The 56,963-nt window shown below is 61.3% G+C and carries 51 protein-coding genes, 1 tRNA gene and 1 pseudogene (2 of these 53 cut by a window edge); 15 read left to right on the forward strand and 38 right to left on the reverse strand.

Features of this window, described 5'->3' with window-relative positions:
• The 7 genes from V3C40_RS06075 to V3C40_RS06105 form a co-directional block, all read right to left on the reverse strand.
• Positions 1-654, reverse strand: partial view of a sulfate/molybdate ABC transporter ATP-binding protein gene (locus V3C40_RS06075; RefSeq protein ID WP_072455473.1) — the 5' portion only. It extends 417 nt beyond the left edge of the window; 654 of the gene's 1,071 nt are visible here — the first part of the coding sequence; its start codon is at positions 652-654; its stop codon lies off the left edge, out of view.
• Position 655: 1 nt separating this feature from the next.
• Positions 656-1,582: a sulfate ABC transporter permease subunit CysW gene (gene cysW, locus V3C40_RS06080; protein WP_070301500.1), complete on the reverse strand. Its 927-nt coding sequence runs from the start codon at positions 1,580-1,582 to the stop codon at positions 656-658.
• The gene (gene cysT / locus V3C40_RS06085; RefSeq protein ID WP_331776886.1) at positions 1,579-2,388 is read right to left on the reverse strand and encodes a sulfate ABC transporter permease subunit CysT; all 810 of its coding nucleotides are present in this window, start codon (positions 2,386-2,388) and stop codon (positions 1,579-1,581) included. The genes cysW and cysT overlap by 4 nt, the downstream gene beginning before the upstream one ends.
• Positions 2,389-2,730: 342 nt before the next feature.
• Positions 2,731-3,369, reverse strand: a complete 639-nt coding sequence (locus tag V3C40_RS06090; protein WP_331776887.1) for a peroxiredoxin — start codon at positions 3,367-3,369, stop codon at positions 2,731-2,733.
• Between the two features lie 41 nt (positions 3,370-3,410).
• Complete coding sequence (locus V3C40_RS06095; RefSeq protein WP_331776888.1) at positions 3,411-3,977, reverse strand: RBBP9/YdeN family alpha/beta hydrolase; 567 nt, start codon at positions 3,975-3,977, stop codon at positions 3,411-3,413.
• Between the two features lie 44 nt (positions 3,978-4,021).
• On the reverse strand, positions 4,022-5,026 hold the full coding sequence (locus V3C40_RS06100; RefSeq protein ID WP_331776889.1) for a sulfate ABC transporter substrate-binding protein: 1,005 nt from the start codon (positions 5,024-5,026) through the stop codon (positions 4,022-4,024).
• 130 nt (positions 5,027-5,156) lie between these two features.
• The gene (locus tag V3C40_RS06105; protein ID WP_034747502.1) at positions 5,157-5,540 is read right to left on the reverse strand and encodes a diacylglycerol kinase; all 384 of its coding nucleotides are present in this window, start codon (positions 5,538-5,540) and stop codon (positions 5,157-5,159) included.
• Between the two features lie 154 nt (positions 5,541-5,694).
• Between V3C40_RS06105 and V3C40_RS06110 the strand changes: the two genes are divergently transcribed.
• Positions 5,695-6,474 carry an IclR family transcriptional regulator gene (locus V3C40_RS06110; RefSeq protein WP_034747499.1) on the forward strand — a complete coding sequence of 260 codons (780 nt, stop codon included), beginning with the start codon at positions 5,695-5,697 and terminating at the stop codon, positions 6,472-6,474.
• Between the two features lie 32 nt (positions 6,475-6,506).
• On the opposite strand, the gene pbpG is transcribed toward V3C40_RS06110, so the two are convergent.
• The 3 genes from pbpG to V3C40_RS06125 all read right to left on the reverse strand — a co-directional run bounded on the left by pbpG (position 6,507) and on the right by V3C40_RS06125 (position 9,414).
• Positions 6,507-7,580 (reverse strand): D-alanyl-D-alanine endopeptidase, encoded by a 1,074-nt coding sequence (pbpG, locus tag V3C40_RS06115; RefSeq protein ID WP_034747497.1) that lies wholly within the window; start codon positions 7,578-7,580, stop codon positions 6,507-6,509.
• Between the two features lie 175 nt (positions 7,581-7,755).
• A complete protein-coding gene (locus V3C40_RS06120; RefSeq protein WP_319990902.1) occupies positions 7,756-8,475 on the reverse strand; it encodes a nitroreductase in 720 nt (239 codons plus the stop codon).
• Positions 8,476-8,496: 21 nt separating this feature from the next.
• Entirely contained in the window at positions 8,497-9,414 is a 918-nt protein-coding gene (locus V3C40_RS06125) for a DMT family transporter (protein ID WP_034747493.1), read from the reverse strand.
• Between the two features lie 350 nt (positions 9,415-9,764).
• Between V3C40_RS06125 and V3C40_RS06130 the strand changes: the two genes are divergently transcribed.
• Positions 9,765-10,331 (forward strand): phasin family protein, encoded by a 567-nt coding sequence (locus V3C40_RS06130; protein WP_331776890.1) that lies wholly within the window; start codon positions 9,765-9,767, stop codon positions 10,329-10,331.
• Positions 10,332-10,446: 115 nt separating this feature from the next.
• Here V3C40_RS06130 and V3C40_RS06135 read toward each other — a convergent pair whose 3' ends face one another.
• The 7 genes from V3C40_RS06135 to V3C40_RS06165 all read right to left on the reverse strand — a co-directional run bounded on the left by V3C40_RS06135 (position 10,447) and on the right by V3C40_RS06165 (position 17,813).
• Positions 10,447-11,169 carry an ABC transporter ATP-binding protein gene (locus tag V3C40_RS06135; RefSeq protein WP_331777336.1) on the reverse strand — a complete coding sequence of 241 codons (723 nt, stop codon included), beginning with the start codon at positions 11,167-11,169 and terminating at the stop codon, positions 10,447-10,449.
• 11 nt (positions 11,170-11,180) lie between these two features.
• A complete protein-coding gene (locus V3C40_RS06140; protein WP_034747484.1) occupies positions 11,181-11,954 on the reverse strand; it encodes an ABC transporter ATP-binding protein in 774 nt (257 codons plus the stop codon).
• Positions 11,955-11,966: 12 nt separating this feature from the next.
• A complete protein-coding gene (locus V3C40_RS06145) occupies positions 11,967-13,184 on the reverse strand; it encodes an ABC transporter permease subunit (RefSeq protein WP_034747480.1) in 1,218 nt (405 codons plus the stop codon).
• A gap of 22 nt (positions 13,185-13,206) precedes the next feature.
• Entirely contained in the window at positions 13,207-14,136 is a 930-nt protein-coding gene (locus V3C40_RS06150) for a branched-chain amino acid ABC transporter permease (protein WP_034747477.1), read from the reverse strand.
• A 295-nt stretch (positions 14,137-14,431) separates the two neighbouring features.
• Complete coding sequence (gene ispH / locus V3C40_RS06155; protein ID WP_034747471.1) at positions 14,432-15,379, reverse strand: 4-hydroxy-3-methylbut-2-enyl diphosphate reductase; 948 nt, start codon at positions 15,377-15,379, stop codon at positions 14,432-14,434.
• Positions 15,380-15,388: 9 nt separating this feature from the next.
• A complete protein-coding gene (locus V3C40_RS06160; protein WP_034785165.1) occupies positions 15,389-15,844 on the reverse strand; it encodes an FKBP-type peptidyl-prolyl cis-trans isomerase in 456 nt (151 codons plus the stop codon).
• 118 nt (positions 15,845-15,962) lie between these two features.
• Positions 15,963-17,813, reverse strand: a complete 1,851-nt coding sequence (locus tag V3C40_RS06165; protein ID WP_331776891.1) for a LamG-like jellyroll fold domain-containing protein — start codon at positions 17,811-17,813, stop codon at positions 15,963-15,965.
• A 245-nt stretch (positions 17,814-18,058) separates the two neighbouring features.
• Here V3C40_RS06165 and radC point away from each other — a divergent pair, with 245 nt between their 5' ends.
• The 3 genes from radC (at position 18,059) to rpmG (ending at position 19,407) form a co-directional block, all read left to right on the forward strand.
• Positions 18,059-18,733, forward strand: coding sequence for a RadC family protein (radC, locus tag V3C40_RS06170; RefSeq protein WP_331776892.1), 675 nt, complete (start codon positions 18,059-18,061; stop codon positions 18,731-18,733).
• A gap of 247 nt (positions 18,734-18,980) precedes the next feature.
• A complete protein-coding gene (gene rpmB / locus V3C40_RS06175) occupies positions 18,981-19,217 on the forward strand; it encodes a 50S ribosomal protein L28 (RefSeq protein ID WP_010400928.1) in 237 nt (78 codons plus the stop codon).
• Positions 19,218-19,239: 22 nt separating this feature from the next.
• Positions 19,240-19,407: a 50S ribosomal protein L33 gene (gene rpmG / locus V3C40_RS06180; RefSeq protein WP_010400929.1), complete on the forward strand. Its 168-nt coding sequence runs from the start codon at positions 19,240-19,242 to the stop codon at positions 19,405-19,407.
• Between the two features lie 139 nt (positions 19,408-19,546).
• Here the strand turns inward: rpmG and V3C40_RS06185 are convergent, their stop codons facing one another.
• From V3C40_RS06185 to V3C40_RS06205, 5 genes are all read right to left on the reverse strand, one after another.
• Positions 19,547-20,716, reverse strand: coding sequence for a DesA family fatty acid desaturase (locus V3C40_RS06185; protein ID WP_374106827.1), 1,170 nt, complete (start codon positions 20,714-20,716; stop codon positions 19,547-19,549).
• 172 nt (positions 20,717-20,888) lie between these two features.
• Positions 20,889-22,247 carry a mechanosensitive ion channel family protein gene (locus tag V3C40_RS06190; RefSeq protein ID WP_072455487.1) on the reverse strand — a complete coding sequence of 453 codons (1,359 nt, stop codon included), beginning with the start codon at positions 22,245-22,247 and terminating at the stop codon, positions 20,889-20,891.
• Positions 22,248-22,372: 125 nt separating this feature from the next.
• Positions 22,373-23,692 (reverse strand): RsmB/NOP family class I SAM-dependent RNA methyltransferase, encoded by a 1,320-nt coding sequence (locus V3C40_RS06195; protein WP_072455489.1) that lies wholly within the window; start codon positions 23,690-23,692, stop codon positions 22,373-22,375.
• 21 nt (positions 23,693-23,713) lie between these two features.
• Complete coding sequence (purN, locus tag V3C40_RS06200; RefSeq protein ID WP_034747453.1) at positions 23,714-24,322, reverse strand: phosphoribosylglycinamide formyltransferase; 609 nt, start codon at positions 24,320-24,322, stop codon at positions 23,714-23,716.
• 156 nt (positions 24,323-24,478) lie between these two features.
• Positions 24,479-24,877, reverse strand: a complete 399-nt coding sequence (locus tag V3C40_RS06205) for a barstar family protein (protein ID WP_034747450.1) — start codon at positions 24,875-24,877, stop codon at positions 24,479-24,481.
• 401 nt (positions 24,878-25,278) lie between these two features.
• Between V3C40_RS06205 and V3C40_RS06210 the strand changes: the two genes are divergently transcribed.
• The 5 genes from V3C40_RS06210 to V3C40_RS06230 all read left to right on the forward strand — a co-directional run bounded on the left by V3C40_RS06210 (position 25,279) and on the right by V3C40_RS06230 (position 29,144).
• Positions 25,279-25,791 (forward strand): glycine zipper 2TM domain-containing protein, encoded by a 513-nt coding sequence (locus tag V3C40_RS06210; protein WP_034785134.1) that lies wholly within the window; start codon positions 25,279-25,281, stop codon positions 25,789-25,791.
• 97 nt (positions 25,792-25,888) lie between these two features.
• Positions 25,889-26,677 carry a spermidine synthase gene (locus V3C40_RS06215; protein WP_331776893.1) on the forward strand — a complete coding sequence of 263 codons (789 nt, stop codon included), beginning with the start codon at positions 25,889-25,891 and terminating at the stop codon, positions 26,675-26,677.
• A 47-nt stretch (positions 26,678-26,724) separates the two neighbouring features.
• Positions 26,725-28,491, forward strand: a complete 1,767-nt coding sequence (locus V3C40_RS06220) for a GspE/PulE family protein (RefSeq protein WP_331776894.1) — start codon at positions 26,725-26,727, stop codon at positions 28,489-28,491.
• 68 nt (positions 28,492-28,559) lie between these two features.
• Positions 28,560-28,635, forward strand: a tRNA-Lys gene (locus V3C40_RS06225).
• Positions 28,636-28,739: 104 nt separating this feature from the next.
• Positions 28,740-29,144: a hypothetical protein gene (locus tag V3C40_RS06230; RefSeq protein WP_331776895.1), complete on the forward strand. Its 405-nt coding sequence runs from the start codon at positions 28,740-28,742 to the stop codon at positions 29,142-29,144.
• Here the strand turns inward: V3C40_RS06230 and V3C40_RS06235 are convergent, their stop codons facing one another.
• Positions 29,145-29,648, reverse strand: a complete 504-nt coding sequence (locus tag V3C40_RS06235; protein WP_219327671.1) for a hypothetical protein — start codon at positions 29,646-29,648, stop codon at positions 29,145-29,147.
• 3 nt (positions 29,649-29,651) lie between these two features.
• Positions 29,652-30,698 (reverse strand): lysozyme inhibitor LprI family protein, encoded by a 1,047-nt coding sequence (locus V3C40_RS06240; protein ID WP_331776896.1) that lies wholly within the window; start codon positions 30,696-30,698, stop codon positions 29,652-29,654.
• A 175-nt stretch (positions 30,699-30,873) separates the two neighbouring features.
• On the opposite strand from V3C40_RS06240, the gene V3C40_RS06245 reads away from it, so the two are divergent.
• On the forward strand, positions 30,874-33,021 hold the full coding sequence (locus V3C40_RS06245) for a S9 family peptidase (protein WP_331776897.1): 2,148 nt from the start codon (positions 30,874-30,876) through the stop codon (positions 33,019-33,021).
• Between the two features lie 59 nt (positions 33,022-33,080).
• On the opposite strand, the gene V3C40_RS06250 is transcribed toward V3C40_RS06245, so the two are convergent.
• The 6 genes from V3C40_RS06250 to V3C40_RS06275 all read right to left on the reverse strand — a co-directional run bounded on the left by V3C40_RS06250 (position 33,081) and on the right by V3C40_RS06275 (position 40,438).
• Entirely contained in the window at positions 33,081-34,373 is a 1,293-nt protein-coding gene (locus V3C40_RS06250) for an MFS transporter (protein ID WP_331776898.1), read from the reverse strand.
• A 156-nt stretch (positions 34,374-34,529) separates the two neighbouring features.
• Entirely contained in the window at positions 34,530-35,261 is a 732-nt protein-coding gene (locus tag V3C40_RS06255) for a BON domain-containing protein (RefSeq protein WP_331776899.1), read from the reverse strand.
• A gap of 104 nt (positions 35,262-35,365) precedes the next feature.
• The gene (locus tag V3C40_RS06260; RefSeq protein ID WP_331776900.1) at positions 35,366-36,061 is read right to left on the reverse strand and encodes a hypothetical protein; all 696 of its coding nucleotides are present in this window, start codon (positions 36,059-36,061) and stop codon (positions 35,366-35,368) included.
• Between the two features lie 150 nt (positions 36,062-36,211).
• A complete protein-coding gene (locus tag V3C40_RS06265; RefSeq protein ID WP_331776901.1) occupies positions 36,212-37,933 on the reverse strand; it encodes a dipeptidyl-peptidase 3 family protein in 1,722 nt (573 codons plus the stop codon).
• 48 nt (positions 37,934-37,981) lie between these two features.
• Positions 37,982-39,694, reverse strand: coding sequence for a methyl-accepting chemotaxis protein (locus tag V3C40_RS06270; RefSeq protein WP_331776902.1), 1,713 nt, complete (start codon positions 39,692-39,694; stop codon positions 37,982-37,984).
• 144 nt (positions 39,695-39,838) lie between these two features.
• Entirely contained in the window at positions 39,839-40,438 is a 600-nt protein-coding gene (locus V3C40_RS06275; RefSeq protein WP_331776903.1) for a short chain dehydrogenase, read from the reverse strand.
• Positions 40,439-40,550: 112 nt separating this feature from the next.
• On the opposite strand from V3C40_RS06275, the gene V3C40_RS06280 reads away from it, so the two are divergent.
• On the forward strand, positions 40,551-41,468 hold the full coding sequence (locus V3C40_RS06280; RefSeq protein ID WP_331776904.1) for a LysR family transcriptional regulator: 918 nt from the start codon (positions 40,551-40,553) through the stop codon (positions 41,466-41,468).
• 9 nt (positions 41,469-41,477) lie between these two features.
• On the opposite strand, the gene V3C40_RS06285 is transcribed toward V3C40_RS06280, so the two are convergent.
• The 3 genes from V3C40_RS06285 to V3C40_RS06295 are packed head-to-tail and all read right to left on the reverse strand — an operon-like array spanning position 41,478 to position 45,799.
• Positions 41,478-42,950, reverse strand: coding sequence for an efflux transporter outer membrane subunit (locus V3C40_RS06285; protein ID WP_034747954.1), 1,473 nt, complete (start codon positions 42,948-42,950; stop codon positions 41,478-41,480).
• 50 nt (positions 42,951-43,000) lie between these two features.
• Positions 43,001-44,599, reverse strand: coding sequence for a DHA2 family efflux MFS transporter permease subunit (locus tag V3C40_RS06290; RefSeq protein ID WP_070301420.1), 1,599 nt, complete (start codon positions 44,597-44,599; stop codon positions 43,001-43,003).
• Between the two features lie 6 nt (positions 44,600-44,605).
• Complete coding sequence (locus V3C40_RS06295; protein ID WP_331776905.1) at positions 44,606-45,799, reverse strand: HlyD family secretion protein; 1,194 nt, start codon at positions 45,797-45,799, stop codon at positions 44,606-44,608.
• A gap of 144 nt (positions 45,800-45,943) precedes the next feature.
• Here V3C40_RS06295 and V3C40_RS06300 point away from each other — a divergent pair, with 144 nt between their 5' ends.
• Positions 45,944-46,663 (forward strand): TetR/AcrR family transcriptional regulator, encoded by a 720-nt coding sequence (locus V3C40_RS06300; protein WP_139091047.1) that lies wholly within the window; start codon positions 45,944-45,946, stop codon positions 46,661-46,663.
• Between the two features lie 23 nt (positions 46,664-46,686).
• Here the strand turns inward: V3C40_RS06300 and V3C40_RS06305 are convergent, their stop codons facing one another.
• The 5 genes and pseudogenes from V3C40_RS06305 to aceE form a co-directional block, all read right to left on the reverse strand.
• Entirely contained in the window at positions 46,687-47,862 is a 1,176-nt protein-coding gene (locus V3C40_RS06305) for a hypothetical protein (protein ID WP_331776906.1), read from the reverse strand.
• 255 nt (positions 47,863-48,117) lie between these two features.
• A pseudogene (locus V3C40_RS28335) lies at positions 48,118-48,314 on the reverse strand (dihydrolipoyl dehydrogenase); the annotation flags it as partial.
• Positions 48,315-48,381: 67 nt separating this feature from the next.
• Positions 48,382-50,169, reverse strand: coding sequence for a dihydrolipoyl dehydrogenase (gene lpdA, locus V3C40_RS06310; protein WP_331776907.1), 1,788 nt, complete (start codon positions 50,167-50,169; stop codon positions 48,382-48,384).
• 10 nt (positions 50,170-50,179) lie between these two features.
• Positions 50,180-51,835 (reverse strand): dihydrolipoyllysine-residue acetyltransferase, encoded by a 1,656-nt coding sequence (gene aceF / locus V3C40_RS06315; protein WP_331776908.1) that lies wholly within the window; start codon positions 51,833-51,835, stop codon positions 50,180-50,182.
• Positions 51,836-51,929: 94 nt separating this feature from the next.
• Entirely contained in the window at positions 51,930-54,626 is a 2,697-nt protein-coding gene (aceE, locus tag V3C40_RS06320; protein WP_101482508.1) for a pyruvate dehydrogenase (acetyl-transferring), homodimeric type, read from the reverse strand.
• 600 nt (positions 54,627-55,226) lie between these two features.
• On the opposite strand from aceE, the gene folD reads away from it, so the two are divergent.
• Both folD and V3C40_RS06330 read left to right on the forward strand, forming a co-directional pair.
• Entirely contained in the window at positions 55,227-56,072 is an 846-nt protein-coding gene (folD, locus tag V3C40_RS06325) for a bifunctional methylenetetrahydrofolate dehydrogenase/methenyltetrahydrofolate cyclohydrolase FolD (protein WP_034747393.1), read from the forward strand.
• 50 nt (positions 56,073-56,122) lie between these two features.
• Positions 56,123-56,963, forward strand: the 5' end (the start) of a protein-coding gene (locus V3C40_RS06330; protein WP_442907231.1) for a M3 family metallopeptidase. Its footprint extends 1,229 nt past the window's final position; only the first 841 of its 2,070 coding nucleotides appear in the window; it begins with the start codon at positions 56,123-56,125; the stop codon falls past the right edge of the window.

Consider the following 56,963-nt stretch of genomic DNA (forward strand, 5'->3'; position numbering starts at 1 on the left):
GAGTTGCTCGACGGTGCCCTTGTTCATCAGCACGACCTGGTCGGCCACTTCCAGCGCTTCTTCCTGGTCATGCGTGACGAAAATGCTGGTCACGTGCAAGTCGTCATGCAGGCGACGCAGCCAGCGGCGCAATTCCTTGCGCACCTTGGCATCCAAGGCGCCGAACGGTTCGTCGAGCAGCAGCACGCGCGGCTCCACGGCCAGGGCGCGCGCCAGGGCGATACGCTGGCGTTGTCCGCCCGACAGCTGCGGCGGATAGCGGTCGGCCAGCCAGTCGAGCTGTACCAGTTCCAGCAAATCCTTGACCTTGCGGCGGATCTGGTCTTCCGACGGGCGCTCGCTGCGCGACTTCACGCGCAAGCCAAAGGCCACGTTTTCAAACACGGTCATGTGCTTGAACAGCGCATAGTGCTGGAAGACGAAACCGACTTGCCGCTCGCGCACGTGACGGTTCGACGCATCTTCCGCGTCCAGCAGCACTTGCCCGCTGTCCGGATGTTCGAGGCCGGCAATGATGCGCAGCAAGGTGGTCTTGCCGCAACCCGAAGGGCCCAGCAGGGCAGTCAGTTCGCCGGCGGGAAAGTCCAGCGAGATATTGTCGAGGGCGACGAAATCGCCAAAACGCTTGTGGATGTTGTTAACTGCGATGGTCATGTCAGTGCTCCGTAGAACGTAAGGCGGAATCGTCGGCGTCGCTCTCGTTCAAACGCCACTCAATGAAAGCTTTCAAGGCCAGGGTCACCAAGGCCAGCAAGGCCAGCAGGGAGGCGACGGCAAATGCGGCGGCGAAGTTGTACTCGTTGTACAGAATCTCCACTTGCAGCGGCATGGTGTTCGTTTCGCCGCGGATATGGCCGGAGACCACGGACACGGCGCCGAACTCGCCCATGGCGCGGGCGTTACACAGGATCACGCCATACAGCAGGCCCCACTTGATGTTCGGCAAGGTGACTCGGCGGAAAGTGTTCCAGCCCGACGCGCCCAGCACGATAGCGGCCTCTTCCTCTTCGCTGCCCTGCGACTGCATCAGCGGAATCAATTCACGCGCGACGAACGGGAAGGTGATGAAGATGGTGGCCAGCACGATGCCGGGCACGGCAAACAAAATCTTGATGTCATGCGCCTGCAGCCATGGGCCGAACCAGCCCTGGGCGCCAAACATCAGCACATAGATCAGGCCGGAAATGACGGGCGAGACGGAAAACGGCAAGTCGATCAGGGTCAGCAAGATGCTCTTGCCGCGGAACTCGAACTTGGCGATGCACCAGGAAGCGGCCACGCCGAATACCAGGTTCAGCGGCACGGCGATGGCGGCCGTGATCAGGGTCAATTTAATCGCGGAAATCGCGTCCGGATCGATGATGGCGGCGATGTACGCTTCCCAGCCCTTCTTGAACGCTTCCGCAAACACGGCCACCAGGGGCACGATGAGGAAGGCCGTCAGGAACAGCAAGGCGATGGTGATCAATACCGTGCGTACCCACAATGGTTCCAGCACGACGGGGCCGACATTCGGTTCGAAGCGGCGCGCTGTCGGCAGCGCCTTGTCCACGCCAGCGGCGGCAGTCGTATTCGTACTCATGATTTCTTCGCCTTTCCGCGCGTCCATGCTTGCAGCAGGTTAATCGTCAACAACAGCAAAAAGGAGACCACCAGCATCACCACGGCGATGGCCGTGGCGCCTGCGTAATCGTATTGCTCCAGCTTGGTAATAATGAACAGCGGCGTGATTTCCGACACCATCGGCATATTGCCGGCGATAAAGATCACGGAACCGTACTCGCCCGTGGCGCGGGCAAAGGCCAGCGCAAAGCCCGTCAGCAAGGACGGCAAGATCGTGGGGAAGATGACGCGGATAAACGTTTGCAATGAGCTGGCGCCCAGGCTGGCGGCCGCTTCTTCCAGTTCCTTTTCCGCGTCTTCCAGCACCGGCTGCACCGTGCGCACGACGAAAGGCAAGCCGATGAAGGTCAGCGCCACCACCACGCCCAGCGGCGTAAACGCCACCTTGATGCCCAGCACGCCTTCGATGAACTGGCCGAACCAGCCATTCGACGAATACAGGGCCGTCAGGGTGATGCCGGCCACGGCCGTCGGCAAGGCGAACGGCAAGTCGACCAGCGCGTCGATGATGCGCTTGCCGGGAAACTTATAGCGCACCAGCACCCAGGCCAGGATGCCGCCAAACACCACGTTCAACAGGGCCGCGATCAGCGAAGCGCCAAACGTCAGGCGGTAGGACGCCATCACGCGGTCGGACGTGACGGCGCTGAAGAAGGCGTCCCACGTCATGGTGAAGGTCTTCAGGAACACCGACGACAGCGGGATGAGAACGATCAGGGCCAGGTAAAAAAGCGTGAAGCCCAGTGACAGCTTAAACCCCGGCATGACCCGAAACGGCGCTCCGCGCGCCTTGAGCGGTGCTGCTGATGCTGCAGACATAGAAACCCCTTCTTATTACATTTTTGAGTTATAGGGCGCAATAATCACATGCAACCGTTATAAAAAGAACTAACCATTTCTCATTTGCTTAGATGGATTTTGCATACCTGCTGGCGGAGTCTATGGGCGAAAAAAAGGGGTCGGACCCTGCGGGTCCGACCCCGGCTTTTGGGCTGGGGTTGGGGTGGGCACACACTTAACCCAACACCTTGACGGCTGGGGTCAGACCCGACGGGGAAATGCGTCCTAGTAGGACGCATTTCAATCGCGAAGCGACTGACCCCGTTCTTACTTGTTCGGCTGCGGCGTGAGGCGCAGATAAGGTTTCGCTGCCGTAAACCCCTTAGGATACTTCTGCTTGATCACGTCCGGGTCTTGCACGGTCAATGGAATGATGACGTCGTCGCCATCTTTCCAGTTGCCTGGGGTGGCCACGGTGTAGCCATCCGTCAGTTGCAGGGCGTCGATGACGCGCAGGATTTCATTGAAGTTGCGGCCCGTGCTCAGCGGATATGTGAGGATCAGCCGCACCTTTTTGTTCGGGTCGATGACGAAGACGGAGCGCACGGTGGCCGTGACGGACTGTTCCGGGTGGATCATGTCGTACAGCACCGACACTTTCTTGTCGACGTCGGCGATGATGGGGAAGCCCACGACCGTATTTTGCGTCTCTTCGATATCCTTGATCCAGCTCTTGTGCGACTCGGCCGCGTCCACGGACAGGGCGATGGCCTTTACGTTGCGCTTGTCGAATTCCGGCTTGAGCTTGGCCGTCAAGCCCAGTTCCGTCGTGCATACGGGGGTAAAGTCGGCCGGATGGGAAAACAGCACCACCCAGGAATTGCCCGCCCACTCGTGGAACTTGAGCGGGCCGATCGAGCTGTCTTGTTCAAAATCAGGGGCGACATCGCCCAGGCGTAAAGTCATCGTGATCTCCTGTGAGGTTGTGTATCGGGATGTTGGTCGAATCAGGCTGCCTGACGGTGGCGCTTGTCGCTTTGCGCCAGATCAAACAGCGTTTGCAATTGCGCCTGGCCGTAGACCCAGTCGCCAAGGCGCGACTCGGCGTTGATATGGCCCAGCGCACCGCCATCAATATACTTGCAATTCCAGCGCCGTGCCCACTGCGCCGCGTGTTCGGCCGTCATCCACGGATCGGTCTGGCTGGCGATCAGGATGCCGGGGCAAGGCAGCCGCTTTTGCGGCAATGCCTTCGCCACGCCAAACTTGTCGGGATCGGCTGGTCCCACCAGCAGCACGCCGGCCACGCCCTGCGGATCGCGCGCCAGGCTGTGCGCCGTCGTCAGGCAGCCGAAGCTGTGGGCGACGATCAGGGTCGGGCGCGCATCCTGCCGCCGCACCTGGTCCAGCCGCGCCGACCAGGTGGCCAGGTCGGGCGCGTTCCAGTCGCCCTGCTCGACCCGCTCGAATTGCGGATACAGGCGCTGCCAGCGGCTCTGCCAATGCTCGGGACCGCTGTTATGCAAGCCCGGCACGATCAGTACCCGGTAATCGGAAAAGCTGCGCAGCGCCATGATGTGTCCTTTTAGTAACGGTCTGGCAATCGTGCCATCCGGTATTACTTAGGCTGGTAGATCTGGTCGAAGATGCCGCCGTCGGCAAAGTGCGCCTTCTGTGCAGCCGTCCAGCCGCCCGCCACTTGCTCGATGGTGAACAGGTTGACCTTGGCGAACTGCGACGCGTATTTCTTCGCCGCCTTGTCCGTTGCCGGACGGTAGTAATTCTTCGCGATGATGTCTTGCGCTTCATCCGTGTACAGGTAGTTCAGGTAAGCCTCGGCCACCTTGCGCGTGCCATGCTTGTCGGCAAACTTGTCGACGACGGCGACGGGCGGCTCGGCCAGGATGCTGACGGATGGCGTGATGATGTCGAACTTGGTCGGGCCCAGTTCCTTGACGGCCAGGTAAGCCTCGTTTTCCCAGGCGATCAGCACGTCGCCGATGCCGCGCTCAACAAAAGTGGTGGTGGCGCCGCGCGCGCCGGAATCGAGCACGGGCACGTTTTTATACAGCTTGCCGAGGAAATCCTTGGCCTTCGCTTCGTTGCCGCCCGGCTGGCGCAGCGCGTAACCCCACGCAGCCAGATGGTTCCAGCGGGCGCCGCCCGAGGTTTTCGGATTCGGCGTGATGACGGAGACGCCTGGCTTGATCAGGTCGTTCCAATCCTTGATGCCTTTCGGGTTGCCCTTGCGCACCAGGAAGACGATGGTCGAGGTGTAAGGCGAGCTGTTGTGCGCCAAGCGCTTTTGCCAGTCGCCGGCCAGCAGCTTGTGCTCGGCCAGCGCATCGATGTCATAGGCCAGGGCCAGGGTGACGATATCCGCCTCCAGGCCGTCGATGACGGCGCGCGCCTGCTTGCCCGAACCACCGTGCGATTGCTTGATCTTGACGTTGTCGCCCGTCTTGCCGTTCCACTCCTTGGCAAACGCCGTATTCACATCCTGATACAGCTCGCGCGTCGGGTCGTACGACACGTTGAGCAGGGTGATATCGGCAGCCTGCGCCGTTTGCAGAATGGCAAACGCGCTGATGGCGGCGGCAATGATGATTTTTTTCGACAGCATCTAAGATCCCCGTGTGGTTGAACTTGCAGAGCCACCAGATTACGGCGCCATGGCCGCAAAGAGAACGAAGCGTTTCGCCGTTTGATATGCGTTTTTCACATATGGACGGCGCGCAACGGGGATTTAGCAGTTAATAAAAACGGTTAAACAAAATGACGGCCCAGGTGGCGAAGGCCAGGATGCAGGTCAGCAGCACGGCGGCGCTACCAAAGTCCTTGGCGTTTTTCGACAGCGGATGACGTTCGAGCGAAATGCGGTCAACCACGGCTTCAATTGCCGAATTGATCAGTTCGACGATCAGCACCAGCAGCAGCACGCCGATCAGCACCAGCTTTTCAAACGCGGAAACGCGCAGCAGCAAGGCGATCACCGTGCCGACGACGAACAGGCCCAGTTCCTGCCGGAACGCATGTTCGTGGCGCCAGGCCGCTTTCAAGCCATCGAGCGAGTAGAAAAAGGCGGAGAAAATCCGTTTCAAGCCGCTTTTGCTCTTGAATTCATTTACAGGTTGCATAGTTTTCCATGGTTCAAAGCACATGCTATCCACGCATTATGACGGGCACAATAGGGATTGTGACAATTTATTCGCTATCTATCTCGGAACATTTCACTATTTTTTCACATCATGGTATAAAGAAGGATGAATACTGCATTGCACCAAATCCATCATGAAAATTGAACCGGTCGCTGCCCCGAAGACGACGATCCAGGTCATCGAACGCATGGTCGCCCTGCTCGATGCCCTGGCCAAATATTCCGACCCGGTCAGCCTGAAGGAATTGTCCAAAGTATCGGGCCTGCACCCCTCGACGGCGCACCGCATCCTCAACGACATGGTGCTGACGCGCTTTGTCGACCGCATCGAACCGGGCACGTACCGGCTGGGCATGCGCCTGTTGGAACTGGGCAATGTGGTGAAAAGCCGCCTCAGCGTGCGCGAAGCGGCGCTGGACTTCATGCGCCAGTTGCACAAGAAAACCCAGCAAACGATCAACCTGTCCGTGCGCCAGGGCGACGAGATCGTCTACATCGACCGTGCCTTTTCCGAACGCTCGGGCATGCAGGTGGTGCGCGCCATCGGCGGCCGCGGCCCGCTGCACCTGACCTCGACCGGCAAGCTGTTCCTCTCCGTGGACGAGCCGAAAGCCATCCGCGCGTACGCCACGCGCACGGGCCTGGCCGGACACAACAAGAATTCCATCACGGATCTGCAAAAGCTTGAGCGCGAACTGAGCCTGGTGCGCGAGCGCGGCTATGCGCGCGACAATGAAGAGCTGGAACTGGGCGTGCGCTGCATGGCCGCCGGCATCCGCGACGATACAGGCAAGCTGATCGCCGGCCTGTCGATCTCGGCGCCAGCCGACCGCCTGCAGGATGAGTGGCTGGTGGACCTGGTGGAAACGGCGAACCAGATTTCAGTGACTTTGGGTTTTATACCCCAAGACTAAAGAAGCAGGGCAGCAACGCTGCCCTGTTTCTTTTAGCCGCCTGGCAGGCTCATGTTGGCAGGTTTCAATGCCTCCAGCCACTTGCGCATGCGGCCCGCATCGGCCGTGCGCGACTGTTTTCCCTTGGAATCGAGGAAGACCATGATCACGGCCCGTCCTTCGATGACAGCCTGCATCATCAGGCAACGTCCCGCCTCATTGATAAAGCCCGTCTTTTGCAAGCCGATTTCCCAGCCGGGATTCGCCACCAGGTGATTCGTATTGCCAAACTGCATGGGCTGGCCGCTGGCTTCGACGATGGCTTTCGGGTCCGTCGAGTACTCGCGCAACAGCGGATGGCGGAAGGCGGCCATGGCCAGCTTGCCCAGGTCGCGCGCGCTGGCCACGTTCATCTTCGACAAGCCGCTGGAATCGACGTAATGCGTATCCATCATGCCCAGCTGGCGCGCCTTGCTGTTCATCGCGTCGACAAACGCCGACAAGCCGCCCGGATAATTGCGGCCCAGCGCCGAGGCAGCACGGTTTTCCGAGCTCATCAAGGCGATGTGCAGCATATTGGCCCGCGTCAATTGCGAACCCACTTTCAGGCGCGAGCTGCTGAACTTGGCGCGGTCGACGTCCTCGTCCGTAATCGTCAGCAGTTCCTCCATGTCCTGATGCGCTTCGACGACCACCAGGCCCGTCATCATCTTGGTGATGGAGGCGATGGGCAGGGCCACATTCGAATTCTTTTCAAACAGCACTTCCGAATTGTTCTGGTCCAGCACCAGCGCCACGCTCGACTTGAGGTCGAGCGGATCGCGCGTGAGGTTCAGGCCCGCCAGGTCGCCCATGGTGGGCATCGGCGCGGCCATGGGCACGGCCACGCTGCTGATTTTTTGATAGATGACCTTGCGTTTGCCGCGCACCATGACAACCCGGCGCACGCTCTTTTCGCGCGGCGCGGCCGTCGCGCTCTTGCGCAGCACGACTTTGACTTTCTTGGTGTTCTGTTTCTTGGAGGCTGAGGATTTTCCGTTCGCTTCCTTGGCGTGCACGGCCGCAGCCGGCGCCAGTGCAAACAGCAGGGAAGCCAGGATACCCAGCGCAAGTTTAAACTTAGCCATTCGATAATTCCCCGTGAAGCTGTTGCCTTATTGCAGTGTAGCGAAATGCAGAGTATTCGCAAGCCTATTTAACAGTTAGGACAGTATTTATTGCAGTACTGAAATACAAATCGTTAGCGATCAGCAAACAAGCTCATCCTTGACGGCTATTTGCTGGTGCTCATCGCTGGCGTGTCTATTTGTCCATGAATTTAACAAAACCGGCCAGCGGCTCGCGTTCAGTGTTCAAGCGGTTCTCGACCTTGTCCGGGTCGGCATAGCCGAGGGCCATGCCGCACACCACCATTTCGCTGGCCGGCACGCCCAGCTCGTCACGGATGATGTCATGGTAGTGGATGAAGGCCGCTTGCGGGCACGTGTCGAGTCCCCGCGCGCGCGCCGCCAGCATGATATTTTGCAAGAACATGCCGTAGTCGAGCCAGGAACCCTGCTCCAGCACCCGTTCGATGGTAAAGATCAGCCCGACGGGCGCATCGAAAAACTGGAAATTGCGTCCATGCTGAGCCGCCATGCCGGCCGTGTCGCTCCGTTCCAGGCCCAGCAGCTGGTACAGGTCCAGGCCGATCTTGCGGCGGCGCTCGATGAACGGCGCCGTCCACTGGCGCGGGTAATAGATATACGACGCCGTGCGCGCGGGCGCATCGGGCGCCTTCGGTGCGGCATAGACGTCGAGGATGCGGCGCGACAGCCGCGCGCGCGCCTCGCCCGACAGCACATACACTTTCCACGGCTGCATGTTGGCGCCCGAAGGCGCGCGCGCCGCCACTTCCAGGATGCGCGCGATATCGTCCTGCGCCACCGGCGTGGGCAAAAAGGCGCGGATCGAACGGCGCGACAGAATGACGGCGTCGACGGCTTGCTGCGCCGCCTGTGTTTCAGATGCTTGCTTGTTCACTGCCCTGCTCTCCCGCTCTAACTATTTCTTGACGACAAACACCACGCCGACCACGGCCACCAGCATGCCGGCGATGCCCAGCATATTGAACGCTTCGCCGAACATCAGCCAGGCCATCACTGCCGTCGTGGGCGGCGTCAGGTACAGCAAGCCCGTCACTTTCGTCGCGTCGCTGCGGCGGATCAGGGCGAACAGCAAAAAGATGGCGCCGATGGACAGCACGAGTACCGACCACAGCAAGGCGCCGATGAAATTCGCCGTCCATTGCACATTGCTGAAATGCAGGTCCAGTCCTTCGTAATACAGGGCGAATGGCAAGACCACGACGATGGAGGCGGCAAATTGCACCACCGTGCCGGTGCGCAAGTCGAATTGCGGGCAGTGGCGTTTTTGGTACATGGTGCCGGCCGTCATCGACAGCAGCGCGAACACGCACAGCAGCACGCTTTCCACGGTCAGGCCCACGAGGTTGATCTTCGCATACACGACGAGGGCCACGCCCAGCAAGCCAAAGAACAGGCCCAGCCACTGGCGCGGGCGCACGGATTCGCCGATCAGCGGCGCGGCGCAGGCCGTCAGCACGGGCTGCATGCCCACGATCAGCGCGGACAGGCCGGCCGGCATGCCCAGCTTGATGGCGCACCAGACGCCAGCCAGGTAGCCGGCCTGCATCAGGATGCCGGCCACGGCGATCTGGCGGAACTGTCCCACGGGCCACGGCGCGCGCAACAGCAGCACGAGCGGCAGCAGGATCACCAGCACGCCCAGGAAGCGCAGCAGCAAAAAAGTCAGCGGGGGGGCGTACGGCAGGCCGAACTTGGCCACGATAAAACCCGTGCTCCATAACAACACGAAGAAGCCAGGCAAGGCCATCGGCGTCAGAGTGGTCAGAAGAGAGGCTTTGCCGCTGGCGCCAGCCGCGGCGGGAAGATTGGACATGGTATCAACTCGGGAAACGGGATCGGCACCAGGTGCTGTGCCAGTGCGGGAGGCAAAGTCTAGCATGCTGCGCCGCAATCGTCCCCGTAGCCGCCGGAAACGATAGTTTAGGCATAAACCATTGACACCCAGAAATCAAATATTTCTCTTTAGAAACAATGACTTTTGATCCAAATCTATTCAATTGTTGCATCGCACAAGAAACGCTTGACTTCGTTTTTTTTCACCGTAGAATAGGGTTTGTTGCGTTGCACAATTCTTGTTCAGCTTGAAAAATTTAGATTCACCTGCTTTCCCAAACGGTACACGCAGCATCAAATTAACCAGATTTCGATTTTTTGGAGATTTATATGTTTTCAATTCCTGAGCAATTTTCGTCCGCTACCAAAGCCAACCTGGAAGCCCAATTCGCCCTGTTCTCGTCGCTGACGGGCAAAGCCTTCGAAGGCATCGAAAAGATCGTCGAACTGAACCTGACCGCTGCCAAAGCGACCCTGGAAGAATCGACCGCCGCCGCCAAGCAATTGCTGTCGGCAAAAGATCCACAAGAATTCTTCTCGCTGAGCGCTGCTCAAGCCCAGCCTAGCGCCGAAAAAGCCATCGCTTACGGCCGTCACCTGGCTGCCATCACGTCGGGCACCCAAGCCGAATTCAGCAAAGCTGCTGAATCGCAAATCGCTGAAACCAACCGCAAAGTCCTGTCCCTGGTGGAAGAAGTCACCAAGAACGCGCCAGCTGGTTCGGAAAACGCCGTCGCCATCCTGAAAAGCGCCATCGGCAACGCCAATGCGGGCTACGAGCAATTCTCGAAAACCAGCAAGCAAACCGTCGAAGCTATCGAAGCGAACCTGACCTCGGCCGTGAACCAGTTCACGCAAGCAGCTGAAAAAGTCGTGCCACGCGCTGCCGCCAAGTAATTCTTGCGCGACCGCTACGGCGGTCCGCTGTACCTGCTCCTCCAGGCATCCATCCCGTACTTCCCCGACGGATGCCATTATGCCCCAGCCCAGCTGGGGCATTTTTTATGCGCGCTTACTCTCCCAGATACGCCGCCTTGACGCGCGGGTCGTCGAGCATGGCGGCCGCGTTGCCGCCCATGGTGACGAGGCCGGAATCCATCACATAGCCGCGGTGCGCCGCTTGCAGGGCCAAACGGGCATTCTGTTCGACCAACAAGATCGTGATGCCTTCGGACGACACCTTGCGGATCACCTCGAAGATTTTCTCGACCATGATGGGCGACAAGCCCATCGACGGCTCGTCGAGCAGCAGCAGCTTCGGATGGCTCATCAGGGCGCGCGCCATGGCCAGCATCTGCTGCTCGCCGCCCGACAAGGTGCCGGCCATCTGCGCCGCCCGTTCCTTGAGTCGTGGAAAGACGTCGAACCAGCGGGCGATATCGTCCTCGACACCGGCCTTGTCCATGCGCGTGTAAGCGCCCATCATGAGGTTTTCGCGGATCGACATGCGGGTAAATACGCCCCGCCCTTCCGGCACCATGGCCAGTTTCCTTTCCACCAGGTGGAACGATTTCGTGCCCTTGAGCGATTCGCCCAGGTAGCTGATCGTGCCTTCGACCTTGCAGGCCGGCAAAGTGCCCGTGATGGCTTTCAAGGTCGTCGTCTTGCCGGCGCCGTTCGCGCCGATCAGGGCGATCAGCTCGCCCTGGTTGACTTCCAGGTCGATGCCTTTCACGGCCTTGATGCCGCCGTAGGCCACGTGCAGACCCGATACCTTCAATATATTCTTGCTCAAGCCATCGTTACTCATGCGTGCGACCCTCCCAGATAAGCCTCGATGACGGCCGGGTTTTGTTGTATTTCGGCCGGCAAGCCTTCCGCGATGCGCTTGCCATACTCGAGCACGGTGATGCGGTCGCACAATCCCATCATCAGTTTCACGTCGTGCTCGATCAACAGCACGGTCTTGCCTTCAGCCTTGATTTTCACCAGCAACTCGCGCAGGGCCAGCTTTTCCGTCGCATTCATGCCCGCCGCCGGCTCGTCGAGCGCCAGCAGTTGCGGGTCCGTGGCCAGCGCGCGGGCGATTTCCAGGCGCCGCTGGTCGCCATACGACAAGAAGCGCGCCGTGCGGCTGGCGAACTGGGCGATGCCGACGAAGTCGAGCAACTCCATGGCCCGCTTGCGGATGGACGCCTCTTCCTCGCGCGCCGCCTTGTGGCGGAAGATGGCGCCGAACACGCCCTGATGCGAGCGCACATGGCGCCCCACCATGACGTTTTCCAGCGCCGTCATGTCGCCAAACAAACGGATGTTCTGGAAGGTGCGCGCAATGCCCGCCTTGGCCACCTTGTGCGGCGCGGATGGCGAATATGGTTTGCCGGCCAGCTCGAAAGTGCCCGTGTCGGGCTGGTACAGGCCCGTGATCACGTTGAAAAACGTCGTCTTGCCGGCGCCGTTCGGGCCGATCAAGCCATAGATTTGCCCTTGCCGGATGGTGATGCCCACGTCGGTGAGCGCCTGCAAGCCGCCAAAACGTTTATTCACGCCGGCAATATTGAGAATGATCTGTTCGCTCATGCTATCCCTCCCTTAAGCGGACACGACGCCGGTGGATTTGTTCGGCTGGTCGACGTCGTGGTCGGGCCGGTCTTCGTGCTTCGGCGATGGCCACAGGCCGGCAGGACGGTTGAGCATGATCAACACCATGGCCAGGCCATACAGCAACTGGCGCAGCACTTCCGCCTCGATCACCACGTGGCCGAACAGCGCCTGCTGGGCCGGTTCCACCACGTGGCGCAGCACTTCCGGTATCGAGGCGAGGATCACGCCGCCGAGGATCACGCCGGGGATATGGCCGATGCCGCCCAGCACCACCATGGCCAGCACGGCGATCGATTCCGTCAGGGAAAACGATTCCGGCGAGACAAAACCCTGGAACGAGGCAAACATGGCGCCCGCCACGCCGCCGAACGAGGCGCCCATGGAAAAGGCCAGCAATTTCACGTTGCGCGTATTGATGCCCATGGCCTTGGCGGCGATCTCGTCTTCGCGGATGGCGACCCAGGCGCGGCCCAGGCGCGAATGCTGCAGGCGCTTGGTGACGAACACGACGGCGATGCACAGGAAGAGGAACAAAAAGTAATAGGCGTTCACTGACGGCATGGAAAAACCGGCCACCGTCACGGTGCTGTTGGTGCCCGCCTCGCCCGCCAGGTTGACGCCGAAGATGCGGATCGGGTCGATCAGATTGATGCCTTGCGGCCCGTTCGTGAAATTGATCGGGTCGTTCAAGTTGTTCATGAAGATGCGGATGATCTCGCCAAAGCCCAGGGTCACGATGGCCAGGTAGTCGCCGCGCAGCTTCAAGGTGGGCGCGCCCAGCAGGGCGCCGAACAGGCCGGCAACAAAGGCGGCCAACGGCACGATGATCCAGATCGACAAATGGATGCCGTTCTCGCGGATTTCCGGCCCCATCAGCTGCACCAGGGTTTCGCCCAACACCGGATATTGATTCACCACCGATTCGAGCAGAATGGCGAACTGGGGCGACGCCAGCAAGGCCGTCAGGTAGGCGCCCACGGCGTAGAAGGCGATGTAGCCGAGGTCGAGCAGGCCGGCAAAGCCGACAACGATGTTCAAGCCCAGGGCCAGCATGATGTACAGCAAGGCCATGTCGATGATGCGTACCCACGAGTTGCCGAACTGGGCGGCAAAAAACGGGAACACCATCAGCAGCGCGGCCAGGCCCAGCATGCCGGCGTAGGCCTTGGCCGGATTCTTTTTTGCGTCGAAATCGAGTAGTGCCATGATTTAATCTCCCAGTTTCACATCAGGCACGGTCGGCCACACGTTCGCCCATGATGCCGGACGGGCGCAGGGTCAGCACGATGATCAGCACGACGAAGGCAAAGATATCCTGGTAGTGGCTGCCCAGGAAGCCGCCCGTGATGTCGCCGATATAGCCGGCGCCCAGGCTTTCGATAATGCCCAGCAAGATACCGCCCAGCATGGCGCCGTAGATATTACCGATGCCGCCCAGCACGGCCGCGCAGAAGGCCTTCAAGCCGGGGATGGCGCCCATGGAGAATTGAATGGAGGCATAGTTGGCGCCCCACATCACGCCGGCCACGGCCGCCAGCGCGGCGCCGATGGCAAAGGTGGCCACGATGACCTTGTCGGAATCGACGCCCATCAGCCCTGCCACGCGGGGGTTTTCCGCCGTGGCGCGCATGGCGCGGCCCATGCGGGTTTTTTCCACCAGCAACACCAGTCCGCCCATCGACAGCGCGGCCAGGGCCAGCAGCAACACTTGCGTTTGCGAAATCACGGCGCCGCCTATGTTGATGGGGTCGGTCGACAGCAATTGCGGGAAGGGCAAGGGATTGCGCGTCCAGATCATCATGGCGAAGGTTTGCAGCAGGATGGAGACGCCGATGGCGGTAATCAGGGGGGCGAGGCGGGGGGCGTTGCGCAGGCGGCGGTAGGCGACCCGCTCAATGATGATGTTCACCAGAATACAGATGGGTATGGCGCCGAGGATGGCGGTGGCCAGCTTCAGATAGCCGGGCCAATCGGGCACATAAATGCCCAGCAGCTTGAGGATGGTCAAGCCCACCATGGCCCCGATCATGAGCACGTCGCCGTGGGCGAAGTTGATCAGGTTCAACACGCCGTACACCATGGTGTAACCGAGGGCGACTAAGGCATACATGCTGCCCAACACCAAGCCGTTAATGATCTGCTGGATGAATGTATCCATGATTGCCCTATCAAATATGCATTTTTCGGGAACAACTTCCGCCAGAACATGCCGCTGATACAAAAACGGCACCGGAGGAAGAATTCCTGCAGTGCCATCCCTGGACCGTTCTCACCAGCATGGTGCACGCACTCAAAACGGGCGTGACCTTGCTTAGTCATAACGACAACATATTCAAGCTTGAGGCAATCATAACGATCTTTTGCAAAAACTAAGCTTGGAATAAATCAATCATTTCCGAATTAAATTCGGTTTTGAGGTAACTATTTCATCGATACTCAGCAGCCGTACAGCCTCAGGCGACGTCGCGCTTGATGCCGTCGAGGCCTTTCGGCATCGGGAACGTAACGGCTTCCTGCACGCCGTCAAGCGGGCGCACGCTCTTCACGCCGCACTCTTTCAAGCGGTCGATGACGGCCTGCACCAGCACCTCGGGCGCCGAGGCACCAGCCGTGACACCCACGCGCAGCTTGCCTTCCAGCCACGCCGGGTCGATCTGCGAGGCATTGTCGACCATGTAGGCAGGCGTGCCCATCTTGTCTGCCACTTCGCGCAGGCGGTTCGAATTCGAGCTGTTCGGGCTGCCCACGACGATCACCACTTCCACCAGCGGCGCCATGAATTTCACGGCTTCCTGGCGGTTCGTGGTGGCGTAGCAGATGTCGCCTTTTTTCGGCTCGGCGATATTCGGATATTTCGCTTTCAAAGCCGCAATAATGTCGCTGGTGTCGTCAACTGACAACGTTGTTTGCGAAACATAGGCCAGGCTCTCCGGATTGGCGACCTGCAATTTCGCCACATCGTCGAGCGTTTCCACCAGATGCATGCCCATATCGGCCTGGCCCATCGTGCCCTCGACCTCGGGATGGCCATCGTGGCCGATCATGATGATCTCGCGGCCTTCGCGGCGCATCTTGCCCACTTCCATGTGCACCTTGGTAACCAGCGGGCAAGTCGCATCAAAAATGCTCAGGCCGCGCGATTCCGCCTCGGCACGCACGGCTTTCGACACGCCGTGGGCGGAAAACACGAGCGTATTGCCGGCAGGCACGTCATCGAGGTCGTCGATGAAAATGGCGCCCTTGTTGCGCAAATCGGCCACCACATAGGCGTTATGGACGATTTCATGGCGCACATAGATCGGTGCGCCAAATTGCTGCAAGGCGCGTTCGACGATTTCAATCGCCCGGTCGACGCCAGCGCAAAAACCGCGGGGCTGGGCCAGTAACAGTTCTTTATCCATCGCTACTCCTTACAGGACCGAAATGAGCTTGACTTCAAAACGCAGCGGCTGGCCGGCCAGCGGATGGTTGAAGTCGAACAGGGCCGAATCGTCGCGCATTTCGCGCAGCACACCTGCAAAGCGGCCGCCGCCCGGCGCGGCGAAGTCGACCAGGTCGCCGATCTTGTAGTCGGCGCCCGGCACCGAGTTTTCGTCCAGGGTCGCGCGCGAGACGGACTGCACCAGCTCGGGATTGCGCTCGCCAAAGCCTTCGCCCGCCGCCAGCTCGAACGTCTGGTGCGTGCCTTCAGGCAAGCCCAGCAGACGCTGCTCGAGGAATGGCGCCAACTGGCCCTGTCCCAGCATCAAGGTCGCGGGATTGCCGCTGAAGGTCGTGACAATGTCAGTACCGTCAACAGTAGCAAGACGATAATGCAGGGTGAGGTAAGCCGCTTCGGTGACGACTGCTGGTTGCTCGTTGGACATAGTAGTTTTCAAGTAACTGGTGCAAAACGATATTGTAAGCCACCCTGAGCCAGCGCGCCCCATGCCATCTCGGCGCGGCCATGCTTTTGTCAAAAAACATGACCGCGCGCCCTGTCACTTATCCGACGTTGACGTACGTCAACCCGCCAGGCGTGCTCGCGTGATTGCCGAAGCCCGAGCTGTCTTCCAGGTTGCCGTCCAGCTTCCAGCGCCCCACAGGCCGGTTCACGATGCCGTACTGGCCATAGTCATACACTTCCTTGGGCGTCAGCACGCGGTCGTACAGGATGACGTCCGACAACTGCCAGGCGGGCGTGCCCTGCTCCAGCGCATGCACGGGGTGGCCGATCACAAGGGGGGTGCCGGCGGCCTGCACGAATGGATTTGTCATCTTGTTGCTCTGGTACATCAGGAAATCATCGACGTACAGGCTGATGCCCCCGTCATGCTTGACAGTATAGGTGCAGCGAAACCAGCGGTTGGCAATATCCACCTGCAGGCCGTGGCCATGGCTATTGACGCCCGTACCAACACTGTTCCACATGGACAGGAACGTCTTGATATCCTGCTTGAACAGCGCCCATCCTTTCTTGTCCGCCTGATGCGCGACAAAAGCCTGCGCCTGACCAACGGTCGAGGAGAAAGCCTGCTGCCGGATACAATACGACAGTGAAAAATCCGCACTCTCGTAGCGCACGGACGAAGGCACGGTGAGCATCAGACCAGGCTGAAATTGCAAGGTCTTCGTCACGCAGAAGCAGGGCTTGGGCGGCGCCGGACGCATGGCATCTTCGCCGCGCAAGGCGTCCCAGACAGCCTTGCGTCCGTTGCTGTAGGCCGGCGTCTCGACCAGGTTCAGTCCGTCGTCCTCCATGGGTTTTCCCCCATTCCAGTCCCAATAGCATGCCAATTGCACGCCCGTACGGCGTATGGCGCTCAGCAACGCATGCAAGTTGTCTTGCCGTTCGGTATCTTGCAACGCCAGCTCCTGTTTTTTCGACAGGCAAAAGCTGCCAAGGTAATACGGCTTGCCCAAGGTACGTGCGGCACGCTGCATCACTTGCAGGTAAGAGAGCGAAGACGAGACGAAGTCGGCCGGCAAATCCGCGCTGTCACCCAGGGCGCTGCTCACATATTCATTACCCGGGAACAGGTTTTCACAAAGACAGTCGACCGGGTCCGGATTCACGAATGGCAGGGTTTCCGCAATATATTGCTGCAAGGAACCTTGACGAGGCGAAGTATGGGCAATGCCGGCATTACCGGAAGAAATCATGCGCGCCAGACCATCGTTGGCGCGCAGCAATTGCGCCGTCTCCTGGATGATTTCCCGCGTAGCGGTCAAGCGGATCCCGGTCACGCCCATCAGTTCCTGTGCGGCCATCCAGGCGGCGATGCCGGCGTGGTTGCTGTAGTGCTGCGCAAAAGCCTGCGCAAAGGCACGCATGTAGCGGCGCGTTTTCGACTGTGGATTGACCAGTGCGACCCGCGCAGCCGCGGCCTGCTCGTCTTTTGTAGCGCCCGCAGCGCCCGCCTCCCCCACCAACTGCGGCACGGCGTAGGGATTCCAGAATGGGCAGGCGATGATGCCGATGCCATTGGCCAGCGCGCAATCGAGCAGCGCCGTTATGGCAAGCCAGTACGAATCTTTGATATTCACATCGGTTAGCGTGTTGTCGCTTGCGAACTTTGGCTCACCAACAACTTCGCCCCAGTTCCAATAGCCATCCTTGCCCTTGAAAGGCGCCAGCATCACCTGAAGGTACTTGAAGCCGTTGGCGGCAAGATACGGAAAATCGGTGCTGTAATCGGGATACTTCGGGTCCGGAGCGAGCGGTGCGGTAACGCTCCAGTTACGGTGTTCCAGATACGCATGCGCATTGAGGCCGATGCCGCTGACCTTGCCCGTGTTGACGCCGGCGGCGTTGAACTCTTGCATGACTCCATTGATAACTTTGATGTACGGCATGACTGCTCCTGTAAAACAAGTGGAAGACATTGAGTTCAGGGCCCTGACTCCCCGTCGCTGCAACTTGCATGGAATGCAACGACAGGCAAATGATAGCGCCTGAAAATACCCGCTCCGGGCATCTTGGCTTTTGTTCTTTTAGCACGACCTGACATAAAGACGAGCTAGCGCAGCATGGCCGCCCGGGGAAAGCGCGACAATCATCGGCAGGCGCCACGACCAGCTGGGCGCACCGGGGAGGCAACATGGGCATCAAGGATTGGCCAAGCGGCGAACGGCCGCGCGAACGCCTGATCGAGGATGGCGCGCAATCGCTGTCGGACGCGGAGTTGCTGGCCGTGTTCCTGCGCACCGGCGTGCGCGGCAAGAGCGCCGTGGAACTGGCGCGCGACACGGTCGAGCACTTCGGCTCCTTGCGGGGCCTGTTTGGCGCCAGCCTCGTGAGTTTTTCCGCCGTGCACGGCATGGGCAGCGCCAAGTTCGCCCAGTTGCAAGCCGTACTGGAACTGGCGCGGCGCGCCATCATCGAGGACTTGCAGGCGGGCCAGGCCCTCAATTCGCCGCACGCGGTGAAAGATTATTTGCGCCTGACCCTGGGCCACCTGGCGCATGAAGCGTTTCACGTGTTGTTTTTGGACGTCAAGAACCGCCTGATCACGACCCAGGAAATGTTTCGCGGCACCCTCACCCACACCAGCGTGTATCCGCGCGAAGTGGTCAAGCAGGCGCTGCTGCACAACGCGGCCAGCGTCATGCTGGCGCACAACCACCCGTCCGGCACACCGGAGCCCAGCGAATCAGATCTGCTGCTGACGCGCGCGCTGGTGCAAGCCTTGTCGCTGGTGGATGTGCGCATCCTCGACCATTTCGTCGTGGCCGGGCGGCAAGTGCATTCGTTTGCGGAACATGGGCAAATCTAGGCCAGAGCCCGCTCCACCGCAGTTAACCATGTGTAAACAAGGACATACGTGACAAAGGAAGCAGGCTTGTCTAGCAGTAAACAGCGCTGTTTACCAGTGCTTTTCCCTATGAGGAAGGGTAAAAGTTAAATTGTTAAATTATTTCAATTAAACATGACACAATTGTTTTTCGCAAGTCATTGATAAATCTGCTTATTTTGGATATACTCTCGTTTTTCCAATTTGGAATATCTTTAAGGAGTGCGCCATGGCACGTGTTTGCCAAGTCACTGGGAAGAAGCCGATGGTCGGCAACAATGTTTCCCATGCAAACAACAAAACCAAACGTCGTTTTTTGCCTAACTTGCAGAATCGTCGTATTTTTGTTGAATCTGAAAACCGCTGGGTCTCCCTGCGTTTGTCCAACGCCGGTCTGCGCGTCATCGATAAAGTCGGCATCGACGCCGTATTGGTCGATATGCGCGCTCGTGGCGAAAAAGTCTAATTAGCAGAATAAGGGAGCTATCATGGCAAAATCAGGCCGCGACAAAATCAAGTTAGAATCGACCGCCGGTACGGGTCACTTCTACACGACTACCAAAAACAAGCGTACGACGCCTGCGAAAATGGAGATCATGAAATTCGATCCTAAAGCACGCAAGCACGTAACGTACAAAGAAACCAAAATCAAGTAATTGATATTGTGTTCTGTAAAAAGAGCCGCTCCGATGAGCGGTTTTTTTTCGCCCTGATTTTCAGCCGACTCTCTTCACCTTTGTCGCGACGAAAAAAAAGCCCTGGAAACCAGGGCTTTTATTTGCTACCGCAGCTTACTTATGCATAGCTGCGCAGGCGCAAGGAAAAATCCTGCAGCGACTTGATGCCCGATGCTTCGGCGCGCGTGCACCAGTCTTGCAGCTTCTGCAGCAATTGCTCGCGCGTAAAGTGCGAACGCTCCCAGATGGCGCCCAGCTCCACGCGCATGTGGTGCATGGTTTCCAGCGCCTTGCTGTGCTGGAACAGTTCCGACAACTGTTCGTGATGCGCATCGGCCAGTTTGCCCGGTTCGCGCTGCATCAGCTTGCGCGACGATTTCAGGAAGCGCTTTTCCAGCTCGGCCTTGTGTTTCAGGTGTTCCAGCTCTTCCTTCCAGGCATGCTTGATCGATTTTGCATACTTGGCCATCACGTCATAGCGGTTGGCGATGACGGACTGCAAGGTCTCGAAGTCCGCTTCCAGCTTGCCGTGCGAGAACTTCGGTTCCGGCGCCAGTTTTTTCACCTTGGCCAGGCCCAGCATTTCCAGCGCGCGGATATATGCCCAGCCGATATCGATTTCATACCATTTCGACGACAGCTTGGCCGACGTCGCATACGTATGATGGTTGTTGTGCAACTCTTCGCCGCCGATCAAAATGCCGAAGGGAATGATGTTGGTGGCCGCGTCGGCGCAGTCGTAGTTGCGGTAGCCCCAGTAGTGGCCGATGCCGTTGATGATGCCGGCCGCCGTGATCGGGATCCACATCATTTGCACGGCCCACACGGAAATGCCGATCACGCCGAACAGGGCGAAGTTCACGAAGAAAAGGATGACCACGCCCAACCAGCTGTATTTGGTGTACAGATTGCGCTCGATCCAGTCCGCCGGCGTACCGTGGCCGTACTTGGCCATGGTTTCCATGTTCTTCGATTCAGCGCGGTACAGCTCGGCGCCTTCCCAGAACACTTTCTTGATGCCGCGCGTCACGGGGCTGTGCGGATCTTCTTCCGTATCGCACTTGGCATGGTGCTTGCGGTGGATGGCGGCCCACTCCTTGGTGACCTGGCCCGTCGTCAGCCACAGCCAGAAACGGAAGAAATGGCTGGGCAGCGCATGCAATTCCAACGCCCGGTGGGCCTGGTGGCGGTGCAGGTAAATCGTGACGCTGGCGATCGTGATGTGGGTGACCACCATGGTATACAGGAAAACTTGCCATGCGGACAGATCGGTAATGCCAGTTGCCATGAACTGCAAAACGTCGTGTAAAACGGAACTCAATGTCATTACTACTACTCCAAGTGGACAGGGCGTGCGCACGGTCGCTCCAGTGACTCTGGAGGTCCGGCAGAGTTAATTTTAGGCGTGATTGTACGCCCTAATGGGTGCTATCAGGCAAAATCGGAGGCAGGCAGCGAGGTTAAGGCTGGGTGCCGGATGGCGCGGACTCACCGTCTGCCGCGCTGGCGAGCGGGGCAGGAGGCGTACCAACAATACGCAATTCGCGTTGCGGAAACGGTACAGTGACCTTATGTTCCTGCAAGGTGCGCCAGATGGCGCGGTTCACATTCGACTTCACGCCGCCCGTGCCGTTTTCCGGATCCGCGATCCAGAAACCGATCTGCACATCAAGGCCGTCGGCGCCGAAACGCACGAGGGTAGCCGATGGCGGATTGCTTTGCGACACACGCGGCACCTTGGCGGTCGCCTCTTCCAGCAAGGGGAAGATGACGTCCAGGTCCGTTTCGTAACCCACCGACACGGCCGTCGACAGCCAGACCATGCGGTTGCTCAGCGACATGTTCTGCACGCCGCCGGAAATCAGCATTTCATTGGGCACGATGGATTCAACCCCATCGCCACCCAATAACACAGTATAGCGCGTATTGATCTGCGTGACCTTGCCTGTAAATTGACCGACCGTGATCATGTCGCCGATGGTGAGGCTGCGGTCGAGCAGGATGATGAAACCGGAGACGAAGTTCGCGGCGATCTTTTGCAAGCCGAAACCCAGCGCCACGCCGAAGGCGCCGCCAAACACGGACAGCACCGTCAGGTCGATGCCCACCAGCGACAGGCTGACCAGCACGGAAACAAGGATCAGCACGGCGCGGCCCATGCGCGACAGCACCACGCGCAAGGACGTGTGCAGGCCCTGCATTTTCATCAGGCGCTCGTCGAGCGAAGTGCCGGCCCACATGGCCAGCACCAGCAGCACGGCTACGGAAATAGCGGCTTGCAAGATGGCAGCCACGGACACCTTGTTGCGTCCCAGCGGCACGACGATGCTTTCCAGGAAGGTATGCAGTTCCGGCCACAGGCCCGTGATGTACAGGGCCATGCCGGCCCACACCACGACCGTGAATATCTTTTCCAGCAGCAACATGGTGGGGCTGATATCGCCATGGCGGGCAAAAATGCGGCGCAGCACGTAAAAACCGAAGCGCACCAACGCCATCGACGTGCACAGGGGGATGGCGATGCTGAGCAGATTCACTGACTGGAACTTGGCCAGGAAATGCTGCGCAATGCCCAGCAGCATGGCCGCCAGCACGGGCGTCAGGATGCGGATAAAGCTATCGGTGCGCTGCAGGGTTTCCGGCGTGGCCGGCGTGGCGGCCGCCTCGGCCCGCTGGTGCAGGAACACGCGCAACTGCCGCACCAGCAGCCAGCTCAGGGCCAGGCAGGCAACGATGACCAGCGCCTGCCACAGGATGGCCGGTTGACGGAAATCGTCGACAAAGTCAGTGATCAGGTTGAGCAGCGGGGTTTCATTCATGGCGGATGGAATCTGGAAGGTGGTGCGGGAAAACAAACGGGCGGGGTGCCCACAGCCTGCGCCAGACTGGCTGGCGCAAGTGCTTGGCCACCGCTGCAATGCTGCGGCGATGGCCGGTGACAAACTTATTCGGCTGGCTCAGCGTCAACGTCGTCGGCCGGTTTTTCATCGGCGTAGACTTTTTTCGGCATGACTTTGCGCTCGAACACGGCGGCGAAGAAGCCGTCGGTCTGGTGCAAATGCGGCAACAATTTCAGGTAGTCTCCCATTTCCAGCTCGATCTTCTGCTCGGCCAGCACCTTGTTCATCGGCACCAGGGTGAAGTCCGGATGGGCCGCCAGGAATTGCTCGGCGATAAAATCGTTTTCTTCATTCAGGAAGCTGCAGGTGGCGTACACCAGACGGCCACCGCCCTTGACGAGGCGTGCCGCGCCGGCCAGGATGGCTGCCTGCTTGGCTTGCAGCTCGACGATCGAGTTCGGCTGCTGGCGCCATTTCACGTCCGGATTGCGGCGCAGGGTGCCCAGGCCGCTACATGGGGCATCGACCAGCACGCGGTCGATCTTGCCGGCCAGGCGCTTGATCTTGGCATCGCGCTCATGCGCGATCTGCACCGGATGCACGTTCGACAGGCCGCTGCGGGCCATGCGCGGCTTCAGCTTGGCCAGACGCTTTTCAGACACGTCGAATGCATACAAACGGCCCGTGTTGCGCATCAGTGCGCCCAATGCGAGCGTCTTGCCGCCCGCGCCGGCACAGAAATCGACGACCATCTCGCCGCGCTTGGCGCCGACGATTTGCGACAGGATCTGGCTGCCTTCATCTTGCACTTCGATGGCGCCACTCTGGAACAGGGGCAGGTTTTGCAACGATGGCTTCTTGATCACGCGCAAACCCAGCGGCGCGAACGGCGTTGGCGTGCTGAGGATCGGCGCTTCGGCCAGGGCCAGCATCACGTCGTCACGCGTGGCCTTGAGCGAGTTCACGCGCAAGTCCAGCGGCGCCGGCGCGTTCAGCGCATCGGCCAGCTTCATAGTTTCCGCTTCGCCGAACTGGGCGATCAGCTTGTCGAACAGCCAGGTCGGCATGTTGGCGCGCATGTTCGACGGCATCAGGCTGCGGTCGATCTGCGTGATGCGTTCCAGCCATTCCACTTCTTCTTCCGTCAGGCCGCCCAGCGAATCGGCGCCCACCGCTTCGGCCAGGCCGAGGATGGTCAAACGGCGCATGGTCGGGCCACTGCCCGCTTCGGCGAAGTCCGTGAAGAACGATTTGTTGCGCAGCACGGCATAGATGCCTTCGGCGATGGCGCCGCGTTCGCGCGAGCCGAGGCGCGGATGGTCGCGGAAATAGCGCGACAGGGTGGTGTCGGCCGGGGCCGTGAAACGTAAAATTTCGCGCAATACTTCTTCAGCATTGGCAAGTATCGCTGGTGGCAATCTCATTGTTATTCTTTCTGTAATATTTTATTGAGGGTCCACGCGGACCTGGCCATGCTCGACTGACAGTTTATCGTCAATGAACAGGCGGATGGCGCGCGGGTAAAGCAGATGTTCCTGTACCAGCACGCGCGCCGATAAGCTCTCTTCTGTGTCGCCTGGCAAGACGGGGACTTTCGCGCTTGCCACGGCCGGGCCATGATCGAGCTCGGCAGTCACGAAATGCACGGTCGCGCCGTGTTCCGTTACACGAGCCTCGAGCGCTTGGCGGTGTGTCGCCATGCCCGGGAACAGCGGCAGCAGCGACGGGTGGATATTGAGCATGCGCCCCGCGTAATGCTCGACGAAGGGCGGCGTCAGGATGCGCATGAAACCGGCCAGCACGACCAGGTCGGGGGCAAAACCGTCGATCACGGCTTGCAGCGCCGCATCGAACTGTTCGCGGCTGGCATAATCCTTGTTGGCAACGACTGCGGTCGCTATCCCATGTTCCGCGGCAAAAACCAATCCCTGGGCATCGGCCCGGTTACTGATGACGGCGGCAATACGGGCTGGCCATTGCTCGGCTTGCGCCGCGCGTACGACCGCTTCCATGTTGCTGCCGCGTCCGGAAATGAGGATAACGATATTTTTCATAGCGCGCATTGTACCCGCTATGGCGATGCGAACCAAGAAAGGCCGGCGATATTGTTGCGCCGCAACATACTCGCACAATAAGCGCTTTCGCCGGACAATGCTGCCTGCCAAGCCGGAAAAAGGCTGATTTTACGCTACCACAACGAGAGTAAGTGTTTACTCGAACGAATAGAAGACGCGGAACGGGACTTTCTTCTCGGCCCAGTAGTCGGCCGCGTCGCGGAACACGTCGAGCAGGATCTCGCGCGCCTCCTTGTCGAATTTTTGCGTATTTGGCAACTGCTCGAGCACCACCAGGAAGCCTGTCTGCGTGCCCGCCTTGAACATGGTGTCCGTCAGGCACAGGCGCAAGGCATCGAAATTCTTCGCCAGGTTTTTCGGAAACAGGAATGCTTCTGCAATAATGCCGATGACTTGTTGTTTGGTCTGTCCAGCGTTGCAATGCGCATATAAAAAGTGCTGCCCGAGACGGATCGCCTCGTCTTGTAATTCGGTCACGCGAAAGGCACGGATGGACTGGACAAGGTTGGGCGGCACGGTTAGTAACAAACTCATTTTTCCCTCAAATCGACCTGTTATGTATGGATCTCTTCTAGCTGCTCTTCTTATTGCATCCCCGCACGCGGGTCAATGCGCACGCGGTGATTCGATCTGTATCAACTTTTATGCGATTCAGTACGATTTTATATAAGCCATACGCGTATTAGGGTAACGTGTTGTCCTGCATGAATCAACCCGAATATGATGTCAAACGCAAGATTTGTTACAAACCGCTGGTTTCAAGTCATTTCAACATCTTGTATCGATTGAAAGTGCATGTTACAGACTGTGGGGCAAGGGACTTGGGCTGTTACATTTTGTTGCCAGCCGAAACACTTGTCCCGGTCTGGCGGGATTACTATAGTCCCAAGTTGTAAAAAATACCCTGAAAGATTCTCTAGATAACGAGGTTACAAATGAACTTGCAAGCCAAATTGATGATGTCAGCCCTTTGTATCGGTGCATTGCCACTCGCCCAGGCCGCCGACTTTGAAGATTTCGGCAAGGTCGTGCGCGTCGTGCCGCAAGTCGAACAGATCAACCGTCCACGCCAGGAATGCCGTACAGAATACGTGCAAGTCCAGGCGCCGCCGCAACAGCGCAGCGCTGGCGGCTCCATCGTCGGCGGTATCGCTGGCGCCCTGCTCGGTAGCCAGGTCGGTGGCGGCAATGGCCGCACGGCCGCGGCAGCCGCTGGCGCGATTGCCGGCGCCGTCGTCGGCGACCGTGTCGACAACCAGAACAATTACCAGGGTGGCATGCAGGAACAAGCCGTCAAGCAATGCCGCCAGGTCGACCACTGGGAATCGCGCAACAATGGCTACCAGGTCACCTACGACTACCGCGGCCGCAACTACACGAGCATCATGTCCTACGATCCGGGCGAGCGCATCCGTCTGCGTGTATCGATCGAGCCCGCACAACAGTAAGAGTAGCAACCGGCCCATACCATGCCAGCCCCAGCGGCTGGCATTTTTTATGGCGCTCCGGCACGGGCTATAATGCGGCACACTTTCAGGCCGCCTTATGCTTATCAAACGAAAATCCATCGAACAAGTCGAATCCTCGCGCCCCGCGCGCAAGCCCCGCTACGCCCCTGTCACCCTGTCGGAAATGGATGGCGTGCGCTATCTGCATTTCGGCACGGAATGGGTGCAGGGCGCCATGCGCATCCGCAAGCCGGACTGGCCGGAACTCGAATACGCGCAGCAGATGATGGCGTGGATGCTGTGGATCGAGCAACCGCAGCGCCTCGCCCAGCTGGGTCTGGGCACGGCCGCGCTGACCAAGTTCTGCTACCGCCAGTTCCCGCAGGCGCAAGTCGAGGCCATCGAACTGAATCCGTCCGTCATCACCATCTGCGAATCGATGTTCAAGCTGCCGCCCAACGACGAGCGCCTGCACGTGCGCGAGATGGATGCGCTCGACTACGTCCACGACGACGCCAATCACGGCACCCTGGACGCCCTGCAGGTGGACTTGTATGACGCCACGGCGCGCGGTCCCGTGCTCGACAGCGCCGATTTCTATACCGCCTGCTGCGCCTGCCTGGCGCCGCACGGCATCATGACGGTCAACCTGTTTGGCGACCATCCCAGCTACGCGAAAAACATCAAGGCGATGAAGTTTGCGTTTGAACAGGTGATCTGCCTGCCGGAAGTCCATGATGGGAACGTGGTGGCGATCGCGTTCAAGACGAAAGTGGCACTCGATGCCGAAGCGCAAGCCGCCCTGCTCGAGCGCGCCAAGCAGATCGTCGCCGAGACCAAGCTGCCCGCCAAATCCTGGGTCAAGGGCATCGTCAGCACCCTGTAACCGCCGGCCTGTCCAGGCAAGGCCGGCAGCCTGGAAAGGCGCCGGCCATGCCCGCTTCCCCTCCCCCCTCTTCCACCTCGCCCGACACGCCGCTGGAACTGCCGCAACTGCTGGCCTGGCTGCAGGAAGACGGCTTGCTCGATGCGGTGCAGGCGGCCGCCATCGGCACCCAGGCCGCCCTGCTGCCGGCGCCGGCCTTGCATCCGCTGTGCAGCATCGCCCACGGCGCACTCACGCTCGACACCCTGTGCGCGTGGCTGGCGCAACGTTCAAGCTTGCCGTATGTGCGCATCGATCCCCTGCACATCGATTTCAGCCAGGTGGCCGACGTCATGACGGCCGGCTATGCGGCCCGTTTCAACATCCTGCCCGTGGAAAGCACGCTTGACCGCATCGTCATCGCCACGGCCCAGCCGTATGCGCTCGCCTGGCAGGCGCAGCTGGGGAATCTTGCGCCACGCAAGCTGAGCCTGGTCATCGCCAACCCGCTGCACATCGCCGACGCCATCGCGCAATTTTTCAGCCTGGCCAGTTCCGTCAAGGTAGCCCGGCAAGCGTCCACGCAAGACCTGGCGCTGCGCCACAATTTCGAACAACTGGTGGAACTGGGGCGCAACAAGAGCAGCCTCGACGCCAACGACCAGCACGTCGTGCGCATCGTCGACTGGCTGTGGCAATACGCGTTTGCCCAGCGCGCTTCCGACATCCATCTGGAACCGAAGCGCGACGCGGGCCTCGTACGCCTGCGCATCGACGGCCGCCTGCACCAGGCCTATCAATTGCCGCCCGTCGTGCTGCTGGCCATGACGGCGCGCATCAAGTTACTCGGGCGCATGGACGTGGTGGAAAAGCGCCGCCCGCAAGATGGCCGCATCAAGACGCGCAATGCGCAGGGCCAGGAAGTCGAACTGCGGCTGTCGACCTTGCCCACGGCCTTCGGCGAAAAGCTCGTCATGCGCATCTTCGACCCGGAAGTGGCCGTCAAGAGCCTGTTTGACCTGGGCTTTCCGCCGGCGGATGCCGAACGCTGGCGCCAGCTGACGGCGCGCACGCACGGCATCGTGCTGGTGACGGGCCCCACCGGCTCGGGCAAGACCTGCACGCTGTACAGCACCTTGAAGGCGCTGGCCAGCAGCGAAGTCAATGTGTGCACGGTGGAAGACCCCATCGAAATGGTCGAACCGGCCTTCAACCAGATGCAGGTGCAAACCCAGGCCGGCATCGAACTGTCGTTTGCCGATGGCGTGCGGGCACTGATGCGGCAAGATCCCGACATCATCATGGTGGGAGAAATCCGTGACCTGGCCACGGCCGAGATGGCCATCCAGGCAGCGCTGACGGGCCACCTGGTACTGTCGACCCTGCACACCAATGACGCGCCCTCGGCCGTCATGCGCCTGCTGGAACTGGGCGTGCCCGCCTATCTGCTGGAAGCGTGCCTGATCGGCGTGCTGGCGCAGCGATTGCTGCGCTGCCTGTGCGCGGGCTGCAAACAGCTGGACGACGCCCCCGACGCCGCGACATGGCAACGCCTGACGGGCGGCCAGCTGGAGCGGCCGGCCGCCGGGTACCGCCCCGTCGGTTGCGCCCTGTGCCGGCACAGCGGCTACCTGGGGCGTGCCGGCATCTACGAACTGCTGAGCGTGACGGAAACGTTCGGCCAGCTGGTCAAGGCCGGCGCCGACCTGCACGCGCTGCGCCGCCAGAGCATCCTCGACGGCATGACGCCGCTGCGCATCGCCGGCGCACGTAAAATCATCGATGGCACGACCAGCATCGACGAAGTGCTGAAACTCACGGCTGCCCTGCACTAGCCGACCAGCACTTTCTCACAGGAATGCTTGGCATTCTTTTTCAACTGATATATAATGCGGCCTCTTTCGGGTCGTTAGCTCAGCTGGTAGAGCAGCGGACTTTTAATCCGTTGGTCGCAGGTTCGAATCCCGCACGGCCTACCACGAATGCGCAGTACTAAAAAGCCCATCCTCACGGATGGGCTTTTTTCGTTTCCGGCCCCCACGGTTATACTGGCACTTCGTCTTGCCAGCCCTGAAAGAAACGCATGAAACTTGCTGCCACCCTCCTCCTGGCCACCGCCTGCCTGTCCGCCCACGCGCAAACGCAAACACCGATCGTGCTCGACGGCCAGTACAGTGCGCGCACGGACGAGATGAGCTTGGAGATCATCGGCAAGCGCGTCTGCTTCGCGCCCGACAAGGCGCAGTGGGGCCGTCTGCCCCGGCCTGCCGCCACGCACGATGTGTGGTTCTGTTTTTCCAACGATGGCGAGGCGCGCCGGCTGCTGCGCGTGCCCGCAGGCCAGGCCGACAATTGCGGCTGGCAGGCGCGTGCGCGCATCGTCATCGACAGCTATCAACCGTATGTGGAGCAAGGCGACGGCAACGACATGGCGCGCCTGGCGTCGGTGGTCAAAGTGGCGCAGCCGAACGCCATCGCCTGCGAGTAATCAGTCCAGTTCATACTCCTGCAGATAGCGGGCAAACAATTCCCCATCGGATAGCGGACACGCAAACCCCGCGCCCCAGTCGGCCAGCAGCAACTGCTCTTTCAAGGGCAGCAGCAATAGCTCGGGCATGGCGTCGCTGCACCACAGGTCGCACACGATGCCCTTGTCGTCCAGGCCGGCAAACAGGGTCTCCGTGTTCTCGCCACCAAAGGCCAGCACGTTCTTGCATTCCACGCGGTACGTGCTGTAGCCCGTGTAGACGGCGTCATACGGCGGCAAGGCGTCCGCCAGCGCCAGCCGCAGCTGTTCCATCGTGAGGCCCAGCGCGCCCATCTGCGACGGCGGCGCCTCGGGCACGTACATCTGCGTCCAGCCGGCGCCGCTGCGGTGCGCGTCGGCAAACGCCTCTTGCTCGCCCATCTGCGTCAGACAGTGCTGCAAGTTATCGAGCGGCAGCAGTTCGATCATGCAAAAATCGTCTTCGTGGTAGTACGCTTCCCGCATGTTTTAGTTCTCCAGCAAGTCTTGCAGTTGTACATTGCGCCGCGACGTCAGCCGGCCGGCCCAGGTCTCGCTCGTCACGGATGGATAGCGCACGGCGCCAAAGTTCATCCAGGCATCGCGGTACGCGAGCCACAGGCGCTGGGTGGCGCGGATGCCATCCTTGCTCACGGCGCCCGCATGGGTTTGCGCCGGCTTTTTCATCAGCTTGCCGTAGATGGCGTTGAGCTCCTTGTCCAGCGCTGCAGCCTGTTCCTTTGACATGCTGGCCGGCAGCTTGCCCGCTTCGTATTCGCGCAGATCGTGCGCCAGCAAATCGAGCTCGGCCGTACGGGCGGCGATGCTCAGGGCGGCGCGCGCCGTGCCGCTCAAGTCCGTTTCATTGGCCGCACGCGCATCGGCAAACTTGCTTGCCGCCGCCTGCAGCTTTTGCAGCGACGCTTGCGCCACGGCCGGCATTGCTTCGCTGACTTTGGCTGTCGCCTGCCCGCGCACTCTTTGTTTCTGGCGCGCATCGATGGCGCTGCACACGCCCATCATGTAGCCGCTCGTGATGTCGTCGCACAGGTCGATCATGCCGCGTCCGCTGGCATTGATCTGCTGCAAGTGCTCGATACGGCCCCGCATCTCGGCGGGCGCCGCATCGATGCTGCACGCATACTTGAGCGCCAGCAACGGGTCTTTTTGCACGCCCTGTCCATTCTGGTACAGCATCATCAGGACGGCGCTGTTTTGCGTAGCCATGGCGCATTGGCGCACGGGACGCCAGTCGGCCGGCTTGGGCGAGGACATACTCTTGGTATCGTAATACAGGTCCGTTGCCTGGCATTGCTGCAGGGACGCCACGGCCGATGGCGCCGGCAGGTCGGCGGGCGGCGGCGCCGCATCCTTGACCTTCAAGCAGCCTGCATACCAGGCCGTGCTTTCCGCGTGACCGACGCCCATGGCGCTCGTGTTCGGGTAGGGAGCGGGTGCGGCGGCAAAAACCGGGGCCGCCAGCAGGCAGCTCGCGCCCAGCAATATCGTTTTCAATAAGGGTAGACTAATTTTCATGGCCGGCCGAAGGTAGCGTCAGTAAAAGAACAAGTTTAACTGATCAGCCATGGCGCGTCCGCCCGATACGTGACCATCCCTCTTGGTAAGTAACGGTACCCAGCCTTGGCAGTGCAGGAAAGCATGGGCAATAATGTTGCCCGCTGTACTTTTTTCACTACTCCGGACCACGCCCATGACCTCACCCCGTCTTCGCCGTTCCCTCGGCTCCCTGCTGATCGCAGCGGCCTGTGCCTCGCTGGCCCAGGCCGCCGATACCAAAGCCACCACCCCAGTTGCCGCTACGCAAACGCAGGCCAGACACGCCATTACGCATGAAGACGTGTGGCTGATGAAACGGGTGGGCGCGCCCGTCGCCAGCCCCGATGGAAAGTGGGCCGTGTTTTCCGTGGTCGACAGCGCCTACTCTAGCCAAGAGCAATGGTCGGACCTGTGGATCAAGTCGCTGCTTGACGACAGCCCCGCACGCCGCCTGAGCTATTCCAAGGGCGGCGAAAGCGCCGTGGCCTGGTCGCCGGACAGCCGCCAGCTGGTCTTCGTTGCCAAGCGCGACGGCGATGACGCGGGCCAAATCTACCGCCTCGACGTGGCAGCCGGCGGCGAAGCGCAACGCCTGACCTCGCTCACCCTGGGCGCGCGCATGCCGAAATGGAGCCCGGACGGCAAGCAGTTGCTGTTCATCAGCGATATCTATCCAGGCAACAAGACGGAAGCCGACGTCAAGCAAAGCGCGAAAGAACGCAAGGAGCGCAAAGTCAGCGCCCGCTCGTATGAAACGACGGCACCGCGCTATTTCGACAAATGGCTGACCGACAAGCAGGTGCGCCTGTTCGTCGTTGATGCGCAAGCGGACGCCAAGCCGCGCGACATCCTGTCGGGCACGCAACTGGCCGCCCTGCCGGGCTTTGGCGGCGGCCAGGGCGACGAAGGACAATCACTGGACGCCGTCTGGACGCCGGACGGCAAGGCTGTCGTCTTCAACGCTGCCACCAACCGCGACGCGGCCCAGCGCGAAGCCGTCGTCTCGCAACTGTATCTGCTGCCCGTGGCCGGTGGCGAAGCGCAGCGCTTGACGCAAGACAAGCACAGCTATGGCAGCCTGAAATTCGCGGCCGACGGCAAGACCCTGTTCGCCCTGAGCGACGCGGAAACGCCAGGCAAGGTGTATGACGTGAAGCGCCTGGCCAGTTTCGCCTGGCCGATGAGCAACCCTGTCCCGACCATCCTTACAGCCAAGCTGGACCGTTCAATCTCCCGCTTCGTGCTGCCCGAAGGCGGCAAGCGCGTCCTCTTCAGCTATGAACATGCGGGCCTGGAAAAGCTGTACTCGATCGACGCCAGGGGTGGCGACGTGCGCGAGGAGCCATCCTTGCCGACGGGTACCATCAACTCGCTGAGCAGCGGCGGCAAGGCCCTGGTCGGTGTGTGGGAGTCGTCCATCAACCCGCCGGAAATCTATGCCTTCAACGGCAAGCAGCCGAAGCGCCTGACGTCATTCAACACGGACAAGGCCGATAAAATCGACTGGCAGGCTCCCGAGCACTTCTGGTTCACGACGGCGGACGGCCGCAAGATCCACAATATGCTCGTCAAGCCGGCCAATTTCGATCCGAACAAGAAATACCCGCTGTTTACCGTCATCCATGGTGGCGCGGCCAGCATGTGGCGCGACCAGTTCGTGCTGCGCTGGAACTATCACTTGCTGGCCAAGCCAGGCTATGTCGTGCTGCTGACCGACTACAAGGGTTCCACCGGCTATGGCGAGGAATTCTCGCGCTCGATTCAATTCGACCCCTTGAAGGGTCCGGGCGATGAAGTCAACCAGGGCGTCGATGAAGCCATCAAGAAATACCCATTCATCGATGGCACGAAACTGGCCGCCGGCGGCGCCAGCTATGGCGGCCACCTGGCCAACTGGCTGCAGGCAACCACCACGCGCTACAAGGCCATCGTCTCGCACGCGGGCGAAATGGACCTGATCATGCAGTGGGGCACCAGCGATGGCGGCTTCGGCCGTGAAACGAATGCGGGCGGCCCCGTCTGGTCGAACTTGCCCGTGTGGCGCGAGCAAAGCCCCATCATGCAAGCGGGCAACCACGAAAAAGGCACGGGTTTCACGACCCCGATCCTGATCACCGTGGGCGAGCTCGACTACCGCGTGCCGGCCAACAACGCCTTGATGAACTTTGCCGTGCAACAGCGCCTGAACGTGCCGGCGAAATTGCTGGTGTTCCCGGACGAAAACCACTGGATCTTGAAGGGCGAGAACAGCCGCTTCTTCTATAGCGAAGTCGAAGGATGGCTGGCTAAATATCTCAAATAAATCCTGAAACGTTCTTGATAAACAGAAGCCAGGCTCCGCACACGCGGGCCTGGTTTTTTTCATGCCGCTTGCGCGGCGCTCACGGCCGCCTTCTGGCGCTGGATCGCCAGCACCATCAGCGCGGCCACGAGGCAGGCGGCGCCGGCCGCGAACAGGGCCGGGTTGTAGGTCAGCATCAAGGTGCGGATGCGGCCCGCGCCATAGGCGGCCACGGCGGCGCCCAGCTGGTGGCCGGCGAAAATCCAGCCGAACACCATGCCCGCTCGCTCCCGGCCGAACGTGGCCCCCACCAGTTTGACGGTCGGCGGCACGGTGGCGATCCAGTCGAGGCCATAGAACATGGCGAACAGCGACAGGCCGTACAAGGTGAATTCCGAATACGGCAGCCAGAACAGCGACAAGCCCCGCAAGCCGTAATACCAGAACAGCAGTTTGCGGTTGTCATAGCGGTCCGACAGCCAGCCGGACAAGATCGTGCCGAACAGGTCGAACGCGCCCATCATGGCCAGCACGGACGCGGCCGGCACAGCGGACAGGCCCGAGTCGCCGCATAGGGAAATGAAGTGCGTCTGGATCAAACCATTGGTGCTGAGGCCGCAGATGAAGAAGGTGCCGAAGAGTATCCAGAAAGTGCGGTTCCCCGCCACGCTGCGCAGGATCACGAACGGCGTGGCAAACGTCATTTTTGCGGCCACTGGCGCCACCAAAGGCGTGGCTGGATCGGCGCCGTAGGGACGCAAGGCGATATCCTGCGGACGGTTGCGCATGCACAGGAAGGCCAGCACGGCGACGAGGGCGCAGGCGACGAACACGGGCATGACGGCCGTGCGCCAGCCGTAGTGTTCGATCAGCCAGGCGCCCACGGGCAGGAACAGCAGCTGGCCCGTGGCCGAACTGGCCGTCAGCACGCCCACCACCAGGCCCCGGTGCGTCTCGAACCAGCGGTTCGCCACCACGGCGCTCAAGACCAGCGCCGTCATGCCCGAGCCGAGACCCAGCAGGATGCCCCACAAGGCCACCAGATGCCAGAACTGCGTCATGCGCGTGGCCAGCAGCATGCCGGCAGCGATCAGGCCCAGGGCCACGCAGATGACGTTGCGCAAGCCGAAGCGTTCCATCAGGATGGCGGCAAACGGCCCCATCAAACCGAACAGCACGAAGCGCACGGCCAGGGCCGAGGAAATCTGCTCGGCATCCCAGCCGAACTCGCGGCTCAGAGGCTGCATCAACGCTCCCGGCAAGCCCAGCGCGGCGGACGAGGTTAATGCCGTGAGGAAAGTGATGGCGACGATGACCCAGGCAAAGTGCACGCCGCGCCGCTCCAGCCATTGCGAAAAGGGATAGGAAAGCATGCATTCCTCATGAGAAAAAGTAGATGCCGATCAGTGCCAGCCGACAGGATTTTTCTCATGTTATATTATGATCGTAATTTATACAATCAAAAAAAACTGGAGCCACACTGCTGCGTGCGGCTCCAGTCCTCGTTTTGAGACATGTGCGGAATGGGCTTATTTCACCTTCAAGCCATTCTTCACATCCGTCACGCCTTCCACGCCACGGGCCAGGTCGGCGGCTTTCTGCACTTGCGCCTGCGAAGGCACGAAGCCGCTGAGCATGACGACGCCGTTCACCGTTTCCACGTGGACGTCGAGCGCTTTCAAGTCATTGTCCTTGACGAGGTCAGCCTTGATTTTCGTGGTGATGACGGAGTCGGCCACGGCCGTCTTGGTGCTGCCGGCCGCGTTGCGCGTCACGCAGGCGGCCTTGGCCGTCGCATCCATGGCGTCGCAGTTTTCCTGCGTCGTGGCAGGCGCATTCTGCGCCACGTTGGTGCCGGCCCGGGCGCCCGTGTTGGCATCGGCCAGCGCCGCCGTTTTCGCTGCCTTGGCATCGTTCATGCATGTGGTTTTCTCGGCGCCGGTGCGGTCGCCGCATTTGGCCTTGGCCAGGTCATACTCGGCATCGGCGACGTCCTTGCGGGCCTTGCCCAGTTCGCGCGGCGTGTTGCGGTATTGCGCCACGGCATCCGATTCGGCCTTGGCGCGCGCCACCTTGGCTTCTTCCACGCAGACCTTTTTCGCGTTGCCGCTCTGGGCGTCACAGGCGGCCTTGGCCTGCTTGTAGTCGGCCGTTGCCTTGTCCGTCAAACTCTTGTACGAGGCATCCTGCGCATACGCTGGCGTGGCGGCAAGCAGGGCGCTGGCACTGGCGGCCAGCATGAGTGCGATCATTTTGTTCATGATGGTTCCTCTCTGGTTAGTTGATGCCCAGATTAGACCCCTGCCGGAAGCAAAGCTCCGTGCGACAGCACACGCTGACCGTTCATTCACATAAAAATCATCGTTTATTTGTCGCCGCTCAAGCCTTTTCGCCACAATACTTGCGCCTGTTCAAATATTGAAGCGGGCCCATCAAATACACCGGCGCCATCGGCCAGCGCCAGCCATGCCTGCGTGGCGTGGGAACCGCCTGCACCGCCGCCCGCAGCCTCGCCGCCATCGCGCACGCTGCGCATCCAGGCCAGCACATGCCGGTACTGCCCCGGGTGGCGCCCATGCATCCACGCCAGCGCCACGAGGTCCGCATAGCCCTCTTCGCGGCGCGTCTCGCGCAACTCCTGCGCCAGCGGTGTCAACTTGCCGCGCTGCATGCTGCGCGGCTCGACAAAGCCGCGTGGCAAAGCATGCCAGTCGCCCTGTGCATAGCGCTGGCAGTGGCCGATCTCATGCGCCGTCATCGCTTCCATCATCAGGCCGTGGCGCGCGGCCGGCACGCCCTGCAAGACACTGTCCGCCTGCGCATTGCCGCGCAAGGACAGCACCAGCTTGCAGCGCCCTGCTTCGTAGCCCAGCGCCAGCGGCACGGCGCCGGGCGCATCCTGCGGCTGCACGATGATATCGATGGGCAAGCCTTGCGCACGTGCAAACGCGATGACGGGTTGGCCCGCCTGCAGCCAGCGGGTTTCCAGATCGGTGAGCTGGGCGGCAGCCACGGCAGGCAAAGCAAGGGACACACTTAACAGCGGGAACAGTTTCAACATGGGATCAACAGGAGAAATGGGGATTTACTACTGCAGAGTAAGCGGTGAAAATATTTCCACAAGGAAAAACTGGCAACTTTTCATAAATAAAGACAAAAAAAACCGGCGCAGAGGCGCCGGCTTTTCAGACTGACAATAATCAAAGTCAGCTTATTTCTTCGCCGCCTGGTCCAGCGCGCGGGCCGTGACGAATTCCGGGCGGATATCGTTGGGCACGGCTTTCATCTTGTCGAGCGCCACCTGCACTTCAGGGCGGATGACCACGTACTTGCTCATCATGTCTTTCGCACGCGCATAGTCGCCCGTCGCCTCGATGGTCAAAAATTCGCGGTCCAGGTCGATCACGGCCTGCTTGATCTTGCCAAAATCGACGCCGAACTTGCCGTCGCCCAGCGAGACAAAGCCGCCCTTGTCGAGGATGTAATTCATCTGGATGGCCATGCCGCGCGCATGCGAATCCGTCAGGCCGAAATGCAGGGTGCGGAAACCGGAGGCAAGGAACGTGTTGTACAGCTTGCGCTCAGCCGCGTCGCCCTGGCCCAAGGTATCCTTGAGCTGCCCCTTGTCCATCATGTAGCGCAGCGCGAACAATCCCGTGATATCGGCCTTGGCTTCCTCAATGGTCGAATACGCTTCCTTCAAGTCCTGGCGCGGCGTCGATGGCTTGCCGTCGACGACGGTCGCGTGCGGGCCCAGGCCGTGCATGATTTCATGCGCGAGGATGTGCGTGAAGAAGGAATTGAAATCCACATCCTGCTGCGCTTCGGGCGTCAGTACCAGTTTCGAGATCGGCGTCAGGGTGGCCTTGAACTTGGCTTCCTGCACGTTTTTCAACATGACGCGCTTGGAGCCGCGCGCGCTGATGATGCGCTCGTCGTTCGGCAAGTTGTAGGCAGCCGTCTGCACGGCCATGTTGCCGTCGCCAGCGCCATACACCTGATTGACCACCACCATCGGCGCCAGCGCGCCCACCTTCGGGTTGCGGTACCGGGCGTCGAGCGGCAGGTTGTCTTCCAGTTCCTGCATGTGCTTGGCGAAGAAGTTCAGCTTCTGCGTTTCCGCCTGGTCGCGGATGTTCACGTACGCTTCGAACGCGGCCTTGTAGCCGAACAGCTCATCGTTATACGTCTCGTACGGGCCGATGGTGATGTCGACGGGCGAATCGAGGTCCATCCAGGCGAAATCGGACGGCAGATAGTCGTTGTCGAGGAAAGCCTTGGCGCGCAGGGTGAGGAATTTCTTCAGCGACGCGTTATCCGTGGCGGCGGCAGCTTCATCCAGAAGCTTCGCCAGCTGCTTGAGTTCCACCTTGTATTCGTCCGAATACTTGACGGTCTGGTATTTTCCATCCTTGCCCGCGCGAATCGTCGTGAAGAACCATTGCGCCTGCTGCTTGTCCTCTGGCGACAAGCCATTCATCCACGTTTCCAGGCTGGCCTTGGTGGCGCCCTGCGGATAGAAATTGCCCGCTTCCGGCTTGTGCGCGGGAATGGCGATACCGGCATAGCTGGCCGGCATGAACGAGGCGTGCGCGTCGAGCACCGACCAGGGACCTTTATTGATCCAGAAATAGTTCAAACGGGCATGTCCCAGCTTTGATGTGTCCTTCTTCAATGCCGCCCACAGCGCTTCATTGCCGGACCAGCGCTGGCGCAGCTGCAGCACGTCGACCAGCTTGGCCGCCTCGACCAGCTTGGCGATGGCCTGGCGGTCGCCGGCAGACAGATGCGTGACATCGGCCGTCAGCGCAACGGGCGCATAGCGGGCGCTCATGGCCGCCAGTTGTTGCGCGGTGGCCGGGGCTGCCGGCGTTGCGGCACAGGCGCTGCCGACGGCGGCAGCCATCAGCAGGGGGAACAGGATACGTTTCATGGGGACCTCAGCAAACAATGTAAGGTCCCGATTGTAAACGAGCGCCGCTTAAAACTCTTCCCATGCGTCATCGGCGGGCACCTTGGAGGCCAGCTTTTTCGGTGCCGGCTTCGCTGCGGCCTTGAGGACCGGCCTGGCAGCAGTCACGGCGGCCGGACGCGCACGCGCCGGCTGCGGCGCCTGCAGCTGCACTTGCGAGTTGTCGAGCTTGAAGATGCTGACCACCTGCGACAGGCTGCCGGCCTGCGCTTCCAGCGACGCGGCGGCCGAGGCCGACTGCTCCACCAGCGCCGCATTCTGCTGCACCACCTGGTCCATCAGGCCGACGGCCTGGTTGACCTGTTCGATGCCGGACGACTGCTCGCGCGTGGCCACACTGATTTCGCCCATGATGTCGGTCACGCGCTTGACGCTGTCGACAATATCTTGCATGGTCGTGCCTGCTTCATCGACCAAGCGCGCGCCCGTGCCGACGCGCTCGACCGAGTCGTCGATCAGCGACTTGATTTCCTTGGCGGCCTGGCTGGAACGCTGGGCCAGGCTGCGCACTTCGGTGGCGACGACGGCAAAGCCGCGGCCCTGCTCGCCGGCGCGCGCCGCTTCCACGGCGGCATTGAGCGCCAGAATATTCGTCTGGAAAGCGATGCCGTCGATCACGCCAATAATGTCGACTATCTTTTTCGACGATTCGTTGATGGCGGCCATGGTCTGCACCACCTGCGCCACGACGGCGCCGCCCTTGACGGCCACACCCGAGGCCGATACGGCCAGCTGGTTCGCCTCGATCGCGTGCTCGGCGTTCTGCTTGACGGTGCCCGTCAATTGCTCCATCGACGTGGCGGTTTCCTCGATCGAGCCGGCCTGCTGTTCCGTGCGATTCGACAGGTCCAGGTTGCCGGCCGCGATTTCGCGCGAATTGGTGGCGATGGTCTGCGTGCCGGCGCGCACCTGGCTGACAATGGCCACGAGGCTGTCGCGCATGCCGCGCATGGCGTACAGCAAGCTGTCACGGTCGTTCGGCCCGGTAGTGATGGTCACTGCCAGGTTACCAGCGGCAATTTCACCGGCGATGGCGGCCGCGTAGTCGGGCTCGCCGCCGAGCTGGCGCAGCAAGCCGTGGCTGATGCGCCAGGCCGCGATGGTACCGATGGCGATCGCGCCCAGGCACAGCAGCACCATGAAGAAGAAGAAGCTGCGCGCCACCGTGCTTGCGCTGTCGGCCTGTTCGCGGCTCATCTTTTCTTCGAGGTCGATCAGCTGGTTGACGGACGCAAGCCAGCCCATGAAGGCGGCGGCGCCCTGCTGCTGCAGCAAGGCGGTGGCGCCGGCCACATCATCGGCCAGGCGCAATTGAATCACCTTGGCGATGATCGGCTGGGCCTTCGCTTCACTGGCCTTGATGGCGGCCAGAGCCGTGCGTTCCGCTTCGGTCACGTCCTTGCCGCTGCCGATGATCTGGTCGAGCGGCGCGGCGGCCTGCGCGTAATTGGCGGCCAGCGTTTCGATGCGCGCGATTTCCGGCTTGGCCGACGCCGCGTCGGCCGCCAGCACCACGTCGCGCAGGGCGATCGCGCGGTCATGCACGCTGCCGCGGAAATTGATCGCATGGCGCTGCTTGACGTTGTTGACGTCGCTGATACTGGTGAGGATGGCGTCGATCTTTTGCACGCGGTTGATGCCGAGTGCGGTAACGATGATCAGCAGCAACAGGACCAGGCCGAATCCCGTATAAAGCCGTGTGCTGATTTTGGTGCTTTGCATATCCGTCTCATCCATTCATTCATGAAAATGTCCAAATTCTTCATCACCATGATGTTGACATTTGGAAATAAAAGTTAATTTATCATGAATGGAAGCAGGCTGCCTGAGGCCGGCCAAAAGCAGCCTTTTTTGCGGCCTTTAGACCTACCACACGCGGTAGACTTGCCCCGTCTGCGCCCCTTCCACGCTGCGGCTGTAGGCCAACGCCACTCTGCTGGCGGCGGCCGGCTCGAAGCCGTAGAAGAACGGGCCATACGCTTCCAGCGATTCTTCCAGCACCGTGGGGCTGACCACATTGATGCGCACGCCGCGCGCCAGTTCGATGGCGGCGCCCCGTACAAAGCCTTCCACGGCCGCATTCGTCATGCTGGCGGCCGCGCCGAAGCGGATCGGCTGCTCGGCCACGATGCCGCTGGTCAAGGTAATCGAACCGCCGTCGTTCAGGTATTCCTGCGCCACCAGCGCCACGTTGACCTGGCCCATCAGCTTGCTGTCCAGGCCCAGCTGGAACTGCTCGGGCGTGAATTCTGCCAGGGGGCCGAAATGCAGCTTGCCGGCCGTGACGACGACGGCGTCGACCCTGCCGATGCGCTGGAACAGGGCGCGCACTTGCGCGATGTCGCCCATGTCGGCCTGGTGCGTGCCCGTGCGGCTGCCCACTTCGATGATTTCATGGCGCTGCGCCAGTTGCGCGGTGACGGCCTTGCCGATGGTGCCGCTGGCGCCGATGATGACGATTTTCATGCTGCTTCCTTGTGTGGGTTGAGCGATGGAGCCAGTATGCGCCGCTTCCAGAAAGGAATAAATGCGCTAGAATTTACAAGATTACCAACCCACAGTTTGCAATCAAGGCGATATGGATAAATTGCGCAGCATGGAGATCTTTGTGTCCGTCGTCGACCAGGGCAGTTTCACGGCCGCCGCCGACACCTTCCGCATCTCGCCCGTGATGGTGGGCAAGCACATCAAACAGCTGGAAGAGCGGCTGGGCACGCGCCTGCTGGCGCGCACGACGCGCCGGCAAAGCCTGACGGAAATCGGCCGGCAATACGTGGAGCAATGCCGCCAGATCCTGGCGCAGATCGCGGCGGCCGAAACGGGCGCCGAAGCGATGCGCGCCACGCCGCGCGGCAAGCTGAAGATCACGGCGCCCGTGTCCTTCGGCAGCGAATGCATCGCGCCGCTGATGGCCGACTACCTGACGGCTTATCCTGACGTGAGCCTGGAGCTCAATTTGAATGACAGGATGGTGGACCTGGTGGAGGAAGGATTCGATGCGGCCATCCGCATCGGCAAGCTGGAAGATTCCGGCATGGTGGCGCGGCCCTTGCGTGCCTATGCGATGGTGATCTGCGCCTCGCCCGCCTACCTGGCAAAGCACGGCACGCCGCGCATGCCGGACGACCTAGCGCGGCACGAATGCGTGGATTTCATGCAGTGGTCGCGCCACATGCGCTGGCGTCTGAGCGGCAAGGAAGCGCGCCACGATGGGACTGCGGCCGAGAGCCGCTTCCGCTCGAACAATGGCCAGGCGCTGCGCATGGCCGCACTGCACGGCTTCGGCATCGTCATGCAGGCGGAGATTTTACTGGCCGACGATATCGCGGCGGGACGGCTGGTGCCGCTGCTGGTCGATTACGTGCCGGCGCCGCGCCTGATGCATGTGCTGTACCCGCGCGACCGCCAGCCCACGCCGAAGCTGACGACCTTCATCGATTTTCTGCTGGAACGCTACGGGCCGGCGGCGACACCGCCACCGGCCACGCTCACGTAATCGTCGTGCCTAGTTCACCTTCGCGGCAGGCGCGGAAGCCAGCTTGGCCAGCTCGCCGTCCGGCTGCCAGCCAGCACCTAAAGAACGGGCTACAGCCACCGTCGCCAGCAGGCGCTGGGTCTTGATCTGCGCGGCGGCGCGGTCCGCTGCCAGCGAACTGCGCTGCGCGTCCGTCACGTCCAGGTAGGTCGAGATGCCGCGCTCGTAGCGCGTGCGCGCCACCAGGTAGGCGCGCGCCGCCGCTTCCTGCGACAGGGCCTGGGCGTCGCCCTGCAACTGGCGCTGCTCCACGTCGGACAGCGCATCTTCCACTTCGCGCAAGGCCGTCAACAGCTTCGTTTCATGGTTCGCCACGGCTTCCGCATAGCGCGCCTTGGACAGGTCAAGATTGGCCTGGTTGCGGCCACCGTCAAAGATCGGCAGGGACAGGGCCAGCGGACCAAAGCTGAACTGGCGCGAACCGCCCTGCGCCAGGTCGCGCAGCTTTTCCGACGCATAGCCGAAATTGCCCGTCAATTGCAGCGACGGGTAAAACGCGCCTTCGGCCACGCCCACTTGCGCATTCGCCGCGCGCAGGCCCGCCACGCTGGAAACGAGGTCCGGGCGGTGCGCCAGCAGGCTCGCAGGCAAGCCGACAGGAATGGCAGGCGGCAGCGGCAAGACGGATGGATCGGCGGCCACCGGCAATTGCAGTGCCGACGGCGGCTTGCCCGTCAGGGTGGCCAGGCTGTTTTCCAGCTGGTTGCGCTGGCGCTTGACTTCATGCAGGTCGGCCTGCGCGTTCGACAGCTCGACTTTCGCGCGCGCCAGGTCCAGCTCATTCGTCAAGCCCGCATTGAAGCGCGCTTCGACCAGCTGCGCCGATTCGCGGCGCGTGTCGAGCGCGCCATTCAGGATGGCCATTTCCGCATCGAGTCCGCGCAGCTGCCAGTAATTGCTGGCCACTTGCGATGACAGCATCAGCAGCACGCCGTCGCGGTCCGCTTGCGCCGCCAAGGCTTGGGAATCGGCCGCTTCGACCATGCGCTTGACGCGGCCCAGCAAGTCGACTTCATACGACAGCGTGGCGCCTGCGGAAAAATTGTTGCCGCTGACCGAGCGGTTGCCCTGCGCCAGGCCCTGCGAGGTGTTGGCCGAGGTGCGCGAGTTCGAGACACCCGTGCTGACGTTTACGCTCGGGCCCTGGCTGGCGCGCGCCGTGCCGCTTTGCGCCAGCGCCTGCAGCAAGCGCTCGCCAGCCGCTTTCACGCTCGGGTTGTCCTGCAGCGCGCTCTGCTCGAGGCGGTTCAGGGTCGCATCGCCGTAGATGCTCCACCACTCCTTGGGCAGTTGCGCGGCGTCCGCCGCGGCCGCGCCATGGCGGAAGGTGTCGGCGCCGGCGACATTGCCCGGCGCGGTGAAATCCTGGCCCACGGTGCCGCAGGCGGACAGCGCCACGGCAAGGGAAGCGGCCAGCGCGATTTTCGTCAATACTGTTTGCATGATGTGTACCTTCTTGTTCTTGGGGTGCTGCACGTGCGGACTGTGCGCGGTCAATGACCGCCACCACCGCCACCGGGAGCTTTGAGTTTGTCGGCCAGCCACAGGGGCACGATGCAGGCCAGCAGGATGGCGCCGATCAGGAAGAAGCCATCGTTGTAAGCCATCACATACGCTTCGCGGCGCACGATGCCGTCGATTGCCTGCAAGGCCTGGTTGCCGGCCGTGACGGCGTCATAGCCCTTGGCCATGAACGACGACGTCAGCTGGTCGATGCGCAGCTGCGTGGCGCTGGAATAGGCATTGATCGCTTCGCCCAGGCGCTGCGAATGAAAATGCTCGCGAGTGCTCAGGGCCGTGGCCAGCAGGGCGATGCCGATCGAGCCGCCCAGGTTGCGCGTCATGTTGAACAGGCTCGAAGCGGACGGCATGTCCTTCGGCGCGATGCCCTTCATGGCGAAGTTCGACAGGGTCAGCATGACGAAGGGCTGGCCCAGCGCGCGCACCACCTGCGACCACAGCAGCTGGTCGTAGCCGGTGGACGCGTCCATGTAGGCATTCATCATGCACGAACCGCCAAACAGCAGCAGGCCGAACGAGCACAGGATGCGGTTGTCCACCACGGACGACAGCTTGGCGACAAACGGCATGATGAACAGCTGCGGCAAGCCCACCCACATGATGACTTCACCGATCTGCATCGGAGAGTAGCCGGCGATCTGGCCCAGGAACAGCGGCAGCAAAAAGGCCGAGCCATACAGGCCCATGCCCGTCACGGCCGACAGCACGGTGGCCACTAAAAAATTGCGCTGGCCATACAGGGCCAGGTTGACGAACGGTTCGGCGCGCGTGGCGCTGGTGACGACCCAGCCCAGGATGCCCACCAGGGCCATCGAGGCGAAGGCGATGATGAAACCGGAGTCGAACCAATCCTTCGAGTTGCCCTCTTCCAGAAAGATGGTCAGGCAGCCGAGGCCCAGGGCCATGAAGAAGATGCCCAGCCAGTCGGCTTTCCAGAACATCTCGAGCTTCATCGGCTCCTTGTCGAGGCCATAGATCATGCCGGCGATCAGCAGCACGCCCGGCACCCAGTTGATGTAGAAGATCGAAGGCCAGCCATACAGCTCGCTCAAGTACCCGCCCAGGGTCGGGCCCATGGCCGGCGCCAGGGTGGCCGTCAGGCCGAAGATCGCCATGCCGACGGCGCGCTTCGACGGCGGCAGCTTGAGCATCACCAGCGTGAACGCCATCGGGATCAGGGCGCCGCCAGTGAACCCTTGCAGCATGCGGAAGACGATCATGCTTTCCAGGTTCCACGCCGTGCCGCACAGGGTGGAGAACAGCAGGAAGAAAGCGGTGGTGCCGATCATGTAGGTACGCAGTCCGAACACGCGCGCCAGCAGCGCGGTGAGGGGAATGACGATAATTTCGGCTACCAGGTAGGCCGTGGAAATCCACGAGCCCTCTTCCTGGGTGGCCGACAGCGAGCCAAGGATATCCTTGAGCGATGAATTGGTGATCTGGATGTCGAGCACCGCCATGAAGGCGCCCAGCATGCCGGCGGCGACCGCCAGCCAGGTGCGCCCGGAGACTTTCTCGTCGATCACGGGAAACGCTGGCGGCTTCGCCAGCGTGGTGGAGGGGCTGCTCATGGAAGCTTAATGGGTGGTGGACTGGGCGGCTGGAGCAGCAGCGTGGCGCGCGGCCGGCTGCGTTTCAGGCTGATTCACTTCCACTTCGGCGATCACCGACATGCCCGGCACCAGGCGGCCATTCATGGCCTTGATGTCTTCCGGCTGGAAGACGATTTTCACCGGCACGCGCTGGACGATCTTGGTGAAGTTGCCGGTGGCGTTATCGGCTGGCAGCAGCGCGAATTGCGCGCCCGAGGCAGGAGCGAAGCTGTCCACGGTACCGACCAGTTTCTTGCCCGGCATGGCATCGATGGTCACGTGCACGCTCTGGCCGCGGTGCAGGTCGGCCAATTGCGTTTCCTTGAAGTTGGCGGTGACCCAGACGTTGTCCTGCACGATGGCCGTCAATTGCTGGCCAGGCTGCACGCGCATGCCCGTTTCCACGTTGCGCTTGCCGATGCGGCCGGCGACAGGGGCCAGGATGCGGTTGTATTGCAGCTGCTGTTCCGCGTCCTTCAATTGCACGCGCAGCACGGCCACTTGCGCCTTGGCCACGTCGCGCGCAGCTTGCGCCGCACCGATCTGCGCCTTGGCGGCCGACGCGCTGTCGCGGCGGGCGGCCAGGTCGGCCACGGCGCTCGAGCGGGCCGCATTGGCCGCGTCGAGTTCCGCTTTCGACACGGCTTTCATCTGGCTCGTGTACAGCTGGCCATAACGGTCGGCATCCTGTTTTGCGCGCAGCAGTTGCGCATCGGCTTGCGCCACTTGCGCCTGGGCGCCACTGGCTTGCGCCTGCACTTGCGCGATCTGCGCGTCCGCTTGCAGCACTTGCTGCTCGGCGCTGGCGATCTGCGCGGCGATCTGCTCGGTTTTCACGCGCTGGTCGAACGGGTCGAGTTCAGCGATCACGTCGCCCTCTTTCACCATTTGATTGTCGTCGATGAAGACCTTGGTGACGACGCCGGAAATGCGCGCCGAGACGGGATGCACGTGGCCAGCCACATAGGCGTTTTCCGTTTCCACGAAATAGTGGCTGCGGTACCACATGCGCGCGCCGGCGCCCAGCGCCACGAGGACGATCAGGCCGGCGATGATTTTGACGCGGTTGTTCGGTGGTGCGGAGCTGGCGGAGGCGGTGGGCGCGGAAGGGGCGGCCGGGGCCGCGGGTGGGACGGCGCTCAGCACTTTGTGCTCTGCTTGGCCTGGCTGGTTGGACATACTCGCTCCGGAAATGAAATGATATAGGTTCATTATTGGGCAAAGAAAAGCCAAAGTCAAGAAATGAAACGATTGCATTTCATTTTAATTTGCACTACAGTGTGAGCCATCACTTACCTTCCAACTTATAAAGAGACCCAGACCATGTCCGATCCCGGCCTCAGCGATACCTTGCCTACCGATAAAGAATCGGGCGACGCCGCCCAGGAGCTTTCCTGCTGCGGCAAGCCAGCCGGCCGCCCGCGCGCGGCCGACATGGAAGCGCGCATGGACAACCTCCTGCACACGGCCGGCTGCCTGTTTCTGGAAAAAGGATATGGAAAGGTGAGCCTGGAAATGATCGCCCGCGAAGCCCATGTGGCCGTGCGCACGATTTATGTGAAGTTTGGCGGCAAGTCGGGCTTGTTCAATGCCGTGGTGGAATTGCGCCGCGCCGCCTACTTCTCGACCATGCCGGCCCTGGAAACGGATATGCGGCCCCTGCCCACCATCCTGGGCGAGTTCGGCCTGCTGTTCGTGCAACTGGTCACCATGCCGGCGGCCATCCACCTCAATCGCATGGTGGTGGCCGAAGCGGCCACGCATCCTGAACTGGCGGAAACGTTTTACAAGGTGGGACCGGGACAGACGCGCGAGATGCTGACGAGGTTTTTCAGCCGCCCCGACATTGCGCCGCTGTTCCGCGCGGAACTGGCGCCGGCCATGCTGTCGCTGCACCTGCTCAATTGCCTGCTGGGCGACCAGATGTCGCGCCTGCTGTTTCCGCCGCAGACGCAACCGGACGTGGCGCAATTGCGCGCCAAGGTGGCCGTCAGTCTCGACCTGTTCCTGCGTGGCACCCTGCGCCAGCCGCTGGCGGACTGACGCGGAAAGGCTGGCCCAGGAAATCAGCCAGGGCGGCTGCAGTCTGCCGGCAACGCCGCTTCGGCGTGTTCATCGTTCAAACCCAGCGCGCGCAGGAAAGGCTGGGCCGCCGACGCGCCATCGACAGTGAGTGAAGAGTCGCTTCCGTCGTAGCGGTCCGGGCCATAGCGCATCAGGTCGAACGAGGTTTCAAAGCGCTGCGCCAGGAAATACGTGCGGAAGTAATCGAAGGAAAACGCCACCTGGCCATCTTCCCGCAGCAGCAAGCCATGCGCATACAGCGGCGCCAGCCAATCCCCGGCCGCCATGCTCCAGCCCTTCACGCCGCAATAATCGCTGGCAAAGCGTTCCAGTTCCGCCTCGTTGAGGAAGACGCTCTTGGCTTCGAACATCACGAACGCCAGCTCGATCAGGAATTCACGCGCATCGGCAGCCGCGCCGGCGTCCACGCGCCGCTGCGCGCCCGCCTTGCCCAGCAAGCCATCGAGATAATCGCGTTCGCCTGCCAGCTGCGGCAACAAGGTGGCAAACACATACTCGGCATCCACCTGCCCCGTTTCCTGGCCATTCGGCGTGTACAGCACCGACAGCGCGAAGTTCTTGCTCACATCATCGAACTCGCGCAGGGACACCGTCCACCGCGTGCCTGGCGCGCCGCCATCGGCCGCTGCCTCGCCAGTGCCGAACTCGAGCACGGCAAACGCCGCCATCTGGCCACTGGTATCGTACAGGCTGCCAGGATTGCTCTTGAACAAGATGCCCAGCGACTTCATGAGCGAACTGGCATCGCCCGTATGCTGGTGGCCATGGAACACGGCGTGGATATTCTTGTAGTGTGCGCGCTGCTCGGCACTGGCGTGCTCATCGGCGGAGAAAAAGCTGAAACCGGCATTGCCCAGCGCCGCAGCGGCGACACCCTGCGCGCGGCTGCCCGGCACCAGGTAGAAACGCGCGCCAGGCAAGCTGGCCGCCTGCAGCAGGGGGCGCAGGAAGTATTCGTAGACATACACGGGCGTCGTGCCGGCACAGGCGTCAGGCGCCACCAGCTGGCCCGTGAAGAAAATCGCATCGATCCGCTTGCCCGCCGCCAGGATAGCGGCCACATCCTGGTACAAGGCATGCAGCATCACGGCTTGCTCTTGTTCGTCAGCCCGGCGCAAACGGACGTCGGCAATATGAAGGGCGGTAAATTTTTTCATCGTTGCAAAGCTCTCTCAGTACAGCGGAACTTGACCGTATCCCACGCTGGCAACATTCCTGGAAAAATCACGCGTTTCCGTCGAAGCAAAAGAAAAACATGGTGACAGACCCCCATTCTGCCACTTTTTCCACACGGCAATACTCACCAATTTTCACAAGGCCCCGCTACACCACGTTTTACTATGATGCAGATCAAGGGAAATAAAAAAACCGGGAACATGTCCCGGTTTTTTGTACTGAAAGTTAACGCTTTATCAGCGCTTGCGCGGCGGAGGCAAGTCCGTGCACACGCCTGCTTCGGCGCGCTTTTGCCAACCTGCCGATCGGCTCGCCCAGGGTTGGATGCGGGTGGATGCTCGTGCCGATGTCGGTGCCGTCGCAGCCTATTTCGATGGCCAGCGCGATTTCGCCGCCTCATCGCTCCCCTGTCGCCCGCGTGCGTGCCGACGATGGCAGGATAATAAAAAACCCCGCAATCGCTTGCGGGGTTTTTAGTGTTACGACACAGCGCTACAACATCAGCGCTTGCGCGGTGGCGGCAAGTCCGTGCACACGCCTTCGTACACTTCGGCGGCCATACCGATCGATTCGCCCAGGGTTGGATGCGGATGGATGGTCTTGCCGATGTCGGTACCGTCGCAGCCCATTTCGATGGCCAGCGCGATCTCGCCGATCATGTCGCCCGCATGCGTGCCGACGATGGTGCCGCCGATGATGCGGTGCGTTTCAGCGTCGAACAGCAGCTTGGTGAAGCCTTCGGCGCGGCCGTTGGCCACGGCGCGGCCCGAAGCGGCCCACGGGAAGTGGCCCTTCTCGACCTTGATGCCCTTGGCTTTCGCTTCGTCTTCCGTGATGCCGGCCCATGCCACTTCCGGATCCGTGTAGGCGACCGATGGAATCACCTTGACGTCGAAGTGCGACTTCTGGCCGGAAGCGGCTTCCGCTGCCACGTGGGCTTCATGCACGGCCTTGTGCGCCAGCATCGGCTGGCCGACCAAATCGCCGATGGCGAAGATGTTCGGCACGTTGGTGCGCATCTGGCTGTCGACGTTGATGAAACCGCGGTCCGTCACTTGCACGCCGGCTTTGTCGGCGGCCAGCTTCTTGCCGTTCGGGCTGCGGCCCACGGCCACCAATACCAGGTCGTAGATCTGTGGCGCCGGTGCGGTAGCACCTGCTTCGGCGGCTTCGAACGTGACCTTGATGCCTTCCGGCAGAGCCTCGACGGCCACCGTCTTGGTCTTGGTCATGATGTTGTCGAAGCGCTTCTCGTTGAACTTCTGCCACACCTTGACGGCGTCGCGGTCCGCGCCCTGCATCAGGCCATCCATCATTTCGACCACGTCGATGCGCGCGCCGAACGTGGAATAGACGGTCGCCATTTCCAGGCCGATGATGCCGCCGCCGATGACCAGCATGCGTTTCGGGATCTGGCGCAATTCCAGCGCGCCCGTCGAATCGACGATGCGCGGGTCTTCCGGCACGAAGGGCAGTTTCACCACGGAGGAACCGGCGGCGATGATGGCTTGCTTGAACTGCACGACTTTTTTGGAGCCGTCGCCTGCCGTCACTTCGATGTGGTTCGCGGACAGGAACTGGCCCACGCCCGTGACGACTTGCGTCTTGCGCGCCTTGGCCATGCCGGCCAGACCGCCCGTCATGTTCGAGATCACGCCTTCCTTGTACTTGCGTACCTGGTCGATGTCGATCGCCGGCTTGGCAAACGTCACGCCCATGTTGGACATGTGCGCCGTTTCATCGATGACGGAGGCGACGTGCAGCAGCGCCTTCGACGGGATGCAGCCCACGTTCAGGCACACGCCGCCCAGTGTCGCATAGCGCTCGACGATGACCGTCGACATGCCCAGGTCGGCCGCGCGGAACGCCGCCGAATAGCCGCCAGGACCGCCGCCCAGCACCATCATGTCGACGTCGATGTCGACCTGGCCGCTGTAATTGCCGGCCGGGATGGCGGCAACGGCTGCAGCTGGTGCCGCCGCTGCGGGAGCCGGAGCCGCCGCAGGCGCAGCAGCGGCCGCCGGTGCGGCTGCGGGAGCTGCAGCACCGTCAAGCGCTTCCACCACCAGCAGCGCGCTGCCTTCGGCGATCTTGTCGCCGACCTTGACCTTGACTTCCTTGACGACGCCGGCGTGGGTCGATGGGATCTCCATGCTGGCCTTGTCCGATTCGACCGTGATCAGGGACTGGTCCACCTTGATGGTGTCGCCGACCTTGACCATCAGTTCGATCACTTCGACTTCCTTGAAGTCGCCGATATTCGGTACTTTTACCTCTACTGTGCTCATCAATCGCTCCTTACAGCAGAATTTTGCGCATGTCGGCCAGGACTTCGCCGAGGTACACGGAGAATCGCGCGCCCATCGCGCCATCGACCACGCGGTGGTCGTAGGACAGCGAGGTGCCCATCATCAAACGTGGCTGGAAGGCCTTGCCATCCCATACCGGCTTGATCGAGGCTTTCGACAGGCCCAGGATCGCGACTTCCGGTGCATTGACGATAGGCGTGAAGTGCGTGCCGCCGATGCCGCCCAGGGACGAGATCGTGAAGCTGGCACCCTGCATGTCGGCCGGTTTCAGCTTGCCTTCGCGCGCCTGCAGCGACAGTTCCGTCATTTCGCGGGCGATCTGCGAGACCGACTTCTGGTCCGCGCCCTTGATCACGGGTACCACCAGGCCGTTCGGCGTGTCGGCCGCGAAGCCGATGTTGTAGTACTGCTTGAGGATCAGGTTCTCGCCCTTGGCGTCGAGCGACGCGTTAAACGCGGGGAATTTCTTCAGCGCGGCAACGGACGCCTTGATGACGAAAGCGAGCATGGTCAGCTTGGCCGCATCCTTGTTTTTCGCATTGGCCGCGTTGGTGTCGACGCGGAACGCTTCCAGGTCCGTCACGTCCGCTTCGTCGAACTGCGTGACGTGCGGGATCATGACCCAGTTGCGGTGCAAATTCGGGCCCGAGATTTTCTTGATGCGCGACAGCGGCAGCAATTCGGTCGTGCCGAACTTGCTGAAGTCCAGCGACGGCCATGGCAGCAGATCCAGGCCCACGCCCGAACCGCCTTTGGCGGCGACCGGCGCATTCGGCGCGGCGACGGCGCCCGACATCACGCCCTTGACGAAGTTCTGCACGTCTTCCTGGGTGATGCGGCCCTTCGGACCGGAACCGCCCACGCGGGTCAGGTCCACGCCCAGTTCGCGCGCGAACTTGCGGATCGATGGCGACGCGTGCGCCAGCTTGCCGTTGACGGCAGGCGCGGCGGCAGGAGCTGGTGCAGCGACCGGCGTCGAAGCGACGGCGGCGGCTGGCGCGGCGGCAGCTTGCGCAGCGGGTGCAGGTGCAGCAGCGGCAGGTGCGGCAGGAGCAGCGCCACCGGTCGCTTCCACGACCAGCACCAGGCTGCCCTTGGCAACCTTGTCGCCGACCTTGACTTTCAATTCCTTGACGATACCGGCGTGGCTCGATGGGATTTCCATGCTGGCCTTGTCCGATTCGACCGTCAGCAGCGACTGGTCGACCTTGATGCTGTCGCCGACCTTGACCATCAGTTCGATGACTTCGACTTCCTTGAAGTCGCCGATATCGGGCACGGTCACTTCGACCAGGGCTGGCGCGCCGGCTGGGGCGGCAGGTGCTGGCGCAGCGGCGGCGGGAGCGGCTTCAGCGGCAGGTGCTGCGGCCGGGGCGGCAGCGGCCGGCGCAGGCGCCGAGGCGTCGTCTGCCACTTCCAGCAGCAGGACCAGCGAACCTTCGGCGATCTTGTCGCCCACGTTGACTTTCAATTCCTTGACGACACCGGCGTGGCTCGATGGAATTTCCATGCTGGCCTTGTCCGATTCGACCGTGATCAGGGACTGGTCGACCTTGACCGTATCGCCTGGCTTGACCATCAGTTCAATGATCTCGACTTCCTTGAAATCGCCGATATCCGGGACTTTGACTTCCACAATGCTCATAGCTTGCTCCGTTATTTTATTTGTCAGATGGACCCGAACACACGCCAGGGCGGCGCTTTCGCACCGCCCTGGCATCATCGGGTCCGCACAACGATTACTGGGTCACCGGATTCGGTTTGTTCGCGTCAATGCCGTACTTGGCAATCGCCTGCTCCACCACCGACACGTCGATCTTGCCTTCGTCAGCCAGCGATTTGAGCGCGGCCACGGTGACATAATAACGGTTCACTTCGAAGAACTCGCGCAGCTTGGCGCGGCTGTCCGAGCGGCCAAAGCCATCGGTACCGAGCACTTTATAAGTGCGGCCCTTCGGCATGAAGGCGCGGATCTGTTCTGCAAACGCGCGCATGTAGTCGGTCGTGGCGACGATCGGGCCGTCCGTGTCCTGCATCAGCGACGTCACGTATGGCACGCGCTGCTCTTTCGACGGGTTGACCATGTTCCAGCGTTCCGCATCCTGGCCATCGCGGGCCACCAGGGTCAGCGACGGTGCCGACCACACGTCCGCAGCCACGCCCCAGTCGTTTTGCAACAGCTCGGCGGCGAAGATCGATTCGCGCAGGATGGTGCCGCAACCGATCAGCTGTACGCGCAGCTTGGCGTCAGCCTGGCCTTCCTGCAGCTTGTACATGCCTTTCAGGATGCCTTCTTCCTGGCCTGGCTTGATGCCTGGCTGGGCGTAGTTTTCATTCATGATCGTGATGTAGTAGAACACATCTTCCTGGTTGGCGATCATGCGGCGCAGGCCGTCCTGGATGATGACGGCGACTTCATGGCTGAAGGTCGGATCGTACGGCATGCAGGTCGGGATGGTCGCGGCGAAGATATGGCTGTGGCCATCTTCGTGCTGCAAGCCTTCGCCGTTCAGGGTCGTACGGCCAGCCGTGCCGCCCATCAGGAAGCCACGGGCGCGCATGTCGGCCGAAGCCCATACCTGGTCGCCGATGCGCTGGAAGCCGAACATCGAGTAGAAGGTGTAGAACGGGATCATGATGCGGTCGTTGGTCGAGTACGACGTCGCCGCGGCGATCCACGAGCTCATGCCGCCCGCTTCGTTGATGCCCTCTTGCAGGATCTGGCCAGCCTTGTCTTCGCGGTAGTACATGACCTGGTCTTTGTCGACCGGCTCGTACAACTGGCCTTTCGGGTTGTAGATGCCGATCTGGCGGAACAGGCCTTCCATGCCGAAGGTACGCGATTCATCGACCAGGATAGGCACGACGCGCTGGCCCAGGTTCGGGTCTTTCAGCAGGGTCGAAATGACGCGCACGAACGCTTGCGTGGTCGAGATTTCACGGCCTTCAGGCGTGGCTTCCAGTACGTTCTTGAACGCGTCCAGGCCAGGCACCGGCAGGGTTTCTTCCGACTTCTGGCGGCGCTGCGGCAGGTAGCCACCGAGGGCCTTGCGGCGCTCGTGCAGGTAGACCATTTCCGGCGCGTCGTCGGCTGGCTTGAAGAACGGGATGTCGGCCAGCTTGTCGTCAGGGATAGGCAGCGAGAAGCGGTCGCGCATTTCGCGGATGGCTTCGTCGTCCAGTTTTTTCGTCTGGTGCGCCGTGTTGCGCGCTTCGCCGGACTTGCCCATGCCGTAGCCCTTGATGGTTTTCACCAGCAGGACGGTCGGCTGGCCCTTGTGTTCCTGGGCGATCTTGAATGCCGCGTAGATCTTGTGCGGATCGTGGCCGCCACGGGTCAGGCGCCAGATGTCGTCATCCGTCATGTTGGCAACCATTTCCAGCAGCTTCGGATGCTTGCCGAAGAAGTGCTTGCGCACGTAGGCGCCATCTTTCGCCTTGTAGTTCTGGTATTCGCCGTCGACGGTTTCCATCATCACGCGCTGCAGGATGCCTTCCTTGTCTTGCGCCAGCAGGGCGTCCCAACCCGGACCCCAGATGACCTTGACGACGTTCCAGCCGGCGCCACGGAATTCGCCTTCCAGTTCCTGGATGATCTTGGTGTTGCCGCGTACCGGGCCGTCCAGGCGCTGCAGGTTGCAGTTGACCACGATGACCAGGTTGTCGAGCATGTCGCGTGCGGCCAGACCGATCGCGCCCAGCGATTCCGGCTCGTCCATCTCGCCATCGCCGCAGAAGGCCCAGATCTTGCGGTTGTCGGTTTTCGCGATGCCGCGTGCGTGCAGGTATTTCAGGAAGCGCGCCTGGTAGATCGCCATGTGCGGGCCCAGGCCCATCGACACGGTCGGGAACTGCCAGAAGTCAGGCATCAGCTTCGGATGCGGGTACGAGGACAGGCCCTTGCCGTCGACTTCCTTGCGGAAGTTCAGCATTTGCTCTTCCGTCAAGCGGCCTTCGAGGAAGGCGCGCGCGTAGACGCCGGGCGAGGAGTGGCCCTGGATGTACAGCAGGTCGCCGCCGTGATCGGCCGTAGGCGCGTGCCAGAAATGGTTGAAACCGATGCCCAGCATGTTCGCCAGCGAAGCGAACGAGGACAAGTGGCCGCCCAGGTCGCCGTCGGCGCGGTTGGCCTTGACGACCATGGCCATGGCGTTCCAGCGCATCCACGAGCGCAGGCGCTCTTCGTATTCGAGGTTGCCGGGACAGTGTGCTTCTTGTTTGGTGGGGATGGTGTTGACGTAGGCGGTGGTGCTGGAGAACGGGATCTGGGCGCCGCGGCGGCGAGCCAGGTCAACCATGCGCTCCATCAGGTAATGCGCGCGTTCCGGACCTTCATTTTCCAGAACGGCTTCGAGCGCGTCCAGCCACTCCTTGGTTTCCTGCATATCCGGGTCGGTGCCGATCTGTGTCGTTACCTGGTTCAGTTGAGCTGACATCTGTTGAGTCTCCTTTGTGAACGCCCCACCCCGATTTTCCGGATCGCTGTCGGACGGTATTTCGCTGATTATTTACTATTAAGTCGGTTTAGTGTGGGGATTCTAACAGCGTATTTACTATTTTTCAAATTACGATATAGCATTTCGTATTGTGAAATTACCCTATGAAATTTATGCTGCACTGCCGCAAATTCTGCCCGGAAATTAGCGTGATCAAAGTGCCAAAAACGAATGTACACCCCGGTCGCCCGCACAGGCATACCGGGCCAAGCGGGCCTGAAAAATGTCGAGGGCAAGGCGCAGCGACGCAGACAGTACGCCAGTACGGCAAGGAGCTGCAACGCCGCCATCGGCATTTTCTCAGGCCCGCGTCTCTGGCCCGCTTTTATGCCGGGCCAAACGAGCCTGAAAAATGTCGAGGGCAAGGCGCGGCGACACAGACAGTACGCCAGTACGGCAAGGAGCTGCAACGCCGCCATCGGCATTTTCTCAGGCCCGCGTCTCCGGCCCGCTGTTGTCACGCCTTTGCATAGCCAAAACCGCCCCTTTGCACCGCCCGGCTTTATAATCTGTCTTTTCCCTCCCACACAGCCTCCTACCATGCCAGCACAACTGATCGACGGAATCGCCCTCTCCCAAAAACTGCGCAGCGAGATCGCCACGCGCGCCGCCGCCCTCACGGCCAAGGGCACCCAGCCCGGCCTGGCCGTGATCCTCGTCGGCGAAGACCCGGCCAGCCAGGTGTACGTCCGCAACAAGGTCAAGGCGTGCGGCGACGTGGGTTTCCACTCGGTGCTGGAAAAATATGAAGCGGACCTGTCCGAAGCGGACTTGCTGGCACGCATCGCCAGCCTGAACACCGATCCGGCCATCCATGGCATCCTCGTGCAAATGCCGCTGCCAAAACATATCAACCCGCACAAGGTCATCGAAGCGATCGCCACGACGAAGGACGTGGACGGCTATTCGGTCCTGAGCGCAGGCGAACTGATGACGGGCTTGCCCGGCTTCCGCCCATGCACGCCATACGGCTGCATGAAACTGATCGAAAGCACGGGCGTGGACTTGCGCGGCAAGCACGCCGTCGTCATCGGCCGCAGCAACACGGTCGGCAAGCCGATGGCACTGCTGCTCTTGCAAGCGAACGCAACCGTCACCATCTGCCATAGTGCGACCCCGGACCTGGGCCTGTACACGCGCCAGGCGGACGTGGTCGTGGCCGCCGTCGGCCGCCGCAACACCCTGACGGCCGACATGGTCAAGCCAGGTGCCATCGTCATCGACGTGGGCATGAACCGCGACGATGAAGGCAAGCTGTGCGGCGACGTGGATTTTGCCGGCGTGAAAGAAGTCGCCTCCCACATCACCCCGGTACCGGGTGGCGTGGGTCCGATGACGATTACGATGCTTCTCATGAACACGGTAGAGGCCGCCGAGCGCATTTAAGAATCACCGGGGCGGCATGACCGCCCTTTTATATATGGATGGAACCGACGATGAATACCAATCCCCTGCTTGATTTTTCCGGCCTGCCACGCTTCGACGCGATCACGCACGAGCATGTCACGCCCGCCATCGATACCCTCTTGGAACAGGCGCGCGCCACGGTGGCGCAGCTGGAAGCGCCCATGGAAGAAGTGAGCTGGGAAAACTTCGTCGCGCCCCAGGACCAGATCGCCGAAACCCTGGGCCGCGCCTGGAGCATCGTCAACCACTTGAATAGCGTGGTCGATACGCCTGAACTGCGCGCCGCCTACAATGCCAACCTGCCCAAGGTGACGGAATTCTGGACCGAGCTGGGCCAGAACGAAATCCTCTTCGGCAAATACAAGCAGTTGCAGGCCCGCGCCGATTTCGCCAGCCTGTCGCCGGCGCGCCGCCGCATCGTCGACAATGCCGTGCGCGACTTCCGCCTCGGTGGCGCCGAGTTGCCAGAAGACAAGAAAGAACGCTTTGGCGCCATCCAGGAAGAACATGCGGCCGTCTCGACGCGTTTTTCCGAAAACGTGCTCGACGCCACCAATGACTACAAGTTGCTGGTCGAAAACGAGCTTGACCTGGCCGGCCTGCCCGACGACGTGAAGGCCGCCGCGCGCGCCGCCGCCGAAAAGGCGGGCAAGCAGGGCTATGAATTCTCGCTGCACTTCCCGTCGTACTACCCGATCCTGCAATTTGCCGACAATCGCGCGCTGCGCGAGACCATCTACCGCGCCAACGCCACCAAGGCGTCGGACCAGGGCGACGTCTTCAGCAAGAAAGAGGACTGGGACAACACGCAAAACATCGTCACCTTGTTGCGGCTGCGCAACGAAGAGGCACAACTGCTGGGCTACGCCA

Source organism: Janthinobacterium sp. LS2A (assembly GCF_036543145.1).
GTDB lineage: Bacteria > Pseudomonadota > Gammaproteobacteria > Burkholderiales > Burkholderiaceae_D > Janthinobacterium > Janthinobacterium aestuarii.

Excerpts from the sequence above, each read along its gene's own strand:
- folD (WP_034747393.1), top strand. The coding sequence starts at position 55,227 with ATGCCAGCACAACTGATCGACGGAATCGCCCTCTCCCAAAAACTGCGC.
- V3C40_RS06270 (WP_331776902.1), bottom strand. The coding sequence starts at position 39,694 with ATGCAAAGCACCAAAATCAGCACACGGCTTTATACGGGATTCGGCCTG.
- rpmG (WP_010400929.1), top strand. The coding sequence starts at position 19,240 with ATGGCAAAATCAGGCCGCGACAAAATCAAGTTAGAATCGACCGCCGGT.
- aceE (WP_101482508.1), bottom strand. The coding sequence starts at position 54,626 with ATGTCAGCTCAACTGAACCAGGTAACGACACAGATCGGCACCGACCCG.
- V3C40_RS06305 (WP_331776906.1), bottom strand. The coding sequence starts at position 47,862 with ATGAAAAAATTTACCGCCCTTCATATTGCCGACGTCCGTTTGCGCCGG.
- cysT (WP_331776886.1), bottom strand. The coding sequence starts at position 2,388 with ATGCCGGGGTTTAAGCTGTCACTGGGCTTCACGCTTTTTTACCTGGCC.
- V3C40_RS06160 (WP_034785165.1), bottom strand. The coding sequence starts at position 15,844 with ATGTCCAACGAGCAACCAGCAGTCGTCACCGAAGCGGCTTACCTCACC.
- V3C40_RS06290 (WP_070301420.1), bottom strand. The coding sequence starts at position 44,599 with ATGAGCAGCCCCTCCACCACGCTGGCGAAGCCGCCAGCGTTTCCCGTG.
- V3C40_RS06280 (WP_331776904.1), top strand. The coding sequence starts at position 40,551 with ATGGATAAATTGCGCAGCATGGAGATCTTTGTGTCCGTCGTCGACCAG.
- V3C40_RS06210 (WP_034785134.1), top strand. The coding sequence starts at position 25,279 with ATGAACTTGCAAGCCAAATTGATGATGTCAGCCCTTTGTATCGGTGCA.
- purN (WP_034747453.1), bottom strand. The coding sequence starts at position 24,322 with ATGAAAAATATCGTTATCCTCATTTCCGGACGCGGCAGCAACATGGAA.
- lpdA (WP_331776907.1), bottom strand. The coding sequence starts at position 50,169 with ATGAGCACAGTAGAGGTAAAAGTACCGAATATCGGCGACTTCAAGGAA.
- V3C40_RS06165 (WP_331776891.1), bottom strand. The coding sequence starts at position 17,813 with ATGCCGTACATCAAAGTTATCAATGGAGTCATGCAAGAGTTCAACGCC.
- V3C40_RS06100 (WP_331776889.1), bottom strand. The coding sequence starts at position 5,026 with ATGCTGTCGAAAAAAATCATCATTGCCGCCGCCATCAGCGCGTTTGCC.
- rpmB (WP_010400928.1), top strand. The coding sequence starts at position 18,981 with ATGGCACGTGTTTGCCAAGTCACTGGGAAGAAGCCGATGGTCGGCAAC.
- V3C40_RS06140 (WP_034747484.1), bottom strand. The coding sequence starts at position 11,954 with ATGAGCGAACAGATCATTCTCAATATTGCCGGCGTGAATAAACGTTTT.
- V3C40_RS06265 (WP_331776901.1), bottom strand. The coding sequence starts at position 37,933 with ATGAAACGTATCCTGTTCCCCCTGCTGATGGCTGCCGCCGTCGGCAGC.
- V3C40_RS06110 (WP_034747499.1), top strand. The coding sequence starts at position 5,695 with ATGAAAATTGAACCGGTCGCTGCCCCGAAGACGACGATCCAGGTCATC.
- cysW (WP_070301500.1), bottom strand. The coding sequence starts at position 1,582 with ATGAGTACGAATACGACTGCCGCCGCTGGCGTGGACAAGGCGCTGCCG.
- V3C40_RS06185 (WP_374106827.1), bottom strand. The coding sequence starts at position 20,716 with ATGGCAACTGGCATTACCGATCTGTCCGCATGGCAAGTTTTCCTGTAT.
- radC (WP_331776892.1), top strand. The coding sequence starts at position 18,059 with ATGGGCATCAAGGATTGGCCAAGCGGCGAACGGCCGCGCGAACGCCTG.
- pbpG (WP_034747497.1), bottom strand. The coding sequence starts at position 7,580 with ATGGCTAAGTTTAAACTTGCGCTGGGTATCCTGGCTTCCCTGCTGTTT.
- aceF (WP_331776908.1), bottom strand. The coding sequence starts at position 51,835 with ATGAGCATTGTGGAAGTCAAAGTCCCGGATATCGGCGATTTCAAGGAA.
- V3C40_RS06230 (WP_331776895.1), top strand. The coding sequence starts at position 28,740 with ATGAAACTTGCTGCCACCCTCCTCCTGGCCACCGCCTGCCTGTCCGCC.
- V3C40_RS06260 (WP_331776900.1), bottom strand. The coding sequence starts at position 36,061 with ATGTTGAAACTGTTCCCGCTGTTAAGTGTGTCCCTTGCTTTGCCTGCC.
- V3C40_RS06235 (WP_219327671.1), bottom strand. The coding sequence starts at position 29,648 with ATGCGGGAAGCGTACTACCACGAAGACGATTTTTGCATGATCGAACTG.
- V3C40_RS06255 (WP_331776899.1), bottom strand. The coding sequence starts at position 35,261 with ATGAACAAAATGATCGCACTCATGCTGGCCGCCAGTGCCAGCGCCCTG.
- V3C40_RS06250 (WP_331776898.1), bottom strand. The coding sequence starts at position 34,373 with ATGCTTTCCTATCCCTTTTCGCAATGGCTGGAGCGGCGCGGCGTGCAC.
- V3C40_RS06220 (WP_331776894.1), top strand. The coding sequence starts at position 26,725 with ATGCCCGCTTCCCCTCCCCCCTCTTCCACCTCGCCCGACACGCCGCTG.
- V3C40_RS06105 (WP_034747502.1), bottom strand. The coding sequence starts at position 5,540 with ATGCAACCTGTAAATGAATTCAAGAGCAAAAGCGGCTTGAAACGGATT.
- V3C40_RS06295 (WP_331776905.1), bottom strand. The coding sequence starts at position 45,799 with ATGTCCAACCAGCCAGGCCAAGCAGAGCACAAAGTGCTGAGCGCCGTC.
- V3C40_RS06300 (WP_139091047.1), top strand. The coding sequence starts at position 45,944 with ATGTCCGATCCCGGCCTCAGCGATACCTTGCCTACCGATAAAGAATCG.
- V3C40_RS06130 (WP_331776890.1), top strand. The coding sequence starts at position 9,765 with ATGTTTTCAATTCCTGAGCAATTTTCGTCCGCTACCAAAGCCAACCTG.
- V3C40_RS06125 (WP_034747493.1), bottom strand. The coding sequence starts at position 9,414 with ATGTCCAATCTTCCCGCCGCGGCTGGCGCCAGCGGCAAAGCCTCTCTT.
- V3C40_RS06215 (WP_331776893.1), top strand. The coding sequence starts at position 25,889 with ATGCTTATCAAACGAAAATCCATCGAACAAGTCGAATCCTCGCGCCCC.
- V3C40_RS06090 (WP_331776887.1), bottom strand. The coding sequence starts at position 3,369 with ATGACTTTACGCCTGGGCGATGTCGCCCCTGATTTTGAACAAGACAGC.
- V3C40_RS06190 (WP_072455487.1), bottom strand. The coding sequence starts at position 22,247 with ATGAATGAAACCCCGCTGCTCAACCTGATCACTGACTTTGTCGACGAT.
- V3C40_RS06195 (WP_072455489.1), bottom strand. The coding sequence starts at position 23,692 with ATGAGATTGCCACCAGCGATACTTGCCAATGCTGAAGAAGTATTGCGC.
- ispH (WP_034747471.1), bottom strand. The coding sequence starts at position 15,379 with ATGGATAAAGAACTGTTACTGGCCCAGCCCCGCGGTTTTTGCGCTGGC.
- V3C40_RS06285 (WP_034747954.1), bottom strand. The coding sequence starts at position 42,950 with ATGCAAACAGTATTGACGAAAATCGCGCTGGCCGCTTCCCTTGCCGTG.
- V3C40_RS06275 (WP_331776903.1), bottom strand. The coding sequence starts at position 40,438 with ATGAAAATCGTCATCATCGGCGCCAGCGGCACCATCGGCAAGGCCGTC.
- V3C40_RS06095 (WP_331776888.1), bottom strand. The coding sequence starts at position 3,977 with ATGGCGCTGCGCAGCTTTTCCGATTACCGGGTACTGATCGTGCCGGGC.
- V3C40_RS06150 (WP_034747477.1), bottom strand. The coding sequence starts at position 14,136 with ATGGATACATTCATCCAGCAGATCATTAACGGCTTGGTGTTGGGCAGC.
- V3C40_RS06145 (WP_034747480.1), bottom strand. The coding sequence starts at position 13,184 with ATGGCACTACTCGATTTCGACGCAAAAAAGAATCCGGCCAAGGCCTAC.
- V3C40_RS06240 (WP_331776896.1), bottom strand. The coding sequence starts at position 30,698 with ATGAAAATTAGTCTACCCTTATTGAAAACGATATTGCTGGGCGCGAGC.
- V3C40_RS06245 (WP_331776897.1), top strand. The coding sequence starts at position 30,874 with ATGACCTCACCCCGTCTTCGCCGTTCCCTCGGCTCCCTGCTGATCGCA.
- V3C40_RS06205 (WP_034747450.1), bottom strand. The coding sequence starts at position 24,877 with ATGAGTTTGTTACTAACCGTGCCGCCCAACCTTGTCCAGTCCATCCGT.